The organism is Streptococcus raffinosi (assembly GCF_030284685.1).
Classification (GTDB): Bacteria; Bacillota; Bacilli; order Lactobacillales; family Streptococcaceae; genus Streptococcus; species Streptococcus raffinosi.
This window is the reverse complement of the sequence record NZ_JASUZV010000010.1, coordinates 1-57,671: the sequence shown is the minus strand read 5'-3', so window position 1 is coordinate 57,671 and position 57,671 is coordinate 1. Positions and strand designations below refer to the sequence as shown.

Sequence of the window (57,671 nt, the reverse complement as noted above, 5' to 3'; positions counted from 1 at the left end):
CCCTCTAAAGGTATTAACAACACCTTCTCCGGTTCCAATTGACTGCCAAAAGCCATTTTCCAAATGAATATTGTAATCCAGAGACTGACTCCAAGCAACAACATGGGCATTGTCAATGGTCACTTCTTGATTATTTAGCTCAATTTTTTTAATAGAACCGTAAGCATTGGCCAAAAGCGTTCCCTGACCTTGGGTCGTCATGACAAAGAAGCCACCTTGACCGCCAAAAAGAGCCTTACCAACAGACTGGTACTCCATTGTATAGTATGCCGTACCATCAAGTGCTAGAAAGGCACCATCATTAAGTCGGTACTGCTTTTCACCCAGATATAACGGAATCACCTGACCTGGGGAATCAGGTGCCAAAGCCAAATAACCATTATTGGACTGGGCAACAACTTGAGTAATAAAGCTACTTTCACCCGAAACCATTGAACGTCCAACTGCTTTCACAAGGCGACCCAAACCTGATCCACTAGCATTTAATCTAGTACTTAGGGTCACATTAGGTGTGTGGTATACCATACTGCCACGCTGGATAAAAACCGTTTCACCTTGATTAAGAGTTAACTCTACCAGTGGGAATTGCATATTGCTGTCTGTGAAAAATTGCATCATAAATACCTCCCTATTCTTATGAAAAGTATAGCATCGAACAGGTATTTTTGCAAGCGCTTACAATATATCGCTTTGTACAAATCTTTTAAGAAAAGACTTTTTTGAGTACTTCTCCTACCGTTGTGACCCCAACAACCTGAATACCTTCTGGAATTGCCATGCCATGAAGGGAATTTTTAGGGGCATAAATCCTAGTAAAGCCTAGTTTAGCGGCTTCATTGATACGCTGCTCAATACGAGTCACACGGCGAATCTCTCCAGTCAAGCCAATTTCTCCTATGAAGGCTTCTTGTGGATTGGTTGGAAGCTCCTTGTAACTGGAAGCAATAGCAACGGCAACAGCAAGGTCAATAGCCGGCTCGTCTAATTTGACACCACCAGCTGATTTGAGATAGGCATCTTGATTTTGAAGAAGAAGTCCGCAGCGTTTCTCTAAAACAGCCATGATAAGGCTAACACGGTTAAAATCCAGTCCTGTTGTTGTCCGTTTGGCATTACCAAAGACGGTTGGTGTCACCAAGGCTTGAACTTCAGCTAGGATAGGTCTGCTACCTTCCATTGTGACAACAATGGCAGAACCTGTGGCACCATCTAGGCGTTCTTCTAAGAAAACTTGGCTAGGATTTAGAACCTCTACCAAACCACCAGACTGCATCTCAAAAATCCCAATCTCATTGGTTGAACCAAAACGGTTTTTAACTGCTCGTAAAATACGGAAGGTATGGTGACGTTCCCCCTCAAAATAGAGAACCGTGTCCACCATGTGTTCCAACATACGTGGTCCAGCCAGCTGTCCCTCCTTGGTCACATGCCCAACAATAAATGTGGCAATGCTATTGGTTTTGGCAATTTGCATGAGTTCAGCAGTAACTTCACGAACCTGAGAAACCGAACCTTGAACGCCAGAAATCTCTGGACTCATGATGGTCTGGATAGAGTCGATAATGAGGAAATCAGGTTTTATAGCCTCCACTTGACTGCGAACGGCTTGCATATTGGTCTCAGCATAAAGATAAAATTCGTTATCAATATCACCTAAACGTTCACTCCGCAATTTGATTTGCTCGGCAGATTCTTCCCCAGATACATAGAGGACAGTTCCCTTGTTAGCCAGCTGTGTTGACACTTGTAAGAGAAGGGTCGATTTCCCTATCCCTGGATCTCCTCCAATAAGAACCAGGCTACCTGGAACCACACCGCCACCTAAAACACGGTTAAACTCATCCATGTCGGTCTTTATGCGAGCATAATTAATCGAAGAGACTTCTTTTAATTTAGTTGGTTTAGACTTTTCACCCGTCAAACTGACACGGGCATTTTTTACCTCCTGCACCTCAACCTCTTCTTCAAAAGAGGACCAAGAAGAACAGTTGGGACAGCGCCCTAGATATTTGGGTGAATTGTAGCCACATTCTCGACAAACAAAAGTTGATTTTTTCTTTGCTATGATAATTCTCCTTCTACGATTACTCCGACAGAATGCCACTTATGCAATGTTTTTTTAAATTTCTTCTGGTTGACAACTCCGACAGCAGACAAATCGACGGAAACCTGATAATTCTCCTTGACAGCTGCTAAAACAGAAGCCTTGACACAACCATTGCCATCTACCCCTATAAACTCTATGCTCTTAGCACCATTTTCCTCTAAAAAATCTTTTAAATCTGGATTGGTAAAGCAAGAAGCCCGACGCTTCTCAAAGATATGAGAAGATACAAGCAGCAAGCCGGTCGCAAATTTCTTCTTTCTATCTTTTCTCTCCCAGAAAAAACGATTGAGAATATAGATAACCCGGTCGCTGGGATAGCTAGCAATTTTGTCATTTACAGCTGCAATCAGTTCTTCATGATATGCTTTTCCTACAGCAACATAATCTGACTGCATATCGATTACTAACAAATAATCTGCCACTTTGCTCCCTCTACTGTCCAGTTGACCCAAATCCGCCAGTCCGCACGCCATCTGCCTCATCTCCATCAACAATTAAGAAAGGCATAAAGACACCTTGAACAATGCGTTCGCCAACTTCAAGAGTCACGGGTTGATCAGTAATATTTTTCATCTGAGCGAAGATATGACCCTCATTTCCAGGATTACCATAATAATCGCCATCAATAACACCTACAGAATTGATTAAGACCAGCCCCTTTTTACGAGGGTTAGAAGAACGGTCAAAGAGATAGAGGACCTCACCAGGTTGCATGTAAGCCTTAACACCTGTTGGAACGAGAACAATTTCTCCAGGAGCAATTACAGTGTTCTCTGCTACCTTTAAATCATAACCCGCAGCATGGGCAGTCTCACGTTTTGGAAGCAAGTCCTGATTGTTATAGGTTGATACGAGTTCAAATCCACGAATTTTTGTCATTATTTTTTCCTTTCGATACATCCATTGACTTTGTCTTGTAAAATTAGCAACACTAGCTTTAACAAAAAAAGTAGCTTTTTTGATATCCATCCTATTATAGTCTATTCGAAATCAGATGACAAAGGTAGCAGTCTAATGGCATTCTCATTAAACTAAGATTGACTTTTAGGTAGGAAAACGCTAACATAGTATAAGATATAATACTTTTAAGGAGAATTGTCATGAAATTCATCGGACTTGTTGGTACGAATTCAAAGCGTTCAACTAATAGACAATTATTGCAATATATTCAGAAACATTTTGCAGATAAGGCAGACATCGAACTTGTAGAAATTAAAGACTTCCCTGTCTTTAACAAGCCAGCCAATAAACAACTTCCAGAAAATGCCCTAGAGGTTGTTAAGAAAATTGAAGAAGCCGATGGGGTCATCATTGGAACACCTGAATATGACCATTCTATTCCTGCTGTTCTTATGAACGCTCTAGCTTGGGTGTCATACGGTGTGTTCCCTCTTTTGAATAAACCCGTTATGATTACAGGGGCATCTTACGGAACTCTTGGTGCTTCTCGCGCACAGCTACAACTCCGTCAAATCTTGAACGCTCCAGAAATCAAAGCTAATGTGCTTCCAGACGAATTCTTGCTATCACATTCTCTCCAAGCTTTTGATGGCAATGGTGATTTGGTTGACCTTGATGTTATTCAAAAATTAGACGCCATTTTTGATGACTTCCGTCTGTTTGTTAAAATCACTGGTAAACTCTCACACGCTACAGAATTGCTACATAAAGAAGCTGAAAACTTTGACTGGGAAAGCTTATAATACAGGAGAATAGAAACTATGAAATTTGTTGGACTTGTTGGAGCAAATTATGATCAATCATACAACCGTAAATTGCTCGAATTTATCAGAAGACATTTTAAAATTAAATTTGAACTTGAAGTCTTGGAAATTGACGAAGTGCCTATGTTTAACCAAGACGAAAAATGGGACGAAAGCTTCCAACTTCGCTTGCTTAACAACAAGATTACACGCGCTGATGGGGTCATCATTGCAACTCCCGAACACAACCACACCATTTCTGCAGCGCTTAAATCTGTTTTAGAGTGGCTCTCATTCGAAGTACACCCATTTGAAAACAAACCTGTCATGATTGTTGGGGCATCTTACTACGACCAAGGAACTTCACGCGCCCAAGTGCATTTGCGTAAAATCCTTGAAGCGCCAGGTGTCAACGCCTATACACTTCCAGGTAATGAATTCTTGCTTGGTAAGGCCAAAGAAGCTTTCGACCTTGATGGTAACATCACAAATGAAGGTACTGTTAACTTCCTTGAACAATGCTTAGACAATTTTGTCCAATATGTAGGAGTGGTTTCTAAATTGAAAAAACCAAAACCAATTGAACCAGAAGACTTAGATTGTAACAACCCAATCGCTACAACTGTTACCGAGGTTGATCCTGACGATCCAGAATGGGTAGAAAAAGTAGCTGAAATCACTGGTGCAGTGTCTGGTGATACATATGTTAAACTAGATCACGGTATTTTGACAGTTAACCAAATTGACATGTTCCTCAAGGCTATGCCATTTGAATTAACTTATGCCGATGATAATAACCAATTCCTCTACTACAATAATGCCCATCAAGATCCTGATACCATGTTTGCCAAACGTGTGCCACCTCAATCAGGTAGCCGTATGTCAACAGTTCACGGTTCACTTCCACCAGCTCGTATGAAAAATGTGGAATGGGTTATCGGTACCCTTCGTAACGGCAACCAAGAATATGTGCGTACGATTGTCCCAGGCTCACCTGAAGGGGTTATCAACACACACAATTATCAGGCTATGTACTATGATGATGGTTCTTATGCAGGAATCAATGAAATCGTCTTTAACTTTAAACCATGGCTTGACTGGTATCTCGAAACAACTGGTCAACGCCTTGTCGGAGGAAGTGGTCCTTTTGCACCGGCTGCAGCTAGTCATGGCGGTAGCGACGCAACATCTGGAGCATCAGATGCCGGCGGTCACGGTGGCGATGCAGCTTCAGACGCAGATGCAACATCTGGAGCATCCTCACATTAAGACTTGGAAAAGTTGGGACAACTGTCCTGGCTTTTTTCATGGTCATCTTAGATTAACCTTCACCCAAGCATGTGTATCTACTCATGCTCCATGTCACACTACTTAGAGGTAAACTTATGTCTCAATTCCAAGAAAAAGTTTTTGCTGCTTGCGCTAAAAAAGAAGCGCTCTTCAACGAAAGTCTTGGTCGCTATGCCTTGCGTTCGATGCTTGCAGGCGCTTATCTCACCATGTCAACTGCCGTAGGGATTATTGGTGCTGATATTATTGCTACAGGTATCCCAGCCCTTTCTCGCTTCGTATTTGCCTTTATCTTTGCTATCGGATTGGTCTTCGTTCTCATTTTCAACGGAGAGTTAGCCACTTCAAACATGATGTTCCTTACTAGTGGTGCCTATTATGGCAAAATCAAATGGAGTAAGGTTTGTACCATCCTTCTCTATTGTACTTTCTTTAATTTTGTCGGAGCTCTTATCTTAGCTTGGTTTTTCAATCAATCCTTCTCTTTCCACCATTTGACAGACAAGAGCTTCCTAGTCACTGCTGTTTCCACTAAACTTGGAAAAACAGATTGGATGAACTTTACTGAAGGTATTACTGCTAATATGTTCGTCAACCTTGCTATCTTGGGCTATATGCTCCTCAAAGAAGAGTCTGCCAAGATTTTCATTGCCCTATCAGCCATCTTTATGTTTGTCTTCTTGGTGAATGAACACTTGATTGCTAACTTTGCTTCCTTTATGTTGCTAGGCTTCAATGGTGTCCGTGATGCTGTGGACAATTTCACATTGGCAAATATTCTACGTCAGTGGGTAGTCGTTTTCTTCGGTAACTGGATTGGTGGCGGTATTTTCATTGGTTTGGCATACTCTTGGCTCAATAAAACTAAGACACCTCACATTGATTAGGAGGCCACATGCGTCAAAAAAGACTTATCAAAGAGACTATCCTGGCTATGCTGCTTTATTTTATTTGCTTAGCTATAGCTGTCGCCATTGATTTAATATTTTTTAAAGTCAAAAACATGTATCACACACCTGCTATGGTGGCTATCTTTGCGGGATGGGTTTATTTAGGGCTTATCCGAAAGGCCAAGCAATTTGGAGCTATTACCTGTCTAGGCATATTTATGTCCGTCTTCTTCTTTGCTTCTGGTCACTTTGTCCTTACCTTCCTTCCCAACCTTTTAGCTGGTCTAATCGCTGATTTTATTGCCAAGCAAGGTAATTATGAGAATGATAAATTTAATCTACTTTCCTACATGATATTCTCTCTGGGAAACTTGGCTCCCATTGTTACCATGTGGTTAGCTCCTAAAGCCTATATTGCACAACTCCTTGCCAAGGGGAAAACACAGGATTATGTAGACCAAGTTATGGTCCCATTTACAACTAGCCATGTCTTAATTCTAATAGGTGGAACTCTCATGGCTGCTCTCATTGGAGGTTACATTGCTAAAAACTGGCTTAAAAAATAATAACCACCTACGTTCCTAACAGAGAGTACAAGACAAACACGCTTTTCTTATGTTATAATGAGAAAGAATATAGTCTTTTTCTGCTTTGTTAGAAAGGACCTAAAGGGAGACCTAATGATGAAAAAACAAAAAATCGCTGTCTTGGGCCCAGGTTCTTGGGGAACTGCCCTTGCTCAGGTACTCAATGACAACGGACACGAGGTTCGTATTTGGGGAAATATCCCTGAACAAATTGATGAAATTAACGAGAAACATACCAACACCCGTTATTTCAAAGATGTGGTTTTGGATGAAAACATTAAAGCCTACAAAGAACTTTCCCAAGCTTTAGATGGAGTTAATGCTATTCTCTTCGTTGTACCAACCAAGGTTACTCGTTTGGTAGCCAAACAAGTTGCCGAACTTTTGGACCATGAAGTTGTTATCATGCATGCTTCAAAAGGATTGGAGCCAGGAACACACGAACGCCTCTCAACTATCCTTGAGGAAGAGATTCCTGCAGAACTTCGCAGTGACATTGTTGTCGTATCCGGTCCAAGCCATGCTGAAGAAACTATCGTTCGCGATATCACCTTGATTACAGCGGCCTCAAAAGATCTTGAGACTGCACGCTATGTTCAAGGTATGTTCAGTAATAACTACTTCCGCCTTTACACCAATTCAGATGTTATTGGTGTTGAAACAGCTGGGGCACTTAAAAACATTATTGCCGTCGGTGCCGGCGCCCTTCATGGTATGGGCTATGGAGATAATGCTAAGGCAGCCGTTATTACTCGCGGTCTCGCAGAAATCACTCGTTTGGGTGTAAAACTTGGTGCTGACCCTTTGACTTACAGCGGTCTTTCTGGGGTTGGTGATCTTATTGTTACAGGGACTTCTATTCATTCACGTAACTGGCGTGCTGGTGATGCACTCGGTCGTGGTGAAAAGCTGGAAGACATTGAACGTAACATGGGTATGGTAATTGAGGGGATTTCAACTACTAAGGTTGCCTACGAAATCGCTCAAGAACTCAATGTCTATATGCCTATTACAACAGCAATCTACAAATCCATCTATGAGGGTGCTGACATCAAGGAATCTATTCTCAATATGATGTCCAATGAATTGCGCTCTGAAAATGAATGGGATAAAAAATAAATAATCTAAGGAGTTCTCATGAAGAATCAAAAAGTCAAAAAAGCTGTCATCCCTGCTGCAGGACTTGGTACACGCTTTTTGCCAGCTACAAAGGCCTTGGCCAAAGAAATGTTACCAATCGTTGATAAACCAACTATCCAATTTATCGTTGAAGAAGCTCTCAAATCAGGCATCGAAGATATCTTGGTCGTGACTGGTAAGTCAAAACGATCTATCGAAGACCATTTTGACTCAAACTTTGAGTTGGAATACAACTTAGAACAAAAAGGTAAGACAGACCTGCTAAAATTGGTTAATGATACTACTGCTATCAACCTCCATTTTATCCGTCAAAGTCACCCACGTGGTCTCGGAGATGCTGTACTTCAAGCCAAAGCTTTTGTCGGTAACGAACCATTTGTTGTTATGCTTGGTGACGATCTAATGGATATTACCGATGACAATGCTGTTCCATTAACCAAACAACTTATTGATGATTATGAGGAAACACATGCTTCTACTATTGCGGTTATGCCTGTACCACACGAAGATGTTTCAGCTTACGGTGTTATCGCCCCTCATGGTGAAGGTCACAATGGCCGTTATAGCGTGGAAACTTTCGTTGAAAAGCCAAACCCGGAAGATGCTCCAAGTGACCTTGCTATCATCGGACGTTATCTTCTGACACCTGAGATTTTTGGAATTTTGGAAACACAAGAACCAGGTGCAGGTAATGAGATCCAATTGACTGATGCTATTGATAAACTCAATAAAACGCAACGTGTCTTTGCTCGCGAATTTACAGGTAAACGTTACGATGTAGGAGATAAATTTGGTTTCATGAAAACCTCTATTGACTACGCCCTCCAACACCCTCAAGTTAAAGAAGACCTTAAAAAATATCTTATTGACTTGGGACACAAACTCGAAGGCAAACCTGAGCAAAAAGACTAATATAAAATCCATCGAAAAATTTTCGATGGATTTTTCATATTATCTAAAGATAGGTAAAACCTAAAATAGTCACTAAAAGAATGATATAAGTTAAAAATGCTGTCAGGCGCCAACCTCTACTAAAAAGTCGACTTTCAACCTTATTAGCCAAAAAAATAGCTGCTAGAGCACCTCCAACCAGGCCTCCTAGATGACCAGTAATCCCAACACTAGGTGTGAAGAGATTGAAAATCAGATTGACGATAATTAAAGATAGATAACTACGTCCCAACTGATTAAGTAAGGGGCTATGACTATAATAACCAAGTATTACCACAGCTGCAAAAAGGCCAAACAAGGAGGTAGAGGCACCAGCTGCAATAACATTAGGCGTAAAAATCAAGGTGAAGGCATTCCCCATAACACCAGCTAACAGATAGAGCCCTAGGAAACGCAGAGTCCCAAAAATTTGCTCAGCCATTTTGCCAATAAAATAAAGGGTAAGCATATTAAATAAGAAATGCTCCAGACCGATATGTACAAAAATTGGTGTCACTAAACGCCAAAGGTCTAAGGGACTATATTGAACAAAAACACCATACATAGCCCCCATTTTAAAAAGACTAAGGGGTGCTGTCGCTTGAAAATCATTTAAAAGATATTGACACCCAAAGGTCAATGTCGTTAGCCCCAATAAAAGATAGGTAGCAGGGTATCTCTTCCATTCATTTACTTGCATGTGATAACCTCCCTAACGGCGATGTCATGGCTATCTGGGGTAAAATCCTTTTCCTGACAGGGATAAACCATGCTAACTGTCATCCCTTCAAAGTCAGACAAATAGCGGTCATAATAACCTGCTCCATAACCAATGCGATAGCCTTCAGCATTGAAAACTACCCCTGGCACATGAATCAAATCAATCTCTGATTTTTCCACAGCCAAATCAGACGCAGGTTCCATCAAGCCAAAAGAGGTTGCAACAAGATTATCTGGATCGTAATCGACAAAAATCATTCGACCTTGTTTATAGGTTTTGGGAACCACAAGACGCTTCCCATCCTTTAAAGCCTGATTGATTAAAAGACTGGTGTCATATTCATGCGGGAAAGCCAAATAGGTAGCAATCACCTGAGCCTCTTTATAAGCAGGTAAGGCAATCAATTGCTCTAAAAGATATTGGTCTAACTTAGCCTTGGTCTCAGGTTCCTGTGAAGTCAACTGAGCCAAAACAATTTTTCTAAGTTTATTTTTCATAGGTTTATCATATCAAAAAAGCTACCAAAAGTCAGACCTGGTAGTTTTTCAGCTTTGTAAAATGTCACTAGGCTTCTGCCTTGTATTTAAGGAACTTACCGATTTCAGCTACCCCAAAAGCAAGGGCGTCCTCATTCGGACTCATCTTAGGATGGTGAAGGGCATATGGCGTATCAATCCCCAACCAGAACATGACACCTGGAACTTTACTAAGCAAATAACCGAAATCTTCTCCAGTCATAGCTGGTAAACAATCAATCAAGTTAACAGCTGGACTGGCTTCAAAGAAGGTCATCAATTCTTTGGCCAGGGCTGGGTTGTTTTCCACAGGTAGATAACCACCCTGTTTCAATACAACATCCACTTCCATACCAAAGCTAGCTGCCACACCCTCTGCGATTTGGCTGACACGCTTTTGAATAAGACGACCCATTTCTAACGTAAGCGTACGAATAGTTCCATAGACCTCTGCTGTTTCAGCGATGACATTGTTGGTCGTTCCTGCATGGAAAGAACCAAAGGTAACTACTCCACCCTGGATAGGGTCAACATTACGACTGACAATAGTTTGAACTTGGGTAATAAAGTAAGAAGCTGCTACAAGGGCATCATTAGCCTCATGTGGAAAGGCAGCGTGTCCTCCTTTACCTTTGAAAGTAACAAGTACCTCACAAGTTCCTGCAAAAAGGGTGTTCGTATTAGTCGCAATGTCGCCTACTTTGAAATCTGGACGGACATGAAGGCCATAAAACTCATCTGGTAGCCAATCACCGAAGGCCCCGTCTTCATACATAAGCATACCACCAGCTTCATTTTCCTCAGCTGGCTGGAATAAGAAGAGCATATTATTTTTAGGTTGAACTTCAACCATTTGGTCAAGAAGTCCAAGCGCTGTCGTCATATGAATATCGTGACCACAGGCATGCATACGACCCTCATGAGTAGATTTGAAGGGAAGGCCTGTTTCCTCTTCAACCGGAAGAGCGTCAATGTCTGTACGCCAACCAATGGTTTTTTCAGGAGCATGTCCATGGAGATAAACCAGAATACCTGTGCGCCAAGTACGTTGCTCCACAAAGTCCTTACCCTCAGTCATTTCAGCAATACGCTCTAAGAGATAAGCCTGGGTTTTAAACTCTTCCAAACCAATTTCTGGAATTTGATGAAGGTCTCGTCTGATTTTGATTAAATCAAGTGTCATTTTTATTTTCCTTTTTTGTCTTATTTAATAGAGAATCTAGAAATAGAGGCCTTACGGCCTCTACTATCAATATGTTATAAGTTACGCAAGGCGTCTTCAAGTGCTGTTTTTTGTTGTGTTTTTTCATCAATTTCCTTGATGATGCGAGCTGGAACACCAGCTACAACGACATTTTCAGGAACATCTTGAGTAACGATAGCTCCAGCGGCAACGACTGAACCATTACCAACTTGAACCCCTTCGATAACAACAGCATTAGCACCGACAAGAACGTTATCACCGATACGAACTGGATCTGCTGAAGCCGGTTCAATCACACCAGCAAGGACTGCACCCGCACCGATGTGGCTGTTTTTACCAACAGTAGCACGACCACCAAGGATAGCCCCCATATCAATCATAGTACCAGCACCGATTTCAGCACCGATGTTGATAACAGCCCCCATCATAACGACAGCATTATCTTCGATAGTTACTTGGTCACGGATAATAGCACCTGGTTCGATACGTGCATTAAGGTGACGTTTATCAAGCAATGGAACAGCTGAGTTACGGCCATCTTGTTCCACAACGTAGTCCTTGTTTTCAGTCAAGTTGGCAAGAAGTGGTTCGATATCTTTCCAGTCTCCGAAAAGAACATTACCAAGCTTAGTGACAGAAGCTGGAACAGCAGTTGCCAATTCCCCTTCAAAGGTTACTTTAACATTCGTTTTCTTTTCTGCATTACCGATAAAAGCGATAATTTCTTGAGCAGACATTTTTTGTGCAGTCATGAGATTCTCCATTCACATAAAGTTAGGGATTATTATACCAAAAATTCTGATAATTGTCTTTGCTTTTGCCAAATAGAGTGTATTTTTATGTAAAACCTATCTTTAAAGCTTCTATATCCGTAATCACTCGGTTTGGCTTAATTGGGGAGTTCTCCAGTTCTCGGCGTGAGTAAGGAAAGGTATTGAGCAAAATACCATCGATCCCAACTCCTTCAGCCATAGCAATATCAGTCGTCAAATCATTTCCAACTATGACAGTCTCAGATGGCTTCAACCTATGATCAATCAAAACTTGCTTTAAAAACTCTGGTTGAGGCTTACAGATACCCGCATCCGAAGACAAGTAAATGGCATCAAAATAAGCTCTTAACTCCATTAGGTCAATCTCAGCGTTAGTAAAGGCTGCTTGAGCATTGGACAAGAGATAGAGACGACAGCCCTTCTCTTTTAGAAAGGCTAAAACTTCCTTAGTATGAGGATAAGCCATCAAGTATTTGCGAGATAAGACCCGAAAGACCATAGCTATCAGCTGCCCCCAGCCTTCTGGCTGATGAAGTCTACTAGACTGAAGACTAGCATCTACATAAAGCTGGTTAAAAATGTGAGCTAGGTCAATTTCTGGATAAGCAACTCCTTTTAGAGCCACTAGGTCCTTGCGAGCCTGACCCACGCGCTTGGCATAAGCTTTTTTAAGAGCTTTCCCCTTATAATACGCCCCATAAGCTTGGTACAGTTGGGCTAGTTTATCCCATAACGTAGGGTCTTTCTCATCGGTTAATATATCAACCAAGGTTCCATAAAAATCAAAAATATAGTTCTTATAAACGTTATTATTCATCGCCTTTTTACTCGTTACTAAACTTTTCTTCTTGATAATCCTCATCATACACCATTTAAGAAAACCAAACAAGCTTACCAAGATATTCTCCATCAAAAAAATCCCAACGGCGTTAGGATTACTTATCATTTTTGATACGACCAATCAGCAATTCTCCTGCAACCGTTAGCTGCCTTACTGAGGTCAAATCTAAAGTTTTTTTATCAACATGGAAGAAAAGAGGGGTCATCTCAGCAAATGCTTGAACATGCTCTGCTGGCATAGACCAAGTCTTAGCAATCGTCACACGCTCCAAAAGCTCACAGGAGTCCTGAAAATGCTCCAGAACATCCTGGTTGGAATAAGCCTGCGCCTCTGGTAGTAATTGGCGAAACTCTTTAAGATGATCCTTATGAGGAATAACCTTGAAAATCAAGCCCTGATCAGTCAAAAGTCGTCCAAATTCTTGATAATTAGCTGGCGAAAAAATATCTAAGATCACATCGATACTGTGCTCACGCAAGGGCAGTTTAGCCAAATCACCAACGAACCAGGCCACGTTTTTCTGAGGATTTTGACGGGCTGCAAGAAGGATGGAGTCCTTAGATAAATCAAAGGCCATGAAATCCTTGTCAAACTCTAAAGCCAACTGACGGCTATAATAGCCCTCACCACAGGCAACATCTAGAACATGCGAATGTCTAGGAAGGTCACGCAAGCGCTCTGAAATCACCTCAAGGATAGGATCATAATAGCCCGCTGCCAGAATATGACTTCTATTTTCAAAAGAAGCCATATCATAGTGCTTATCTCCCTTATTCTGTCTCAAAAAATTAACAAAACCCTGCTTTGCGATATTAAAGGTATGCCTAGTCTGACAAACCAGACTAGACTGGTCCAAACGCATTGGTGCCTGACAGATGGGACACGCAAAAAGACTCTCTTGATCTTTAAAAACACTAAATTTGGCCATAAATCCTCCTCGACACCAAAAAAGAGCACACACCTGAAATCGCTTAGGGCTGCTGGATTCCTCCCCTGACCCGCTTCACGCACAGATGTTGCTCCGAATGATATTATACCATAAATCGAAGTGATTGCAAGTAGCGAACCCCCCCCGATACTGTCAATGAAACTTATCCTCCAAACCTCCCTACAAATAACTTCGATCACTACCAACTTCTAACACCACAACTAAGGCCTTAGTGACATCTATGTCACTACTTTTTTATTTCTCCACTTTTTATAATAAAACCATAGCTTGAGGAAAAGACCAAAAGCTAGTGACAATGCTAACTCAATGGAAAGGAGAAAATTATTTTAGGATATCTCTTACTTCATGGTGAAGAGGCTAAGAGATTAAAGAACTCACCAAAAATAAAAGAGGAGAATGACAAAGATAACTAAAGAAATGACTGTTGCAGACCTAACTGCAGTCACAGGAGGCGGATGGAAGACCAACATCGCTATTGGAGGACTCTGCCTAGCTTCAGGACCTATCGGAATTCTTGTATGTGTTGGCGCTTATAATGGCTACAAGGATTCTGCACGATAAGATGAAAGGAGACAACAACAATAATTAATAAACTCAAAACACATCAAAACATGACTCTTAAAGAGCTTGAAAGTGTATCAGGTGGGGCGGTTCCTTAGGCTGCTGTCTCCGTCGGGATTGCTGCTGCAAAGCTGACTTACGACCTAAGCTATGCCGTTGGTAAAACTTATTACAACCTCACACACTAACAATAAGAGCTTACACCATGATGACATCTCAAAGATTTTGAGGATGATAACCTATGAAAGATACAAGAAATCAAACAAACGATACTACTAATAAGCAATCATCTAAACGCAATAATTATCTGCTCGTAAAAGGGGCCTTGATTTGTATTATCTCTACCCTACTTCTGATACTTCTAATCAACCTTATCTTTTATGTACGATTGGGTACACCAATTATTGATACTAATTTGAAATCTGCTTGTAGTACTCTCATCTTCTTCCTCCCCATTTTTCTTTTGACAAGAGAGAAAGAAAAACCTAAAGCTAAGACAGAGTAACTCATACAGTCTTCAAGAAAACAAAAACTCTCATTTCCCATTGAAAAATGCAAGCCCAAAAGGGCTTGCATTTTGCGTTTACATCTCTTGTATTGCTTCTAATTTTGCCAGACGTTTAGCTTCTTTCTTTCGTTCACGACTTTGACGGAAAAAGTTTTGCATGATTTCAGCACATTCTTTCTCCATAACACCAGTCTCAAGATCAACACGATGATTGAGACGCTCATCTCTTAGAATATCGTAAAGGCTCCCCGCTCCACCAAATTTTTGATTACTCGCTCCATAGATAACTTTAGGAATACGAGCCAGACCAATGGCACCACTGCACATTACGCAAGGTTCAATAGTGACGAAAAGAGTGCAATCAAGCAAACGCCAATTACCAATGGTCCTATTTGCCTCCTGAATAGCCATGACCTCAGCATGCATGATTGCTTGGTTAAGTTCCTCACGCGCATTGTGTCCACGACCAACAATTTCTCCATCCTTAACGATAACACAGCCAATTGGGATTTCTGCCTTATCTAAAGATTTTTGAGCCTCCTTAAGAGCCTCAGACATGAAAAAGTCTTTCTCCTCTTGAGTAAAGTCAATCATAAATGTTACTCCTGTTCCAAGATTTTTCATATATCACCACAGAGTCAAAATGTCAGTGTGATGGTCTTCCATGATTTTAAAAAAGGAGGCTTCTAGACAAGCAATCCTTTTAAAGGTTCTGGCGTGCCTCCTCGCTTAACTCTTTTTATTATAACATAAGAAAAGCTTGAGCAAGGTTAGCCTTACCAAAGTAGACAAAAAAAGCTAAGACGAATCCGCTTAGCTTCAAACACATTAGTTTGGTGAATCTTAGGAGTCACACCAATGTGTTTCTCCAAGTCTAACGAAAAGTCAATGACCGCTTAACATCCTAGTTAATATGTCAGTCGGAATGTCAACCAATTGTCTGTGAAATCATTATATCAACCTATAGACACATAACAAAAACGCAACTGTATCAAACAATTGCAAGGACAGTGTTCTAGTTAAGGTGTTCCACACTTTCCTTCCAAACAAATAATGTCTACTACAAAAGTAAAAGGTAACTTTCATAGCTTTTTCCTTACCCACCTATAGTTTATCATGAAACCTCTATCATTTAATTTAAAAATTGGTAATAAAACAATGATACAAATGAGGAGTAACTGTTAATTGTACACTTCGTTTTGAATAATTTTATAAATGCTGGAACCCTTGTTATTATTGCACTTGTCAACGATTCTAATTATTTTTTCCACTCTAACAAGGCTATTAACCACCCATAATTCTAAGTCTTATCTAATTTTACTGTTAATTAAGTCTTACAAGTGTTTAATATTTAATCCAATAATACTCTAACTTTGGCAAGAAAGAATATTTATTTTTTAGAAGCGACCAAGTAAACTGACAAACTAGAAGGGAAGTTCTTCTTCCAAAACAAGGTCAGCCAAGTCATTGTCAGGATTATTTTCCCTAACAGCACGCTGAGCACGACTCTCCAGAAGTTGGAAAGAGGAACAAAGCACCTCAGTAACGTAATGGGTTTGGCCATCCTTATCGTACTTACGGGTACGAAGCTCACCATCAAGAGAAATTAAACTCCCCTTGCTAGCATAAGAGGCTAAGGTCTCAGCCAAACGCCCCCAGACAACCACTGTAATAAAGTCAGCCTCACGCTCTCCATTTTGCGCCTTATAGCGCCGATTAACCGCAACTGTGATACGTGTAAAAGACCTATCACTAGCAGTCTTAACCATCTCAGGTGTCGCTGTCAAACGTCCAATCAAAATAACTTTGTTATACATTTTTTTACCTCCACCTATCTATTCGTAAGAGGAAGTAAAAAAATAGGTTATTTTTAAATAGTTTTACAGATTCTCTCGATAGGATCCTTTCTAATACTCGAAGGTTATTATTTTTCTAGAAATAGTACTCCATCAGATGTTTTCATTACAACAATTAATCTTTAAATCTTCTCAACTCGCTTAGCTAACTCAACGTTTTTGAACCACAATTTCCCAAGAAGCAGGACCGACTTGGTCAAAGCGAGTTACAGGATAATCATTATCTGCAGCCCAGTTTGGAATACTTTCCGTTGCTTGCGTACAATCGAAAGCAATCAACAACTCATCTCCAACAGCCAATTCAGCCATTTTCTTCTTCGCATCAATCAATGGGAATGGGCATACCAATCCACCAGTTTCAAGTTTTACCAAAGTCATATTATATTCTCCTCTTAATTTTTGTTTGGTTTTACAAAGATAATGTAGGAAGCCGTCCAAACACCTAAAATAGTCACTGGCAAAGCAATCCATCCCTTACTAGAAAAAATTGCTGTAGCTGTTAAACCGTTACCAATTGTACAGCCACCAGCCCATGAGGCACCAATTCCCATAAAAATCCCCCCTAGTGTGCTCTTACCAATGGTTGACAAGTCTGGCAAACGCCAGCGAAACTCTTGAGATCCCTTTGCAGCAAGAAAGGAACCAATAAAAATACCCAATACAAGAAAAACACCCCAACCAAGTTGCTTACTATCGCCTGTAATAATATAACTAATTAGATGTGCCGATGGTGTTGTAATCCCTAACCCTCCAACACGACCAGTCAGCTGACTAGCTGGCCAAGCAATTAAAGCAACAAGACCTATTAGAAGTCCTGCAAAATATTTATGGTAAGTTTTCTCAAAAAGGTAGTGTCTCACTCCCTTATATCTTGGTGGAAGAGAAGCAATCTGACGTCTGGGCTTACGTAACTCTCTAATTACAAAGAAACTTGTTATAACTACTAAGAAAATAAGAAGATACCAAACTGGAATTCCTAATTGACCAGCTAAATCATCATTAATTACCCAGTGCTTAGCTATTAATTGATTCAAAGGAACAAGAAATCCTGATTTCATAGCTGCCGCACTCGTCATATAAAAGAATAGTGCAACCCAACTACCCAGGAGCCCTTCTCCAGCACGATACCACGTTCCCGTGGCACATCCCCCTGCGAGAACAATTCCAATACCAAATAGATAGGAGCCCACAATCGCTCCTAACACGGAAAAGTCTTCATAAGGGTTTCCAATAATACCCAATTTAATCAAGAAAAGTACTCCTATACTTTCCACTGTGATTGCAATAAGGAAAGCGTAAAATAAGGTATTATTACGTGCAATATACATGTCTCGAAAACCACCCGTCAAACAAAAACGAGTTCGTTGTAAAATAAATCCAAATATCAGACCAATGAGCCCACCAGAAAGAACAGTCGTAAGCATAGGTACCTCCTAAAGTAAATGTTGATTACATTTTAAGAAAAATATTATAGCTTGCATAATCTTTCTTTTTTATGATTAGCTATAAACTTTCTTTATGACAAACAAAAAAAGCGGATTATTACCGCTTCTTCTCTTACTTACCCTTTCCAGTGTTTGGCTGGATCAAAAGCCTCACCGACTACTGCTGAATCATCAAGTTCAATAATACCACGTTTTTGTGGAGCATTTGGAAGTGCCAACTCACGTGGGGCACACATCATACCATAACTATCTTCACCACGAAGTTTTCCTGGGAAGATAAGGGCACCACTAGGCATCATAGCACCAGGAAGGGCTACGATAGTTTTAAGACCAAGCGCTGCGTTTGGTGCTCCTGCAACGATTTGGACCTTCTTATCGCCGATATTCACTTGGCAGATGTTAAGGTGGTCACTATCTGGATGTGCAACCATTTCATCAATTTGCCCAACCACAAAGACTGGACCTTGTGTGTTTTTCAAGCGTTCTTCAAAACCTTCTTTAGCCAATTCCTCGTTCAAGACAGCTACATCTTGGTCTGACAAGAAAACTTGACCATTTCCATTGATATCAATGAGGCTTGATGCTTCAAAAATGTTCCAAGCAAGGGTCTTGCCTGTTTCATCAGCTGTGACACGCGCCACTTTACCTTTACGTTCTACGCTACGTTTAATGTCCTTAGTATCTTCCAAGATAACCAACAAAACGTCGCCAACTTGTTCTTTATTGTATGCAAAAATCATGGGTTCTCCTTATACTGTTGCCAAAAAGGCATTGATTTCTTCTTTGGTTTTACGAGCTTTATTGACCAAGCGCCCCAATTCTTGACCTTTCTGAGTCACAACAAAACTTGGGATACCAAAAATATTCCAAGTTTGCGCCAAAGCCATATAATCATCACGGTTAACACGCACAAAGGTCATATCTGGATGGGCAGCCTCAATATCAGACATAACGGGATAGATAAACTGGCAGTCTGGACACCAATCAGCAGTGAAAAAGAAGACCACTTTTTGGTCACTGTCAACATAACCTGCAAGTTCTTCGAGATTCTTCGGAATAATCATGCCTGCTCCTCCTCATAAGTCAAGACATCATCAGCATAGACAAAACGATAAGTCCGCCCATCTTCTAATACGATACCTCCCGTAAGCCCTGGATTTTCCTTATCAGTAGGATTCGTATAGAGAACGGCAACAGTCCCTAAATGTGATAGTTCTTGTCTAATATTTTGAATTAATACGGTATTCTTTGCTTCTACATGTGAGCGTCTCTGCTTTTCTGCCATTGCCAAGAGACTTAAAGCTCCTAGCCCGCCAGCAAACAAAGCTAATGTTTTACGTTTCATATGAAACATTTTACCATATTTTTAGAGGAATGGGGAGAGGCTACCTATCTCTTGAAAATCGTGCTAAAATAGTAGCATGTACTACTCAAGGAGGATTTTATGACTACTCTATTTGACAAAATTAAGGAAGTCACCGAGCTTGGTGCTACTTCAGGATTTGAGGCTCCTGTACGCAACTACCTTCGCAAAACTATCACGCCACTCGTAGATGAGGTGCAAACAGATGGCCTCGGCGGTATTTTCGGTATTAAGTACAGTCAGGCAGAAAATACCCCTAAGGTGCTTGTGGCTGCCCACATGGACGAAGTCGGCTTTATGATTAAGGAAATCAAGGCAGACGGGACTTTCCGTGTCGTCGAACTTGGTGGCTGGAACCCACTGGTTGTCAGCTCTCAACGCTTTACCCTACACACACGTGACGGTCATGTCTATCCTGTCATCTCAGGTTCAGTACCACCTCATTTCTTACGTGCTAGCGGTGGCGCTGCAAGTCTTCCTAGTGTCTCTGATATCGTCTTTGATGCTGGTTTTGCCAACCAAGAAGAAGCTAATGCCTATGGTGTTTTCCCGGGTGATGTCATCATTCCTCAATCAGAAACTATTCTCACAGCCAATCAAAAAAACGTGATTTCTAAAGCCTGGGATAACCGTTATGGTGTCCTCATGATTCGTGAACTCTTGGAAAATGTCAAAAACCAAGAACTCAACAATACTCTAATCGCTGGGGCTAACGTTCAAGAAGAAGTCGGTTTACGTGGTGCCCATGTTTCAACCACAAAATTTAATCCTGAGCTCTTCTTTGCGGTAGACTGCTCTCCTGCAGGTGATATCTATGGTAATCAAGGTAAGGTAGGCGACGGTACCCTTATTCGTTTCTTCGACCCAGGACATATCATGCTGCCAAATATGAAGGATTTCCTTTTGACTACTGCTGAAGAAGCTGGTGTCAAATACCAATACTACTGTGCTGCAGGCGGTACTGATGCTGGTGCCGCTCACTTGCAGAATGCTGGTGTTCCATCAACAACCATCGGCGTTTGTGCCCGTTACATCCACTCACACCAAACCCTTTATGCTTTGGATGACTTCCTAGAAGCACAAGCCTTTTTACAAGCCATTGTTAAGAAGTTGGATCGTTCAACAGTGGATTTGATTAAGAACTACTAAGACAAGGAGTAACCCATGATTATTGGTTTTATCGGCGTTGGAAAGATGGCAACAGCCATTATCAACGGCCTAAACACAAGCTCACATCGTATTATTATTTCAGGGTCTTCCTTGGCTCGTTCACGCCAAATTGCAGAGGAATTAGAGGTTGAAGCAGCTGCTTCCCATCAGGAATTGTTGGATAAGGCTGATTTGGTCATCCTAGGTATCAAACCCCAAATGTTTGATAAGGTACTAGCTGGCCTCAACTTCCGTCAACCTATCATGAGCATGGCTGCTGGAGTGACCTTGAAACGCCTCGCTTCACTCACCAGTCCAGACCTTCCTCTTATTCGTATCATGCCTAACCTTAATGCTCAGATTCTTAAGAGCACTACTGGTCTTTGTACCAACGATAAGGTATCCGAGGACCTTTTGGCAGTTGCCAAGGAAATCACAGACAGTTTTGGAACCACTGTCGAATTGGCTGAAAAGGACTTTGATACCTTTACTGCCCTAGCTGGTTCAAGCCCGGCCTACATTGCCCTTTTTATCGAGGCACTAGCCAAGGCTGGCGTCAAAAATGGCCTAAGTAAGCAGGTCGCTCTGACCATTGCCACACAGACAGTTCTAGCTACTGCTGAAAATCTTAGTATGGGTAGCGACAGCCCACATGATCTTATTGACAAGGTTTGTAGCCCTGGTGGGACCACTATCGCCGGCCTCATGGACCTTGAGCGTACAGGCCTCACCCATAGTGTGGTTTCAAGTATTGATACAACCATTGCTAAAGCTAAAAAACTATAAGAAAAAAGCTCGGAAAATTACGAGCTTTATTTGATATATGGCGCTAACAATTGTAGGAGTAACATCATTGAAACCGCAATACTATTGTTAATCATATGAGCCATGATACTATATTCTAGCTTCTTAGATACACGATAAACAGTTGCAAGGACAAGGCCCATACCTCCATATATAATCCAGACACCCATACTATTAGGCGTATGAACAAGGCCAAAGAGTAAACCACTTAGAATCAAACCAACAATAGAATCTGGATTAAAGACCCGTCCCATAAGAAGCCCTCTAAAAACCAACTCTTCCACAATCGGTGCCATAATCACTGTAATTGTTATAAGAACAAAGGGATTCATATGGGCATTTTCTATGGCTGCCTGGTTAGTGCTGTTACTAACACCTTCCCACATCATGACCATTGCACCAAGCCCAGTGACAATGTAAATACCTAGGTAGGTCAGGCCAATCATTCCCCATGCCTTCATGGAAGACAGCGCCCTAAAGCCCTCAAGAAGACCCATACGTTTGCCCAAGAAAAGAGCTCCTGCACTAATGAGTAGCATAACCAAAATTAGGAGACTAACTGCCCTCACATCTTTAACACGAACAAATATGGTTGGAGTCTGTTCAATACACAAAATTAGGAAAGCCAGTAAGAAATAAAGAAAGCGTTTTAAAATGGACTCTTTGTTCATAAGAAGCTACCTCTTTTTATTGTTATTTTGTACCTTTATTATAATACAATTAAACTAATTTGACAAGACACCGTAAAAATAAGAGATTCAATCTTGAAAAGATGAAGGACTCTTATCCTATTTTAGATAGAATAAGACGAATAAGAGCAAATCCCAAAACTAAGCCATAGAGCAAGATAGATAGAACTGTAACATATGGCAACTGAATATTAACAAAGGCATGTAGGGCAATCAAAGCAAAGATAAGCAAAAACTCCAGAACCAGTGTTGCAACTGCTGTTACCTGCAAAATCTGTTTATTTCGCTCATCATAGGTAGCAATGTACATCTGATGAAGACGTTTCGAATGCCTAAGCGCTGCAAAATAATAAATCGACAGGGCGTAACTCCCAATGGTAACCCCCACTACTAATCCTAGTGCAAAATCACTAAGACTGTTAGAGCGAACAATAAATAATCCCAAAATACCCAAAGAAAAGAAAGAACATGCTACTCGGGCTATGTATCTTTTATACTCTGATTCTGTTTTTTTCTTTCCTAACGTTTTTAATAACATATCTTAACATTCCTTTCATTATCCTTTAAAAGAGCAATATAAAATTTTTCAATGATAACTTTAAACATTCACCTTAAACAAAAAGGATGAGTAGGACAGCTATACTGTTGTTTAAAATATGAACACCCATACTGTACTCGATATGCTTAGTCTTATAGTAAGTTATGGCAAGACCAGCTGACATAATACCATAGACGACAATTGTTTGAGGCGTAAATGCTGAGTGACCAGCCATAAAGAGAAGACTGGAAATAGCAAGACCCGTCTTAAAGTATTTTCCAAAGAGTACCTTGGCTAAGAGTCCCCTAAAAATGATTTCTTCCATAATCGGAATAATAAAACCGGCGACTACTAGGTAAAGATAGAATGGTACGTGGGCAAAGATATCATTTAAAGCAGCTTGATTTTCCATAGTCGCATTGTGCGTTAACTGACCAACAAAATACCCTAGAAGATCACCTAGGAAAAAGATGACGAGATTAAGAGAAGCAATCGCAACGAGACGTCTCCAATTAATCTCTTTAAGCGATAAGAGTTTAAATCTATAAGCAATCACGATAAAAATAGCCAAACTCCCTAATGCCCAAACACCGTAACCTATTTGCTCCACAAGTGAAAACTTACCATCCTGAGTAAGTAGCGGGAAAGCACCTAATAGTGTTAAATCTAAGATTAGTAGAGTGAGCGCTAAAAAAATAACACCAATTTTCTTCATTACTTGTTTAAACATATCTTTACTCCTTAATCTTCCTCAAAAAGAAAGACTTCTTCAATAGTCTTTCCAAAATACCTAGCAATTTTAAAAGCTAGTTCCAAGGACGCATTATAGCGACCTTTTTCGAGTGAAATGATGGTCTGTCTCGTGACTCCCATCTCATCTGCTAACTCTGCCTGACTAATCTTATTAGCCTTGCGAAGTTCCTGAATCTTTGTTTCCATATGATACCTCAACCTTATAGTTTTTTCTCAAATATTTCGTCTCCTTACCTTTTATCAAGTTCGCTTTACATTTATAGTATAGTTCACTTGACATATTTTGTAAAGTCTGTTTTACATTTTTTGTAAAGTTTTCTTTACTTATCGAATGACATATCCGGATATAGGCGAATAATTCTTTCCGAGTACTCAAAAAAGCTGACTGATTTCTCAGCCAACTTTTCTGGTCTTATCAATTTTTTGATAACTTATTTAGATTTAAGGCGCTCAACATCACGAGCAATCACCAATTCTTCATCTGTTGGGATGACAAAAACTTTAACAGGTGACTCTGCTGTTGTAATATCGCCAACATGTCCGAAGACATTCTTTTCAGGATCCACTTCAATGCCAAACCAAGTGAGACCATTCAAAACTGAAGCGCGAACTTCTGCAGAATTTTCACCAATACCTGCTGTAAAGACGATAGCATCCGCTCCGTTCAATACGCCAAAGTATTGGGCGATGTATTTACGCAAACGATCCACATAGAGATTGTAGGCTAAAATACATTTTTCATCTCCTTCATGTTTACCAGCAATGATATCACGCATATCACTTGATTTTTCAGAGATACCAAGGAGTCCTGATTCTTTATTAAAGACGTGACGAATACGTTCAGCATCGGCCATATCAGGCTCACGGTCAATGATGAATGGAATAATCGCAGGGTCAAGATCCCCAGTACGTGTTCCCATCATAACCCCACCAAGTGGTGTCAATCCCATTGACGTGTCTACTGATTTACCACCGTCCACGGCAGTAATTGAAACACCATTTCCGACATGGGCTGTGATAATCTTAGTTTCTTCAATAGGTTTTCCTAGTAGCTTAGCTGCTTCTTGAGAAACATATTGGTGGCTTGTTCCATGTGCTCCGTATTTACGAACTTGATAGTCTGTATAATAACGATTAGGCACTGGATAACGGTAAGCCACTTCTGGCATAGATGTATGGAAGGCTGTGTCAAAAACAGCAACACTGGTAATATCTGGGAGGAGCTCCTTAAAGGCACGAATCCCTGAGGCTGCACCAGGATTATGAAGTGGAGCCAAAGCAGACAATTCTTCGATTTTCGCTAATGCTTCATCATCTACCAAACTTGATTCTTTGAAATACTCACCACCAGCAACCACTCGATGACCTACACCTGTGATTTCATCATAATTCTTGATGATATTAAAACGAATCAAATCATCAAGTACGATTTTTACAGCCTGAACATGATCGGTAATATCTAAAATCTGCGTTTCAGAATCATTATCAAACTTAACTGTTGAAATAGAGTCTTTTAATCCGATACGCTCAATCAACCCTTTGGCAAGTACAACTTCAGATGGCATTTCATACAATTGCCATTTCAAACTTGAACTTCCTGCATTGATTGCGATTGTTTTTGTCATAAGTCACCTCTTTGTAAAACGCTTTCAGTAATATAGTCTTATTTTATCATGTTTTTTTATAAAATGGAATTGTCTGATTTCCATTTTTGGAAATTCTCAGTAAAATCTTTAAGAATCTCTGGATTTTGTAAATCACTAAGCGGATAAACAAAGGTCTCTGGAGCATTTTCTGTTTGCTTTTTAATCACAAAGATAGACTTCATATTGTGTTTATTGCCAAAAGCTGCTTCAGGAAGAGTGATTACAGCAATAATATCAGCATATCCTGATAGCCACTTCTTAAGCAAATCACTTTGTGAACTCGTTAAAAGATTAGTTGGTGCCAAAAGAATAGCAATACCGTCTTTCTTCAAGTACTTAAGCGATTGCTCCATAAGAAGATGATGGGCATAAGTGTGTTCACCAGTTGCTGCTACCTTGAAACGACTCGCAATCTCATCGTTAGGGTAGTAACCTACTGGCAGGTCACTGATAATAACATCGCTTTCTTTGAGGATATGGGGGCGAACTGCATCTTCTTGAATGTAAACCGCTTTTGAGTTCACCACATCAGCAATACTGGCTGACAAATCAATAAGCAAATCGTCAACTTCCATTCCCATATAATTAAGGTTTTTGTGACTATTATTTAAAAGAGTCTCAGCCAAGTTGCCTGTACCTGAACCAATCTCCAAGACATCTAATTGATCGTCCTTGGTCAAACCCTCAAGTAGGTAAAGAATGATAAATCCAATGGCATCTGGTGTAAATTGGTGATTGGCTTGTAAGGCTTCTAATTGCCCTAGTTTGATAAATAAATACTGAAAGGCTCGACGCCACTCCTCTTTACTTAGATTAAGAGCACGTAATTTCTCGTTATTTTTGATGATAAGTTCGTTATCAACCTCAGCCCCCAAATAATAGGAATTTTGCTCGATAAGGGCATCGTAAGCATGGGTCCCAAGATCATTTTCAATGGTTTGGACATTTTCTAACAACAGCGCAAAAGCTGTCTCAATTGCTTCAAAATTCATGATTTCCTCCGTCCCTCTATCATATCAAAAAGGGGGAAGAATTGCTATTTCTGGTCCTCTTTCTTCACATAGTGATAGGTCTTGGTGTGTCCTTCATTCTCAACTCTAACAATCATCTTCTTGTCTTTTACCTCATAAGTCGTACTTCCCTGAGCAAAACTAAAAGAACCCGACTCCTTGTCAGCCAAATCCACAGTCATTTCTGCCATAAGTCGACTCTGACTAGCTACTGTTTGTGCTTGATTTTGTCTAGAGCTAGCAACTACCCTATCCAGATAAACCTGAAGAAGAAGTGTAAAAATGCCAGCCATAAAAAGGGCATAGAGGAGAACACCTCCCCTAACTTGTTTTTTCAAAAGCATAAACGAAACTCCTTTGCAGACCATTTTTAAGAATAACTTCAATGGTGACTATCTGATTTTTTTGACTGATTGTACTAGATTTTAAACCGAAAAGCATGGGTTGATAACCTCGACCATCGGCGTTAGTTTTTCGAAAATCAGAAGCATTTGAGATACCAAAGGCCAAGTCTTGATTATCCTGCTTGACATAGAGCTTGTTGCCTTCTACTTTAATCAACTGACAACCTTCTAACTCTGCCTCCATTTGTTGGACAAACAGAAGCCAATCTTGATTTTCTTGTTGTCTTACCTGTTTGACATTGCTCACCAGAACGGTGGTTAAACCTTGATATACTTGGACAGAACCAGCTATAACCAGTAAGGCTACCAGACATTCCAAAAGGGTAAAGGCGCGAACCTTACTATTTAGAGACATGAGTAATTTCCTTTCCTGATTCATAAACTGTGATGCCTTGCTTGCTACGTTTCACTGTCACCGTAATGCCATTTAAGGTCAACTGATCCTGTTTGGTCTGGACGGCCATAGTTGCCACACTCAAGACCTCTTGTTGATGAAGATTCTTAGCCATTAACCTACGATTAGTGTTAATTTGCTCTAAGATGAGGCCACTGACAAGCACTAAAACGGCCATGGCTACCAAACTTTCGATGAGAATATAGCCTCTAAGAGACCGTCTTTTTATATTTTCCACTGCCCATGTTAAGCTGATAAGTCACCACCTCCTTGTTACTTGTGAAACGAATCTTACTAAGACTAGAATTGCCTCCTTTAGCATCAAATACTAGGGTCTGCCCCTTATCCAGATGAATGTTTTCAGGAATAGAGAGACTGGTTCTTCCATTACTAATCTTATCCTTAGTCAGCTGCAATTCAATGTTAGTCCCTTCCGCTGCTGCCAAGCGCTGACTATCCCGATACAGATACTCAAAGCGTAGATAAAAAAGATTAGTCTCGACTTGCTGAAAAATCCCCGTCACTGACCCTGACAAACTCAGAGTAAGAAAAGCAACGACTGCTAATGTCACCAAGCTTTCCAACAAGGTGAAGGCCCTAATTGGCAACTGAGCGGCTTTCACCACCATGTTTCGCATAATAATCATTGTATGAATCTGCCTGTTTTTGTGTAATTTGACCTGATGAAACAAGAGCTGCTAAACTAGCTGTCTTGTTATTTTTCATTTCATAGAGTTCTGCTTGAGAATCCACAACTTTGACGACAGCTGCATTTCCAGTTTCTTTTACAGAATCCTTTTGCTTACTCAAGTTAGGAACAAAGAGCAAAAGAAGAATACTGATAATGAGCAACACGACCAGCATTTCAATCAGAGTAAAAGCACGTAACTTAACGGCATTCAATTTTTTCAACATCAATTTCATGACATCATTCCTTCCATATTTTGATACATCGGTAATAACATGGCTGCATAGATCATTACAATCACGACAGCAACAATAACAAAAATGAGGGGTTGTACAAAGGTTGTCGCCTTATTAAGACGGTTAAAGAAGGTCTGCCAAACCTCTTCAGCATAGACTTCAAGCTCATATCCCAACCTCGCATTAGCCTCCCCATAAGCAATAATTAGGGAGAGCTCCTCAGTGAAAAACGGATGACTGGCAATACGTTCAGGGAAACTCTGCCCCAACATCAAGGCTTCTTCCAAATCGGTCCCCAGCTCACGAAAGAGCTTGGATTTTTGCTCTTGCATAAGAGCCACTAAATCTAGCAAGTCAACGCCTTGACCTAATAGATTTCCCCACTCCCTAGCATAATAGGCTGTCGTGTAAAGCCTTACTGTCTGACCAATAAATGGAATTTTGGCCATTCGCCTATAAAAAGCAAGAGCTGACTGGCGTTTCACCCAGACATAGAGGAGAATCCCTAACACAAGGAATCCAAGCAAACTCACAAAGAACAACTGAGGAAACATTTGAACCAGTTGTACTGCCCAGTTATCCTTACCATCACCTTCTAAAAGCTGTGGTAAAAGATAATTTTTGAGCCCCAACATAATCAAAATCAGGAACCCCAAAAGCAAGATAGGATAAGTCGCCACTTCCATGAGTTTCTTACGAACCTTGGTCATGCGAAGCATATACGTTTCAATCTTAGTCAAGCTCCCTAAAAGATCTCCGTGCTTATCAGCAAGTGCAATCTGAGTGACAATATTATCCGAAAAGCCCACTGATGCAAACATCTGGTCCAATCTCTCACCTCGCATTAAACTCTCTTTCATAAGAGATAATGAGGACTCTTTCAACAAATGACTGCGCTCCAAGAAAGCCACAATTTCAGTTAGGGTGAATCCTGCCTTCAAGAGTTGTTTGAAAAGCTGAATAACCTTGACTTGTTGGTTAATCTTTAATTTTCTCCCCTTGGATATCCCTTTCAGTGAGATGTCCCTGTTTAACCAAGTCTTCCAGTTGCTGGTTCCAGCTGGTTGACGAATGGTTTTGGAAACTTTCTTTGGCAAAATCAATCACACCTCCTCCCTTTATCAAACGCATATAGGCAATCCCTTGAAGCGCATTATCCAATTCAGACTTGTCTACACCAAGGTCCAGGAGGCGTTCATAAACACCGGCCACACTCTTGGCGTGAATGGTTGAAAGAACAGTCACTCCTGTCAGACTAGCCCTAATAACGGCTCGGGCAGTCTCTCTATCCCGAATTTCTCCAATAATCAGAACATCCGGACGATGACGCAGAGATAGCTTGATTAAATTATCATAGGTCATATCAATCGCCTGATTAACCTGGAGCTGCAAGACATTATCCTGTTTAATCTCTACAGGATCCTCAATTGAAATCACCTGTTGCCCCTTAAAACGCTCCTGTACCAAGGCATGCATAAGCGTCGTCTTCCCAGAACCCACAGGACCTGCAAAAAGGTACAAACCTCGATAATCCAATGCATCCACAATTGGCTGAATCCCTTGATTCCAGTACGTTAACTCTCTTCGTTCGGAATGAAGAACACGAATAACCAGGCTTTCCAAGCCTCGATAGTCTCCAACAGTTGATAAACGCAGAGAAACCAAGTGACCATCACCACAATCATAGTCACAAGAGCCCAATTGACTCCTACGTTTCTCACCTACCATCATTCCTGCCACAAATTTAAAGTGACCAATAAGACTAGCCATGAAATCAGGCCGATATACATCAATCAATCTCCTCTCTTGCCCAATTCGCATATAGAGCTCGTAATTATCCTGACGTGGAATAATATAGATGTCTTGAGCCCCACAACTATCAGCATTTTTGATCATTTCCTTAGCAAATTCTGTTACCATAAGGACCTCCTCATAGTCCTATTCGCAAAAGATTGTAAAAAGGACTAAAAAAAAGAGGATTAACTCTAAAATCAGTGCAAATTCCTCTTTTCATGTCATGAAGCTATTAATTAGTCAATACATCCAAATCCCAAGCACTTTGGGAATTTATGTACCTTGCATCAAACTATAATCTTTAATAACTTATATATCTAATTATTTTAATACCAATATAAATTGACCTATACCTTTTGGAAAGCTCCAAACCAAAAGCCATCATCTCGAATAAAAATTTCATTTCCAACTTCCATAAATCGCTCCATCATTATTTGTATTTCCAATTTACCAAAACTAGAGCAGATACTACCATGACACCACCTATCAACAAATTTAAAGAAAATTTTTCATGCAACCCTATAATTGAAAAGATAGTTGAAAATACAGGAACTAAAAACAAAAAACTACTAGCCACCGTTGCTCCTTTTTGTCCTAAACTAAAAAACCATAATCCAAACGAACCAACAGAGGCAGGTATAATTAACCATACAAACCAAATCCAACCCCATAAGCCCAAGTTCAAGAAATCATAACCTTCATGTAAAGGCAATGAAAACAAATAAAGAAATACCCCACCAAGCAACAGTTGCCATCCTGTAAAAACCCACGGACCATTATCAAATGGAACTTTTTTGGTAATAATCGTATTAATAGACCAACAAAATGAACCTAGTAAAGCAAATAGAGAACCAAAATTAAATGCTGTACTATCCAATCCAATACAGGTTGAAACTCCTGCAATTCCTAATAGTAAAGCACTAACTTTCTTAAATGTGAGTTTATCTTTAAGAAAAAAGTGAGCTAAAAGTGCTAACCAAAGGGGATTCGTAAATAAAATAATTGAAGACATTGAGGACGAAACACCATAAGCTAAAGCAAGATTAAGAAAACCCATAGTCCCCGCAGTTTGCAATAACCCAATAGTCGCTACAAGAGCAAGTCCTCTTAATTTACTTTCTCCACTTTTAGGAATAATAGAAAAGCAGTTCCTATTTATAATTGTTAAGCCAAGCATTATTACTCCCGCAATAATAAATCTTACACCTCCAATCAATAATGGTGGAGTATTTTCAACCGCTATTAGATACTTTCCTGTTGGAAAAGAGGAGCCCATAAAAATAGTTGTAAGTAGAATAGAAATAACAAAAATAATGTCAGAATTTTTCTTCATTTATAGCCACATCCTAATTAAAAGATATTTATGATATTTTTTGTCTTTTATTATAGTCAATAAAATTGAATTGTCAAGATATTTATCAAAAATCCTAAAATGATATTTTACTTTATTGTGTATTGAGAAAAATAAAAAAAAAGTCTATACTGTTACTTTGAATGAAACTTATCTTTTATACGGAGGTGCTAAGATGCGTTTATCATCAGGATGGGAGCAATCTATCTATGTTTTACTCATGCTAGATCAACTACCAGAAGGAAAATATATCAATTCTGTTTTCTTGAGTGAACGACTGGGAGTTTCAGATTCTTATTTAAAAAAAATTATTAAGCTATTAGATAACGAGGGGTTAGTAAAATCAGTTCGAGGAAAAAATGGAGGAATAGCCCTCTCCAAACCTCTGAGTAAAATCAGTTTTTATGATGTCTTTGTTGCAATCGAGGGGAAAAATAGAATCTTTGAAAGTCAAAACCTCCTAAAAAAATTTTTAGGAGACGAGGAAGGTTCAAAAGCTAAAAAATGTGTTGTCACCAATTCACTTGATGTCATTGAAAACACACTAGTTTCCACATTGATTTCTATCACTCTCAGTCAAGTTGCTTTCCAAGCTGAAATGAACTACGATTTAACTGACATTCGAAATTGGATTAACAAACATCAAAAAAGTTGAAGAATAAATCTTCAACTTTTTATAAATTCTTGACAAAAATCTCCATTTGTTTTATATTTTATTTGAAGATATAATATATCTTCTTTATCGTAAATATATATATTGTACACTTCATCTAGATGAAAACAGCAAATTCTTATGAAACCTTTCTAACTATAGTTTGAGAAATATTTCTACTAAAAATTTGGTGCTAGATACTGATTATAAAGTGATAGTTTCTATAATAGACTAGAGAGTTTTAATAAGGTTATAGCGAGTTTTACAGCTGATTTTTAATAAAATCCAAGTTGTATAAATACTATAAAGGAGGACCACTAAAATGGTAGTTAAAGTCGGAATTAATGGATTTGGTCGAATTGGTCGCTTGGCATTACGTCGTATTCAAACACTTGAAAATATAGAAGTTACCCACGTTAATGATTTAACTGATTCAAAAATGTTAGCTCATCTTTTAAAATACGATAGTACCCAAGGAAAATTTAAGGGAACAATTGATGTTAAAGAAGATGGTTTTGTTATTAATGACAAGTTTATCAAAGTAACTAGTGAGCCTGATCCTGAAAAAATTGATTGGGCTTCATCTGGTGTAGATATTGTGCTAGAAGCAACAGGCTTCTTTGCAACGAAAGAAAAAGCAGAAAAACATCTCCATAAAAATGGTGGGGCAAAGAAGGTAATCATCACAGCACCAGGTGGAAACGATGTCAAAACTGTCGTATTCAATGTAAATCATGAAACCTTGACTGGTGAAGAAACAGTCATCTCACCAGGTTCATGTACAACAAATTGCCTAGCTCCTATGGCTGACACTTTAAATAAAAAATTCGGAATTCTAGTTGGTACTATGACAACAATTCATAGCTATACTGGAGATCAAATGACTCTTGATGCTCCTCATCGCAAAGGAGATTTACGACGTGCGAGAGCAGCCGCAGTAAATACGGTTCCAACTTCATCTGGTGCTGCCAAAGCTATTGGGCTAGTTATTCCAGAATTAGATGGTTTGCTAAAAGGCCATGCACAACGTGTGGCAACTCCTACTGGCTCTCTGACAGAACTAGTTAGTCTCGTAAAAACCCCCGTCACTGTCGAAGAGGTGAATGCAGCAATGAAAGCTGCACAAAATGAAAGTTTTGCCTATAACGAGGATTTAATTGTCTCTAGTGACATTATCGGAGATACCCATGGTTCAATCTTCGATGCAACTCAAACAGAAGTTACTACAGATGGAAAAAACTATCTTGTTAAGACTGTAGCTTGGTACGATAATGAAATGAGTTTCACAGCTCAATTAATCCGTACCCTAGAATATTTTTCTAATATTTCCAAATAATTGAATAGTAAGAATCAATAAAAAGCAGCGAAGATGTTTTTAGAAAATATCTTCGCTACTTTTTATTTAACACAATATTCTACTTTTCTCTTACATCACAGAGGAATTCCTTATTCTAATTTATTTTTACCCATAAAGATCAAATAATCCAAAACTCTAAAATTTTGATAATTTTATAGATTTAATAAAATAATCAGAAAAAACGAAAATTTCGAGCTTCAATTCAATAATCCTGATTATCGTTTTATTTTACAATGGGCATGAGTTGGAAGGTCATTACGCTTTTCATAGCCTGGACGATATTTTTCCTCAGGAATTTCCTTCCAATCATCCAAGAGGGCGATAGATTGGTAAACCTGCAGATATTCGTTACACTCCTCACACCAATGCTTATCCTTTTGATCCCAAAAGGCAGTCATGACACTACTACGACTAATATAGCTTGGCAAGATTTCTTCCATGGCAAACCAAAGTTTTTTGTAGTACTTTAGAGCATCGTAAAAATCTTCAAATTCCTTTGTGCTGATAATATCCTCTTGCCAGCCTTCTAAGAACCACCACGGCTCCAAGTCACCTTTCATCTCAACTACTTGGTACATCTTTCTTTCTCACTTCATCTTTTGTTTTCCTATTATACAAAATTTTCTGGGAAAGATAAAAAAAATGGTTTTATTTTTCATGTTTATCAAGAAAAGAAGACATTCTGGTCATATAAATACAAAAAGGACTCACAGCTGTGAGCCCTTTTATTGTAATCTTAGTCTTCAGATGTTTCCACAATTGCTTCATCAACAGCAATGTTTTCAATAACTTCAACTTCGTTAACTGAAAGTGGTTCAATGTTACGGTAGCGAGCCATACCTGTACCAGCAGGGATAGTCTTACCAATGATAACATTTTCTTTAAGACCAAGAAGATGGTCTTTCTTACCACGGATAGCAGCATCTGTGAGGACACGTGTTGTTTCCTGGAAGGAAGCCGCAGACAAGAATGAATTTGTTTCAAGTGAGGCTTTAGTGATACCAAGAAGAACTGGACGTGATGTTGCAGGAAGACCACCAGAAATAACAATATCCTTGTTAGCATCTGTGAAATCTGCAATGTCCATAAGTGTTCCTGGAAGAAGATTTGTGTCACCTGGATCCATGACACGTACTTTACGAAGCATTTGACGAACCATTACTTCGACGTGCTTGTCTCCGATTTCTACCCCTTGGCTACGGTAAACTTTTTGTACTTCTGCAAGAAGGTAAGTTTCAACTGACAAGGTATCACGAACTTCAAGAAGGTGTTTTGGTTGGATTGAACCTTCTGTAAGAGCGGCACCACGGTGAACTTCATCTCCCACTTCAACTTTCATACGAGCTGTAAATGGTACAACATATTCACCCATGCCAGTTTTACCTTGAACGAAGACCTTCTTAGTACGTGTTGCAGCATCTTCTTCGATTTCGATAACATTACCCTTAACTTCAGTAATGACCGCTTCCCCTTTAGGGTTACGAGCTTCGAAGATTTCCTGGATACGTGGAAGACCTTGTGTGATATCGGTGTTTGAGGCTACCCCACCGGTGTGGAAGGTACGCATAGTAAGCTGTGTACCAGGTTCTCCGATAGATTGGGCAGCGATAGTACCAACCGCTTCACCAACTTCAACCGCATCACCAGTTGCCAAGTTAATACCATAACAGTGACGGCAGACACCGTGGCGTGTGTTACATGTAAATACTGAACGGATAGTGACTTCTTCAACACCAGCATTGACAATAGCAGCAGCCATTTCTTCAGTAATCAAGGTATCTGGACCTACGATGACTTCACCTGTTGTAGGATTCTTAACTGATTTCTTAGTGTAACGACCTTGAAGACGTTCTTCGAGTGTTTCTGTAACCTCTTTACCATCAGTAATCGCACGGATAAGAAGACCACGGTCTGTTCCACAGTCATCTTCACGGATGATAACATCCTGAGCAACGTCAACCAAACGACGAGTCAAGTAACCTGAGTCGGCTGTCTTAAGGGCCGTATCAGTCATACCTTTACGAGCACCGTGAGTTGAGAAGAACATTTCCAAAACGCTCAAACCTTCACGGAAGTTTGAAAGGATAGGCAATTCCATGATACGTCCGTTAGGAGCGGCCATCAAACCACGCATACCGGCAAGTTGGGAGAAGTTAGAGATGTTACCACGAGCTCCTGAGTCCATCATCATAACGATTGGGTTCTTAGAATCTTGTGTCTCAATCAGACGTTTTTCAAGTGCTTCTTTCGCTTCACGCCATGTTGTTGTAACAGCAACATAACGGTCATCATCTGTCATCAAACCACGACGGAAGGCTTTGTTAATTTCTTCAACACGGTGGTGAGCAGCATCAATAATTTCTTGTTTGTTATCAATAACTGGGATATCGGCGATACCAACGGTCAAACCAGCAAGTGTTGAGTGATAGTAACCAAGGTCTTTCAAACGGTCAAGGAAGGCTGACGTTTCAGTCGTGCGAAGACGTTTGAAGGTTTCAGCGATGATGTTACCAAGATTTTTCTTCTTGAATGGTGCATTGATTTCCAAACTATCAATAACGGTTTGGATATCTTGACCTGGTTCAAGGAAGTATTTATCTGGCGTACTATCGGTTAAGTTTTCATTTGTGATTTCTTGGAGGTATGGAATTTCTGCTGGAATAATCTCGTTAAAGAAGATTTTACCAACGGTTGTTACCATAATCTTGTGAAGTTGGTTTTCTTTCCAAGGTTTATCAGGCATGCTGTCTACAGCAATACCGACACGGCTATGTAAGTGAACATAACCATTACGATAAGCCATCACTGCCTCATCAATATCCTTGAAGACCATACCTTCACCTTCACGGCCTTTTTCTTCCATTGTCAAGTAGTAGTTACCAAGAACCATATCCTGAGATGGCGTTACGACTGGTTTACCATCTTTAGGGTTAAGGATGTGTTCTGCTGCAAGGAGGAGCAAGCGTGCTTCAGCTTGAGCTTCTTCAGACAATGGAACGTGAATGGCCATTTGGTCACCGTCAAAGTCGGCATTGTAGGCTTCACAGGCAAGTGGGTGGAGGCGAAGGGCCTTACCATCAATCAAGACTGGTTCAAAGGCCTGAATCCCCAAACGGTGGAGGGTAGGTGCGCGGTTAAGAAGTACTGGGTGTTCCTTAATGACATCTTCAAGAATATCCCAAATACGTTCATCACCACGTTCAACCATACGTTTAGCGGCTTTCACGTTGCCTGCGTATTCACGCGCAACGATTTCACGCATAACAAATGGTTTGAAAAGTTCGATGGCCATCAAACGTGGCACACCACATTGATACATTTTAAGTGTTGGACCAACAGCGATAACAGAACGTCCAGAGAAGTCAACACGTTTACCAAGCAAGTTCTGACGGAAACGTCCTTGTTTACCTTTAAGCATGTGGCTCAAAGATTTAAGTGGACGACTACCTGGTCCAGTGATTGGACGACCACGACGTCCATTATCAATGAGGGCATCTACCGCTTCTTGCAACATACGTTTTTCATTTTGCACGATGATACCTGGGGCATTCAATTCAAGCAAACGAGCCAAACGGTTGTTACGGTTGATAACACGACGATAGAGATCGTTCAAGTCAGATGCTGCAAAACGTCCACCGTCCAATTGAACCATTGGACGAAGATCTGGTGGTAATACTGGCAAGATGTTAAGTACCATCCATTCTGGTTTGTTACCAGACTTGTAGAAGGCATCAAGAACGTCCAAACGGCGAACAGCCTTAACACGTTTTTGACCAGTAGCTGTCTTCAATTCTTCCTTGAGTTCAGCAATTTCAGCTTCCAAATCCACTTGTTTCAAGAGATCTTGGATGGCTTCTGCACCCATTTTAGCGACGAATGAACCATGTCCATACTCTTGCAATTTTTCGCGGTATTCACGTTCAGTCAAGAGAGATTTTGGTTCAAGTGGTGTTTCTTTTGGATCGATAACCACGTAAGCTGCGAAATAAATAACTTCTTCAAGCGCACGAGGGCTCATATCCAAAGTCAATCCCATACGAGAAGGGATTCCCTTGAAGTACCAGATATGTGATACTGGTGCTTTCAACTCGATGTGACCCATACGTTCACGACGAACCTTAGCACGTGTTACTTCAACACCACAGCGGTCACAAACGATACCTTTATAACGGATACGTTTGTATTTTCCACACGCACATTCCCAGTCCTTAGTTGGACCAAAGATCACTTCATCAAAGAGACCTTCACGTTCTGGTTTGAGCGTACGGTAGTTGATTGTTTCAGGTTTCTTAACTTCACCATAAGACCATGAACGGACTTTAGTTGGTGAAGCTAGTGTGATTTGCATACTTTTAAATCGATTTACGTCAACCACTAGTATTACCTTTCTTTTTTTCTATTGACAATAGTAGCTCTATTGTCACCTTTATCAGCTACCTTAGAGGGGGAAGAATCTTCCACTTCTAAAGCTTATGTTTATTCTTCTTTATTTGAAGCTTCTTCTTTAGCTTTTTCTAATTCAGCAGCTTCTTTGGCCTGTTGCACACGTGCTTTTTCAAGATCGTCAACGTGCATAACGTCGTCATCTTCACCTTCATCAAGATCACGCAATTCAACTTCATGATCGTCTTCGTCAAGGACACGCATGTCAAGACCGAGTGATTGCAATTCTTTTACAAGTACTCGGAATGATTCTGGAACGCCTGGTTTTGGAATTGGTTTACCTTTAGTAATCGCTTCATAGGCTTTCAAACGTCCGTTCACATCATCAGACTTGTAAGTCAAGATTTCTTGAAGAATGTTTGAAGCACCGTAAGCTTCAAGGGCCCAAACCTCCATCTCACCGAAACGTTGTCCACCAAATTGTGCTTTACCACCAAGAGGTTGTTGGGTAACAAGTGAGTAAGGACCTACTGAACGAGCGTGAAGTTTATCATCAACCATGTGGTGAAGTTTGATCATATACATGACACCAACTGACACACGGTTATCAAACGGCTCACCTGTACGTCCATCGTAAAGGATTGTCTTAGCATCGCTATCCATACCAGCTTCACGAACAGTATCCCAGAGGTCTTCTGAACTTGCTCCGTCAAAGACTGGTGTTGCGATGTGAATACCCAAGTTACGAGCAGCCATACCAAGGTGAAGTTCCATAACTTGTCCGATATTCATACGTGATGGCACCCCAAGTGGGTTCAACATGATATCAACTGGTGTACCGTCTGGAAGGTAAGGCATGTCTTCAACCGGAACAATACGAGAAACAACCCCTTTGTTACCGTGACGACCGGCCATCTTATCTCCAACCTTGATCTTACGTTTTTGAGCAATGTAAACACGAACAAGCATGTTAACACCTGATTGCAATTCATCACCGTTGGCACGTGTAAAGATTTTAACATCACGAACGACACCATCACCACCGTGAGGAACACGAAGTGACGTATCACGTACTTCACGAGATTTGTCACCAAAGATAGCGTGGAGAAGACGTTCTTCAGCAGAAAGGTCTTTTTCACCCTTAGGTGTTACCTTACCAACAAGAATGTCACCTTCTTTAACCTCAGCACCGATACGGATAATACCCATTTCGTCAAGGTCTTTAAGGGCTTCTTCACCAACATTTGGCAATTCACGTGTGATTTCTTCAGGCCCAAGCTTTGTATCACGTGTTTCTGATTCGAATTCTTCCAAGTGAACAGATGTATAAACATCATCTTTCACAAGACGTTCACTCATGATTACGGCATCCTCGAAGTTGTAACCTTCCCATGTCATGTATGCGACGATAGGGTTTTGACCGAGGGCCATTTCGCCACCTTCCATAGATGGACCGTCAGCGATGAAGTCACCTTTTTCGACAATATCACCAACCTTAACCAAAGTACGTTGGTTGTAAGCAGTACCTGAGTTTGAACGGCGGAATTTTTGAACAGTATAAACGTCAAGCGAACCATCTTCACGACGAACTTCAACCTTATCGGCATCAGAGTAAACAACTTTACCGTCATGTTGAGCGATGACAGCAGCCCCTGAATCGTGGGCAGCTTGATATTCCATACCAGTACCAACAAATGGTGCTTTTGGATCAATCAATGGCACAGCTTGACGTTGCATGTTGGCACCCATGAGGGCACGGTTAGAGTCATCGTTTTCCAAGAATGGAATACATGCTGTCGCAACGGCAACTACCTGTTTAGGAGAAACATCTACGAAATCTACAAGGTGTGATGGGTACTCTTGGTTATTACCTTGGTGACGACCCATGACGATTTCTTCTGCAAATGTTCCATCTTCATTCAATTTAGAGTTGGCCTGAGCAACTGTGTACTCATCTTCTTCATCAGCAGTCAACCAAACCACTTCGTTGGTTACCTTACCAGTTGCACGGTCAACCTTGCGGTATGGTGTTTGAATGAAACCATACTTGTTAAGGTGTCCGTATGAAGACAAGTTATTAATCAAACCGATGTTAGGTCCTTCAGGTGTTTCGATTGGACACATACGACCATAGTGTGTATAGTGCACGTCACGAACTTCGTATCCGGCACGGTCACGTGTCAAACCACCAGGTCCTAAGGCTGACAAACGACGTTTGTGTGACAACTCTGACAATGGGTTGTGTTGGTCCATGAACTGTGACAATTGAGAAGAACCAAAGAATTCTTTAACCGCTGCAGTTACAGGACGAATATTGATAATTTGTTGCGGTGTCAGGACTTCGTTATCTTGAACTGACATACGTTCACGCACGTTACGTTCCATACGAGCCAAACCAATACGGAATTGGTTAGCAAGCAATTCACCAACGGCACGGATACGACGGTTACCAAGGTGGTCGATATCGTCTACTTTACCGATACCTTCAGCAAGGTTAAGGAAGTAGCTCATTTCAGCCAAGATATCCGCTGTCGTCAAAGCACGAACCTTATCGTCTGGATTGGCATTACCAACAATTGTAACCACACGATCTGGATCATTTGGTGCAACAACCTTGAATTTTTGAAGAACAACAGGTTCTGTAACCACCGCATAATCGTTTGGTGTGTATACAAATTTGTTCAAATCACCATCCAAGTGTTCTGCGATTGAATCAATCACATCACGTGTCATTTCAGTACCAGCTTCAACAAGGATTTCACCTGTTTCAGGATCTACCAAGTTTTCAGCAATTGTTTGTCCCAAAAGACGTGTCTTGATGTTAAGTTTTTTGTTAACCTTGTAACGACCAACAGCAGCCAAATCATAACGACGTGGATCAAAGAAACGAGCTACAAGCAAGCTACGTGAACTGTCGGCAGTTTTAGGTTCACCCGGACGAAGACGTTCATAAATTTCTTTAAGCGCTTCATCAGTACGTGAATCTGCTGGATTTTTGTGGATATCTTTTTCAACAGTGTTGCGAACCAACTCGCTATCACCAAAGATATCAACAATTTCGTCATCACCTGAGAATCCAAGCGCACGCACAAGCGTTGTGAATGGAATCTTACGTGTACGGTCGATACGAGTATAGGCGATGTCTTTTGAATCTGTTTCAAGTTCAAGCCATGCCCCACGGTTAGGGATAACTGTTGAGCCATAACCCACTTTACCGTTTTTATCAACCTTATCGTTAAAGTAAACACCCGGTGAGCGCACCAACTGAGAAACGATAATACGTTCACCACCATTGATGATGAAAGTACCCATCTCAGTCATAATAGGGAAATCTCCAAAGAAGACTTCCTGAGTTTTGATTTCACCAGTTTCTTTGTTAATAAGACGGAAAGTCACAAAGATTGGTGCTGAGTATGATGCATCGTGGATACGAGCTTCTTCAAGTGTATACTTAGGCTCTTTCAATTCGTAACCAACGAATTCCAATTCCATAGTGTCTGTGAAGTTTGAGATAGGAAGTACATCCTCAAAAACCTCTTTAAGACCAGTATCCAAGAAATCTTTAAATGAATCCGTTTGGATTTCAATCAAGTTTGGTAAATCAAGAACTTCTTTAATTCTTGAAAAACTACGACGGGTACGATGTTTCCCGTATTGAACGTCATGTCCTGCCAAGTCTTCTACTCCTTTTCTACATTCGAGACCTGCTTTGCAAGTCGTGCACTTTAAATATTTGCCATCTTTTTTAGTGCTTTATCCAATCAAATGCTAAATCTGACCACTCTAATAACAGATACTCAGAGATAGGGCAAGATGTGAATTTTTAGAACCTTTAAATATGTATTACAATGCTTAGAAATCCTAAAAATAAGCACAAAAATAGCAGCTAAATCTGACCGAAAAAACGTTGATTTAACTGCTGTATCTCTTGATTGGACAATATTTCAACCAAGTAAGACGACAAATAGTTGCCTATATTATACCTAATTTTTAGCTTTTTTGCAAGTTTTTGGGAGAATTTTAATGCCCTCCAAGAATACTAGACCAAGCCTTTTGATAGTCACTATCCGTTCCTCCGATAGCAAACTTGTAAGTGGTGTCGCCAGGCCCATTTTTGGCCCAGTAACTATCAACCATTTCACCACTTACGGAAACATTACGGCCATTGACCGACACTGTTGCCGGCTTAAGACCTGTTGATTTGAGCACACTGGCTTTTATGGCACTTGAATCCATGTTAAACTTATCACCTGTCTTAAAAATACCTGGATTAGCATTGTAGATAGCTGACGTTAAACGAGCCATATATTGGGCATTGTAGGTGTAACCTGTTTTAGAATCGGTCGGCGTATTATTGTCATAACCAGCCCAACCACCAAGGGTAATCCCAGGAGTTGACACAATCAGCCAAGCATCCGAAAAGTTATCTGTCGTTCCTGTTTTACCCATCCAATCGGCTGAAGCTGCTGAACCATTGACATTTTTCAATTCAGAATGGAACTGGGTCGTTGCCCCCTTAACGACAACTTCTTTGAGGAGATTATCCATGATACTTGCCGTAGCCCTCGAGAAGACTTGAACCCCTTCGGATTTATGCTGATAAATAACTTCTCCTGTACGATCAGTAATACTATCAACCATATAACCTTTTTCGTAGACACCACCATTTGAAAGCATCTGATAAGCATTGACCTGTTGGGCGACTGTCGTTTCAATCCCACCACCAAGAGGTAGACTTTCAATATTATAGTTAGCAATATTGTAACCCATCTTGGTCATATATCCCTCAACATCAACATCATTACGCTGAAGCATTTGGTAGGTCCAAAAAGCAGGAATATTCCATGAGGTATTAAGAGCCTCCTGCAGATTCATCATAGCCGTACCCTTATTACCATCGTGAAGAATCGGTGTCCCACCTGTAAAATTGGCTGGATAATTGGAAAGAATACTGGAGCTTCCCATCAAACCTTGATCAATAGCAATACCATAAGCGATAATGGGCTTAATAGAAGAACCAGGAGAACGTGCCGTATCAAAGGCATGGTTATTTTGGTTATTTTCATAACTACGCCCCCCAACAAAACCTAAGATAGCTCCAGTCGCATTGTCCATCAGTACATTTCCGACTTCAACGCCACTATTGCCACCTTGATCGAGTAAGCCACCATATTGACTAGCAGCATTTTGCATCGCATTATAAACGGCATTGTCAATTGTTGTCTTGACATGATAACCACCTGTTTGTAGCTCTCGAAGAGCCATCTCACGGTAGGTTTCCTTCGTCTTGTCATTTTTTAATTCTTGACTTGATACCTTGTCACGCTTCACCAAATAATCATACATGACATCCTGAGCTTCAGACATGACTGAATAGTACAAATAGTCATGACTCACAGCATCTGGATTCTCACCAGCCTTGAAATCTTTAGTAATATCATAATTCTTGTAACTATCGTATTGTGACTTATCTAGGTAGCCGCCTCGATAGAGATTGTAAAGGACATCTTTTTGACGCGCTAAGCCATAAGACAGATCATTTGCGTTCTTGAGTTGACCATTCGCAGTATAGGGTGAATAGACAATGGGACTCTGTGGTAAACCTGCAAGATAAGCCGCTTGAGGAACAGTTAAATCCGCAGCAGAAACCCCGAAAATCCCTTGGGCAGCTTCCTCAATACCAGCAATATTTTTTCCCCTATAGTTACGTCCAAAAGGAGAAACATTCAGGTAGTCGGTTAAAATTTCATTTTTTGAAGCACGACGCTCCAGTTGTAAGGCATAGATAATCTCTGCTGCCTTACGCTTAAAGGTCGGGGCATCTCCCGTGACCTGTTGCTTGATTAACTGCTGAGTCAGCGTTGAACCGCCACTTGAGGAACCTACACCTAACACTGATGACACCAAGGCCCTAAAAACCGCCTTTGGTACAACACCCTTATGCTTCTTGAAATTTTCATCCTCAGTTGCGATGATGGCGTTTTTGACGTTATTAGAAATCGCATCACTTTCAATGGGAGTTCTCAATAAGTCCGTGTCAATATCCGCAATCTTCTTAGAGTCAGAATAACTCATCGAAGATACCAGACTAACCTCACTAATCTGATTCAACAAGGTTTTATCCTTAACCGACGGAACAGACTCAATTTGACTCCCCAAATAGCCCAAACCAATACCGGCACCAAACAAGGTAAGGACGATAATAACCACATAAAAGAAATCAGACAAGAGTTTTAATGTTTTTAAGAAAACATCGCCCATATCTAGGAAAGTCATCCGGTCCTCAGAGGACTTCTTTGCTTGCTTGTGATTTTTCTTAGACTCAGTCACAAGCTTCCCCTCTCCTAAAGATTTCTCTCCTTTTTTAGACCTGAAACCGGCAAACTTTTTACGAATGGCTTGACCTAGCCGTCTAAAAAAATTTATTATTTTTTCAAAATTCATAGAAATACCTCAAAGCCTATTATAACAAACTTTGACAAAGCTTGCATAGGGTTGCTTTCTTTTGGTATAATGGTGCAGAATATACTTTACTGGAGAATATCATGACAATTTTTGAAGAACTAAAAGCACGTGGCTTGATTTTTCAAACCACAGACGAAGAAGCCCTTGTAAAAGCCTTTGAAGAGGGACCTGTGTCATACTACACTGGTTATGACCCAACAGCAGACAGTCTCCATCTTGGGCATCTTGTAGCCATCCTTACAAGCCGTCGCCTGCAATTGGCTGGACACAAACCTTACGCCCTCGTTGGTGGCGCAACAGGTTTGATTGGTGACCCATCATTTAAAGATGCTGAACGTAGCCTCCAAACCAAAGAAACGGTTGAAGGTTGGGTAGAAAAAATTCAAGGCCAACTTTCTCGCTTCCTTGACTTTGAAAATGGTGACAACAAAGCCGTTATGGTCAACAACTATGACTGGTTTGGTTCAGTCAGCTTCATCGATTTCTTGCGTGATGTGGGTAAATACTTCACGGTTAACTACATGATGAGTAAGGAATCTGTTAAGAAGCGTATCGAAACAGGTATCTCTTACACTGAGTTTGCCTACCAAATTATGCAGGGTTACGATTTCTATGAACTCAACGATAAATACGGTGTAACTCTTCAAATCGGGGGATCTGACCAATGGGGTAACATGACAGCAGGTACTGAGCTCTTGCGTCGTAAAGCAGACAAATCTGGACATGTTATCACTGTGCCACTTATCACAGATTCAACGGGTAAAAAATTCGGTAAATCTGAAGGTAACGCTGTCTGGCTTGATGCGACTAAGACTACACCTTACGAAATGTACCAATTCTGGCTCAACGTTATGGATGATGATGCTGTTCGCTTCTTGAAGATTTTCACTTTCTTATCACTTGAAGAAATCGAAGAAATCGGTAAAGAATTTGATCAAGCTCGTCACCAACGCTTGGCACAAAAGATTTTGGCTCGTGAAGTTGTGACCTTGGTACACGGTAAAGAAGCCTACGAACAAGCTGTTCACATCACTGAACAACTCTTTTCTGGTAATCTTAAAGCCCTCTCAGCACGTGACCTCAAAGTTGCTCTCCACGGTGTGCCAACCTATGAAATTTCAGCAGACGAAAATCTTAACATCGTTGAACTTCTCGTCAATGCCAAGATTTCTCCATCTAAACGCCAAGCACGTGAAGATGTACAAAACGGTGCTATTTATATCAACGGCGAACGTATCCAAGACCTTGATTACACGCTTTCAGATAGCGATAAAATTGACAACGAAATCACCGTTATCCGTCGTGGTAAGAAGAAAAACTTTGTCTTGACTTACTAATAAATACCAATTCTCACTCCTTAATGGAGTGATTTTTTTACCTTGGACATACAACTACAGGTGCACAATAAAAATAGTGGCTGCCTGCTCATCAACTCTCAATAGTTACTACTTTCTTCAAGACACAAAAAAACCGGCACTAGGCTGGTTTTTTTGAGACTATCACATTAGTTATAAATCTTGAAAGCATCGTCGTCGTTTTGACCAACGAATGGCATTGCTTTACGCAATTCAACACCAATCTTTTCAATTTCAAGTTCTTCAGCTTCTTTACGGTAAGCTTTCAAACGTGGGAAGCCAGCATCGTGGTCTTCAACGAATTCACGAGCAAATTTACCTGATTGGATATCAGCAAGTGCAGCTTTCATGTTTTCTTTGACTTCTGGACCGATGACACGTGGACCAGTTACAAAGTCACCAAATTCTGCAGTATTTGAACATGATTGACGCATTTTCTTGAATCCACCTTCATAAATAAGGTCAACGATAAGTTTCATTTCATGAAGAACTTCAAAGTAAGCCAATTGTGGAGCATAACCAGCTTCAGTCAACACTTCGAAACCTGCTTCAATAAGGTGTGTCAAACCACCCATAAGAACTGCTTGTTCACCAAACAAATCTTCTTCAGTTTCTTCTTTAAATGTTGTTACAAGCAAGCCAACACGTGCAGCACCGATACCTTTAGCCCAGTCCATTGCAATGTTTTGAGCATTTCCTGTTGGATTTTGGTAAACAGCGTAAAGAGCTGGTACACCAAAACCTTCTGTATATGTACGACGTACCAAGTGACCTGGTCCTTTAGGAGCAACCATGAAGACATCAACATCTTCTGGAGCTTTAATGTAGCCAAAATGAATATTAAATCCATGGGCAAAACCAAGAGCTTTACCTGCACTCAAGTTTGGCGCAATTTCATCTTTATAGATGTCTTTTTGAATTTCATCTGGTGCCAAAACCATAATGATATCAGCCAATTTAGTTGCTTCTGCTACTGTGTAAGTATCAAAACCATCTTCTTTAGCTTTATCAAATGATTTACCAGGACGTACACCGATGATGACATCATGTCCTGAATCACGCAAGTTTTGTGCATGCGCATGACCTTGTGAACCGTAACCAATAACAGCAATTTTTTTGCCGTCAAGTGCTGGTACTTTTACGTCTTTTTCATATTCCATTTGAACTGCCATAGTAATATGTCTCTTTTCTAAAAAAATATTTTATTGCCTTTTTAAGGCTGGGTTAACAAATTTAAATTGGATTTTTAATCACGGGTAAATCCAGTTGCACCCGTACGAGCGATATTCTTAATACCATAAGGTCGAATAACTCGTAGAAGCGCCTCGCTCTTTTCAGCATTCCCAGTCATCTGGATAGTGATAGAGCTAGGTGCCACATCAACCACCGAAGCACGGAAAGGTTGAATAATTGCCAAGATTTCAGCACGTTTAGAGGTTGGTGCTGATACCTTAACTAAGATAACTTCACGTTCCAAATGTGGCTGATCTGTAATATCGCGAATGCGAATCACATCAATCTGACGATTGAGTTGTTTGATGATTTGTTCCACCTCATTATGAGAATTTACATCAATAATAATCGTAATACGTGAAACATTAGGATCCTCTGAAGCACCAACCGAAATACTTTCAATGTTGACTTGACGTCTTGAAAGGACACCTGTGAAGCGGTTAAGGACACCGGAACGGTTTTGAAGTTTAGCAGTTAACATTCTACGCATTGAACTTCACCCCCAACATTTCGTTATTACTCTTACCAGCCGGAACGATTGGCAAAACATGCTCCTTACGAGAGATGTCTACCTCTATGAACATTGGCACATCTTCCTTGATAACTTCCAAATCCTGATCAATTGTTTCTGGATTATCAAACTTATAAGACTTAATCCCATAAGCTTGAGCCATCAATTGGAAATCTGGAAGAGTTTCAAAGACAGATTCTGATGTACGTCCTTCATAGAAGGACTCTTGCCATTGGCGAACCATACCAAGTGAATGGTTGTTGAGCATGACAACCTTGATTGGTACCTTATAAATGTTCAAGATAGCCAACTCTTGATTAGTCATTTGGAAACCACCATCACCAACAAAGAGAACAACTTCTTTATCAGGATTGGCAATCTTAGCACCAATGGCTGCTGGAACACCAAATCCCATGGTTCCTAGACCACCTGAAGTAACCAGTTGGCGTTCATTTTGGTATGGATAGTACTGAGCAGTCCACATTTGATGTTGACCAACGTCAGTAACCACAACAGCATCACCCTTAGTCAATTCACCGATACGCTCGATAACTGCCTGAGGTTGTACCATACGTTCTTTCTTGTCGTAAGAACGCACACGCTCTTTATCTTTCGTGACTTTTTCAATCCATTTTTCAGTGTTGTTTTTAACAACAGGTTCTGCTAAAAGCATCTCAAGAGCTTGCTTAGCATCCCCAACAACAGGAATATCTACAGCAATAATTTTACCAATTTCAGCCGGATCCACATCAATGTGAACGACCTTAGCATTCTTAGCAAATGTTTTAGGATTACCTGTTAAACGGTCATCAAAACGACAACCAATAGAAATCATAAAGTCAGCGTCAGTCATAGCAATATTAGCTGCATATGAACCATGCATACCTCCCATGCCCAAGAAAAGGGGATGGCTAGTAGCAATTGTTCCTTGACCTAATAGACTTGTAACAACCGGAATTTGGTAGCGTTCTGCAAAAGCGACTAACTCCTTAGCAGACTCAGAATAAGATACCCCACCTCCAGCTACGATAACTGGTTTTTTAGCCTTGCCCAACTGTTTCAAGATTTTCTTAATCTGCATTTCGTTTGGTCTTAGCGTTGGTTGGTAACTTGGAAGATAAATTTCAGGATCGTTAATATAATCCGTTTCCTTAGCTACAACATCTTTCGGAAGGTCAATAACAACTGGACCAGGACGCCCAGTCGTTGCGATATGGACCGCTTCCTTAATAATACGAGGAATATCAGCTGTATCACGAACTTGATAGTTGTATTTGGTAATCGGCATGGTGATTCCGACAATATCAGCCTCTTGGAAGGCATCCTTACCAATACCTGCTGTTCCTACCTGACCTGTAAATACAAGGAGAGGTACACTATCACTCATAGCATCTGCAATCCCTGTGATAGCATTAGTCGCACCAGGACCACTCGTTACCAGAGCAACACCAAGTTTACCAGTTGATTTTGCATAACCCTCAGCTTCATGCAAACTTCCTTGCTCATGACGAGATAAGATATGATTAATCTCGTCATTTTTATAAATAGCATCATACAAAGGAAGAACCGCTCCGCCAGGATATCCAAAGATGGTTGAAATCCCAAGTTCAAGAAGTGTATCAAGAATCAAATCAGCACCAGAGCGTGCTTCTTCAAGTTCAATTTTCTTCACATGGACCTCCTTTAGTAGTTGTTTTTTTTCGAATTGTCTAAAAATTCAAAACCTTGTATACTATGATAACATTTTTAACCAAATTTGCAAGGGGTTAGGAGAAAAATATCACAACCTCTTTGGAAAGAATGGTTTTAGTCCTTCTCCTGTGCTTGACGTTCTGCCTTACGCTCTTCAAACTCTTCATCACTCATCAATGTTCCACCGACATTAGCAGATTTGGCAAAAGCTGTGTAACGACGCAACCAACCACTTGAAATTTTTGATTTGAACGGTTTTAAGTGTTTACGACGTTCTTCAAGTGTTGCATCATCGACAAGCAAATCGATGGTACGATTTGGAAGATCAATCACGATTTCGTCACCATCTTCAATCAAGGCGATATTTCCACCTTCAGCGGCTTCTGGAGATACGTGACCAATAGCAATACCACGAGTCGCTCCTGAGAAGCGGCCATCTGTAATAAGAGCTACATCTTTACCAAGCCCACGTCCGACAATCTTAGATGTTGGCGCCAGCATTTCTGGCATACCAGGACCACCTTGAGGACCTTCGTAACGAATGACGACGACATGTCCCTTCTTGACAGTTCCATTGTCAATCAACTCAAGGGCTTGATCTTGTGAATCACAACAAATGGCTTTACCACGGAAAGTTTTAACAGATGGGTCTACACCACCAACCTTGATAACAGCGCCATCCTGAGCAATATTTCCGTAAAGGATAGACAAACCACCAACTGGTGAAATTGGATGTTCGATTGGATGAATGATTTCTTCATTTTTAATTTCAGCACCAGCCACATTTTCTTTCAAAGTCTTACCAGTGACTGTGATGCGGTCACCCTTAATGGCACCTTTCTTAATCAACTGATTAATAATGGCTGGAACACCACCAGCTTCGTGCACATCATGCATGGTGTAAACACTTGAAGGGGCGATTTTAGAAAGATAAGGTGTTTTCTTAGCAATCTCGTTAATGTCCTTGAGGTTATAATCGATTCCAGCTTCACGCGCAATAGCAAGCGTATGAAGAACGGTATTGGTTGAACCACCCATGGCCATATCAAGCGCAAAGGCATCATCAATTGCTTCTTTAGTCACAATATCACGTGGGCGAACATTATTTTTGATGTTATCCATCAATTTTGTAGCTGCTTGACGAACCAATTCACGACGTTCATCTGAAACAGCTAGGATAGTACCATTACCTGGAAGTGCAAGACCCAAAACTTCCATCAAACAGTTCATTGAGTTGGCAGTAAACATTCCTGAACATGAACCACAAGTTGGACAGGCATTTTTTTCCAAATAATCGAGCTCTTTCTTGCTCATATCTCCAGCCTGATAAGTACCTACAGCTTCAAACAAACTTGATAGCGTAGCCTGATGACCAGTCATGTCAACGCCACCCTTCATAGGGCCACCTGAGCAAAATACCGCTGGCACATTCGTACGCATAGCCGCCAAAATCATCCCTGGTGTAATCTTATCACAGTTAGGAATATAGAAAACCCCATCAAACCAGTGGGCGTTAATAACAGTTTCTGCAGAGTCAGCAATTAATTCACGAGAAGGAAGGCTGTAACGCATCCCAATATGCCCCATGGCAATCCCATCATCTACACCAATTGTATTAAACTCAAAGGGAACACCACCAGCTTCACGGATAGCTTCTTTAGCAATATCTGCCAATTCACGTAAGTGAACATGCCCTGGAACAATATCAATATAGGAGTTACAAATAGCAATAAAAGGCTTTTTCATATCCTTGGAAGATTTAACCTGTCCAGTCGCATACAAAAGTCCACGTGCTGGCGCCTTATCAACACCAACTTTAATCATATCACTTCTCATGATGTTACCTTCAATCTATAAAATTTCTCACATCATATGTTACCACTTTGCAAAGTAATGTCAAGGAATTTTCAGAATATTTCCGTAATTCCGAAAAAGCGTTCCTGATGTATCGAAACCGACAAAACAAAAAGGAAGCCCTAAGACTTCCTAAATGATTATTTCAAAATTACTCAACGCTAAAGATATATGGATATACTGGCTGATCACCTTGGAAGATTTCAACTTCAATATCTTCGTGTGCTGCTTCCAATTTATCAGCGATTGTTTGAGCTTGTTCTTTATTTCCTTCTTCGCCGACGTAAATCATAACAATTTCGCTATCTTCGTCAATCATCTTGTCAAAGGTGTCAAGAAGGGCTTGGTCCATATCTGGTGTAGACACAAGGATCTTACCATCCACCATACCAAGGATATCATTTTCATGAATCTCAAGACCATCAATAGTTGTATCACGTACCGCCAATGTCACGCTACCACTTGTGACGTCTGAAAGACTAGCTGTCATCGCTTCAACGTTAGCTTCGATACTTTGGCTAGGGTCGAAAGCAAGCAAGCTTGTAAAGCCTTGTGGAACTGTACGTGTTTCAACAACTGCCGCATTGACATCTACTACTTCAGCAGCTGATTGTGCCGCCATAAAGATGTTTTTATTATTTGGCAAGATGATAACATTCTTAGCATTAACCTGCTCAATAGCCTTAACGATATCCTCTGTTGATGGATTCATTGTTTGACCACCTGAAATCACATAGTCAACACCTTGAGATTTGAAAATATCTGCAAGTCCATCACCAGCAACAACCGTAATAAGGGCAAAATCTTTAGGAGCTGACTGCTCTGTTTGCACAGCTTCTTCTTTTTGCACTTGTGCATCGTGTTGGTTACGCATGTTGTCAACCTTAACTTTGACAAGGGCACCATACTTAAGACCTTCTTGCATGACAAGACCCGGATCTTCCGTATGAACATGGACCTTAACAATCTCATCATCGTTAACGACAAGGAGAGAGTCGCCAAGATTACTCAAGTAATTACGGAATTCTTCATAATCAAAATCTTTGACATATGTAGGTCCTTGTTTAAGAGCAACCATAATTTCAGTACAGTAACCAAATTTGATATCTTCGGTCGCTACATGACCTGCAACAGATTTATGGTGCTCAGCATTAATCATTTCAGTCATGGTAGCAGGCGTTGCTTGGAAATCCTCTGAAGCAATATACTCACCAGTAAGTGCTGACAAGAACCCTTCATAGATAAAGACCAATCCTTGACCACCTGAATCGACAACACCGACCTCTTTTAAAACTGGTAGCATTTCTGGAGTCTTAGCCAAGGCTGCCTTAGCTCCTTCAAGAGCTGCACGCATAACCTCAACAGCATCATCCGTAGATTCTGCTTTTTTAATAGCTGCTGTGGCTGCACCACGAGAAACAGTCAAGATTGTACCTTCAACAGGCTTCATAACAGCTTTATAAGCAACTTCAACACCTGATTGGAAAGCGCTGGCTAAATCCTTACCATCAAGTTCGATTTTGCCTTTGATACTTTGTCCAAAGCCACGGAACAATTGAGAAGTGATGACCCCTGAATTCCCACGAGCACCCATCAAAAGTCCCTTAGACAAGATTTGTCCAACTTCACCAACTGTTGATGCCGTCTGATCAGAAACAGCCTTAGCTCCGTTATCCATGGTCATACCCATATTAGTTCCTGTATCTCCATCAGGAACTGGGAAGACATTAAGCGAGTTCACATATTCTGCCTGCTTACCAAGACGAGTCGCCGCAGCCTCTACCATTTCTTGAAGCAAGCTTGTTGTAATTTTAGACACTAGTTTTCTCCTACGACTTTGATGCTTTGAACGTAAACATTAACAGTTTCAGCCTTGATACCCAATTGATTCTCAAGATTGAATTTTACACGTTCTTGAATATTTTTAGAAACCTCACTGATCTTGACACCGTAACTCATGACAGTGTATACATCCACAGTGATACCTGCATCAGTAGATTTCACGACAACTCCTTTTGCGTAGTTTTCCTTTCCAAGAAGTGCTTGAAAATTATCTCGGATAGCACTCTTACTTGCCATACCGACAACGCCAAAAATTTCTGTTGCTGAACCGCCAACTACTGTTGCGATGACATCATCTGACAATTCGATTTGACCATCTTTTGTATTGATTTTTACAGTCATAATTACTACCTCAAAAAGTTTTTATCAGCTTATTTTACCATATTCAAGCCCACTTGTAAAAAATAAGAAGGAGATACCCCTGTAGAGAGCATCTCCTCATCAATTTATCATTAAAACTGTCTCTTTATGAGATAACGACGGTACATCACGTAGAGGAATATCGCACGCCATACATTATCAACAACTGTTGCAATCCAGACACCTGCAAGACCCATTCCCAGACTCACTCCAAGGAAGTATCCTGAGAAAATTCGGATGACCCACATCCCAATAGTCGTTGCATAAAAAGGCATCTTAGCCTTACCCAGACCTTGCCAAACTGCTGTGTAGACTAAAGTTCCCGAAGTCACAGGATTCCCCAGGAAAGAATAAAGAATAACTACCTGACTAGCCGCAATAGCTGCTTTATTATCTGTGAAAAGGCCTGACAAACCATGACCAAAACCTAAAATAATTCCCGATACCAGAACCATGAGGACAGTCGAAATCCAGTAAGATTCTCGAATAATACGCTTCATCTGCGCCTTATCCCCTCGACCCAAACTATTGGCAACTAGAATTACCGTCGCTGTCGCTACTCCCATACCAGGCATGTAGTTAAACTGGGTAAGATTTTCACCAATGGCATTACCACCGACAACAGCTGTACCAAAGGTCACAATAATAGCCACGATTACCACATCACCAGCACGCATCATCAGTCGTTCACCTGCAGCTGGTAGGGCAATCCCCAACAACTCCTTGTTAAAAGGTTTGGTAATTTCAAACTGCTTCACATCCAATTTCATGGCTGTCCATAGAATCACTGTCCCAACCAGACGAGAAAAAACCGTTGCTGTCGCAACCCCAATAATCCCCCAATGGCCAACAAATATGGCTAAAGAGGATAAAATAGCATTAAGCACATTGGTCAAAAGACTGACAACCATGGAAATACGAGGACGTCCCTTGGCTCGTAGAATATTACCAAAAGTGGTCATCAATCCTAGAAAGACGACTCCCCCACCGACAAGTGCAAGGTAGAGACTACCAGCCTGAGTCACCGATTGCTCAGTACCTAAAAGATTTAGAATGGTTCCTCCACCCAAAATCGAAAGTAGACCAAGAACCAAACTAAGGGCAAGAGTAATAATGATAGCATCCCAGGTATCTCGGTTGGTCGCTTTGACATCACCTTTTCCTAGACTTCTAGCAATGACACTAGCACTTGAGGCCCCCAAGGCAATAAAGATAGCCTGATAAATGGTAATGATATTATTAGCCACGGAAACCCCTGATATGGCGACAATTCCAACCTGAGCTACCAAGTAAGAATCGACAACCCCCATCAACATTTGTAAGAGGTTCTCAGCCATAGCCGGCAAGGCTATATTTAGAATTTTCTTTGTTTCTGTCATAATATTCTCTTTTACATTGATAAAAATAGGGCTGATTTCTCAGCTCCTATTTTTTTATTCTTATAAGCCAAGATAGCTTTCAACTGCTTTTTGCATATCAGCTGCCGCAACAACTGTTTTATGGCGAACTTCTGCACGTTCAAGTCCATCTACAGCAGCTGGGATAGCTACACCTGAAAGTTGGTGCAAATCTGCTACCGCTTTGAAGTCATCTCCACTGTCTTTACCAGTGACAGCTGAGACAGCTACACGTGGGAACTTGTAAGGGCTAGCTGTTGAGGCGATGACTGTTGGTGTGTGATCATCTGTCTTTTGAACATAGGCTTCGTAAACCGCTGAGGCAACTGCTGTATGAGGATCTTCAATATATTTGTCTTCCTCGTAAACACGTTTGATTTCAGCAGCTGTTTCATCCTCGGTCGCAAAACCAGCTGCAAACAAGTCTAAAATATCTTGATTTGCATCAGCCAAAGTATACTCACCCTTAGTCACAAGCGCATCCATAAGTTCTTTAGTCTTAGTTGCATCATTGCCAAGAAGGTGGAAAATCAAGCGTTCCAAGTTAGAAGATACCAAGATATCCATTGAAGGACTTGTTGTCACCTTGAAGTCACGTTTCTTGTCGTAAGTACCTGTTGCAAAGAAGTCTGTAAGAACATTATTTTCGTTAGAGGCGCAGATTAACTTGCCAACTGGAACACCAATTTGACGTGCATAATAGGCTGCCAAGATGTTACCAAAGTTACCTGTTGGTACTGTAACGTTAATCTTATCACCGTTTTGAATATGACCCGCCTTAATCAATTGTGCATAGGCATAAACATAGTAAACCACTTGTGGTACCAAACGGCCAACATTCATTGAGTTAGCTGATGAAAATTGCGTTTGATGAGCCAACAATTTCTCACGTAAATCAACATCGTTAAACATGCGTTTGACATCTGTTTGGGCATCATCAAAGTTACCATCAATAGCAATAACATGAGTGTTCGCACCTGTTTGAGTGGTCATTTGCAGTTCTTGGATTTTTGAAACACCATCTTTTGGATAGAAAACAATGATTTCAGTTCCAGGAACATCCGCAAAACCAGCCATGGCTGCCTTACCAGTGTCCCCTGATGTCGCTGTCAAGATAACAATCTTATTATCAACACCTTGTTTTTTAGCTGATGTTGTTAGTAAGTATGGCAAAATTGACAGTGCCATATCTTTGAAGGCGATAGTAGAACCATGGAAAAGTTCAAGATTATAATGATCCTTAAGTTTCACAACAGGAGCAATAGTAGCCGCGTCAAACTTGTCATCATAAGCATTTGTGATACAGTAATCCAATTCTTCTTCAGTGAAATCATCCAAGAAAGCTGACAAAACCAATTTAGCAACTTCTTGATAAGAAGCGTCTTTCAATTGGTCAAAGTCCAAAGCAACCTCAGGGATTGACAATGGTGTAAACAAACCACCATCTGTTGCCAAACCTTGAAGAATAGCCTGGCTAGCTGTCACTTTATTATTTTCATCACGTGTTGATTGGTATACAAGTGTCATGGTAAATCCTCTTTTTTAGATAGTCTTTGGCTCCATTGTAGCATAATTGTCAGAATATTTCTACACATATTGTGACTTGTGCAAAAAACATTCGGCTTTCACTTGATGTACAGGATTCAAAGACAAGAAAAAATCCGGAATTTTTCTATTCCGGATTTTGGTTTAAAATTTATCTTTAGTGTCATTCTCAGTTGAGAAGGTCATATCTTTTGCCTTACCATCACCACTAAGGATAACTTTTTTATCCTTCTTGGTAACTTTTAGCTCTTGTCCTTTTTTCACATTAAGACCATCAATATCAACATCTTTGTTGACAGAAGTAATAGTCATCTTATGCCCTAAACGACTAACCTTCCCTTTAAAGAGGGTCGTTGTAGTTTCACCTGTCTTGGAATCATACTTTTGACCACTATCTTTAGCAGCCTTTTCAAGAGCTTCATCAAGTTCTTTCTCTATGGTTTCCTCACTGTAATAATTTTCGAAGGATTCTCCATAAAGGTCTTTAAATAAATCGCCAAAGGTTGAAAAGGTCTTTTGAACTCTCTCACGGTAGTCTTTGATATAGGTTTCCTTGTCAAACGTAAAGCTTGCAGTCACCTTCGCATTGCTACCCTTTGCCTTCATGGTTACAGCAGTTTTTGTAATATATTTTTCAAGTTCTTTACTATCCACATCGGTCAAACCTTCGGTCATACTTGAACTATATTCTCTACCTAGAGAACTGCTGTACCACTTACCGTCAATATTGCCTGTCACATAACGGTAGCCCGTAAAGCCACCAACACTTAATAGGATAAGAGCTACGGCTGAAAGAACAGAAATTATGATAAATTTTTTCTTTTTAGCATCTAAGCCTTTTTTAGGAGCCATATTGGTCACAGCTGCTTGCCCTTCTGGAAAAGCAACTGTCGCTGGTGTAGCTGTTATTGGTGTTCCTTCAATTGATTCAGGATTAGCATTTGTCTCAACGATTTCTGCCTCAACCTTAATGGGTTCAGCCGTAGCTGTTTCTTCTGCTTTAACTGGCTCCTCGTTAACAAACTCTCCAGCCTTCAAAGCATCCGCCATCTCCTGCACACTCGGCTTACGTCCATTCACCGTTTCAAAATAGTCCAACCATTCCGCTCTTGTCATCTATATTCCCCTTTAATTACATTTTTAATTTATTTTCTGGTAAAGTTAATGTCACCAAATTCACTGTGTGCTTTGATGACAAAGCCACCATTGTTAGGTGTATAGTCTAATACGTCACCTTTTTTAAAGACATCTGAATCTCCAGCACTAGCTATTGTGATTGTTTGATCCCAACGGTTTATGTCACCCATGAAAGCAGTTGTTGTTACTTGACCTGTTTTAGAATCGTAAGTATAACTCTTGGGAAGTTCTTTTTTTATCGTCGAATCAAACTGTTTGTAGTAATCTTTTTCTGACAATGAATAACTATCAAACACCTCTGAGAATTCCTCCCCGTACTGACCTTTCAGTTCATTGACCCTACTCTTGTAAGCCTCATAAAGACCTTTTCGATTATAGATAAAACTCACCTCTAATCGGGCTTTATTATCAGTAATGCTCATCGCTGTATTGATATCAGTGATAAGGTTTTGCCCCTGTGGTAAGGCATTACTGATCTTTTGCTTAGCATTGGCAGTATCTTTTAGAGTAGCCAACATTTTCTCGCTAAAAGTCGGGCTTATCCAATCACCCTCAATACTAGCTGCTTGATATCGGTAGCCCATTACCGCAAAAACAATCAAAAGTATGGTGAGTATTGCTGCAATTACACCTGATACCATTCCCAAAATATTCTTTGAAGTTACTGGCGCTTTTGATTCGTTCATCTTTTGACTGGGATTGAATTGAACACTCACTACCCTATCAGCATCAAACTCTCTAAACTTATTAGTCGCTCTATTCCCTTCTATGGAGGCCCTTGGAGGCCTCGTTTCACGAGGCTTGAGAGAATGTGCTGTATCACCCAAACTAAGCCCTTCTTCTTTTGTCATAGGAATCTCCTTATTTTGCTGTAAGGCTATTATAACAATTCTTAAAGCGATTTGCTATCTTATTCAGGGAAGTTCTTAATTTTTAATTTAGGTAAACACTCTAATCTAATAACTTTTTAGCCAAAAAACATACTAAGATTAGTAGTGAAGAAATCTCCGACGGGAGAGAGTACTCACTACTTTTTCTTTGTGTTAAAG

58 protein-coding genes, 1 other RNA gene and 1 pseudogene (1 of these 60 running past the window's edge) are annotated in these 57,671 nt (G+C 40.5%); 14 read left to right on the top strand and 46 right to left on the bottom strand.

Translation table 11 applies throughout. The annotated features are described in order from the left end of the window. The 4 genes from QRD39_RS07695 to QRD39_RS07680 all read right to left on the bottom strand — a co-directional run. Positions 1 to 615, bottom strand: partial view of a TIGR00266 family protein gene (locus tag QRD39_RS07695; protein ID WP_008536168.1) — the 5' portion only. 81 nt of this gene lie to the left of the window's left edge; only the first 615 of its 696 coding nucleotides appear in the window; the start codon lies at positions 613 to 615; the stop codon falls past the left edge of the window. 88 nt (positions 616 to 703) lie between these two features. Next, a complete protein-coding gene (gene radA, locus QRD39_RS07690; protein ID WP_285956150.1) occupies positions 704 to 2,065 on the bottom strand; it encodes a DNA repair protein RadA in 1,362 nt (453 codons plus the stop codon). After that, positions 2,062 to 2,529 (bottom strand): cysteine hydrolase family protein, encoded by a 468-nt coding sequence (locus QRD39_RS07685; RefSeq protein ID WP_285956149.1) that lies wholly within the window; start codon positions 2,527 to 2,529, stop codon positions 2,062 to 2,064. The genes radA and QRD39_RS07685 overlap by 4 nt, the downstream gene beginning before the upstream one ends. Positions 2,530 to 2,539: 10 nt before the next feature. After that, positions 2,540 to 2,986: a dUTP diphosphatase gene (locus QRD39_RS07680; protein WP_002888708.1), complete on the bottom strand. Its 447-nt coding sequence runs from the start codon at positions 2,984 to 2,986 to the stop codon at positions 2,540 to 2,542. A 221-nt stretch (positions 2,987 to 3,207) separates the two neighbouring features. Here QRD39_RS07680 and QRD39_RS07675 point away from each other — a divergent pair, with 221 nt between their 5' ends. From QRD39_RS07675 to galU, 6 genes are all read left to right on the top strand, one after another. Beyond that, a complete protein-coding gene (locus QRD39_RS07675) occupies positions 3,208 to 3,810 on the top strand; it encodes an NADPH-dependent FMN reductase (protein ID WP_285956137.1) in 603 nt (200 codons plus the stop codon). Between the two features lie 18 nt (positions 3,811 to 3,828). Further along, complete coding sequence (locus QRD39_RS07670; RefSeq protein WP_143567369.1) at positions 3,829 to 5,079, top strand: NAD(P)H-dependent oxidoreductase; 1,251 nt, start codon at positions 3,829 to 3,831, stop codon at positions 5,077 to 5,079. Positions 5,080 to 5,195: 116 nt separating this feature from the next. Beyond that, complete coding sequence (locus QRD39_RS07665; RefSeq protein WP_037609453.1) at positions 5,196 to 5,987, top strand: formate/nitrite transporter family protein; 792 nt, start codon at positions 5,196 to 5,198, stop codon at positions 5,985 to 5,987. An 8-nt stretch (positions 5,988 to 5,995) separates the two neighbouring features. Further along, positions 5,996 to 6,556 carry an MptD family putative ECF transporter S component gene (locus tag QRD39_RS07660; RefSeq protein ID WP_285956136.1) on the top strand — a complete coding sequence of 187 codons (561 nt, stop codon included), beginning with the start codon at positions 5,996 to 5,998 and terminating at the stop codon, positions 6,554 to 6,556. Positions 6,557 to 6,673: 117 nt separating this feature from the next. Beyond that, positions 6,674 to 7,696 (top strand): NAD(P)H-dependent glycerol-3-phosphate dehydrogenase, encoded by a 1,023-nt coding sequence (locus QRD39_RS07655; protein ID WP_002888697.1) that lies wholly within the window; start codon positions 6,674 to 6,676, stop codon positions 7,694 to 7,696. 18 nt (positions 7,697 to 7,714) lie between these two features. Next, positions 7,715 to 8,629, top strand: coding sequence for a UTP--glucose-1-phosphate uridylyltransferase GalU (gene galU, locus QRD39_RS07650; RefSeq protein WP_002888695.1), 915 nt, complete (start codon positions 7,715 to 7,717; stop codon positions 8,627 to 8,629). Positions 8,630 to 8,672: 43 nt separating this feature from the next. On the opposite strand, the gene QRD39_RS07645 is transcribed toward galU, so the two are convergent. From QRD39_RS07645 to ffs, 7 genes are all read right to left on the bottom strand, one after another. Continuing rightward, positions 8,673 to 9,347 (bottom strand): rhomboid family intramembrane serine protease, encoded by a 675-nt coding sequence (locus tag QRD39_RS07645; RefSeq protein WP_285956135.1) that lies wholly within the window; start codon positions 9,345 to 9,347, stop codon positions 8,673 to 8,675. Further along, positions 9,338 to 9,865, bottom strand: coding sequence for a 5-formyltetrahydrofolate cyclo-ligase (locus QRD39_RS07640; protein WP_285956134.1), 528 nt, complete (start codon positions 9,863 to 9,865; stop codon positions 9,338 to 9,340). Before QRD39_RS07640 ends, QRD39_RS07645 begins: the two co-directional genes overlap by 10 nt. Positions 9,866 to 9,932: 67 nt before the next feature. Next, positions 9,933 to 11,066: an N-acetyldiaminopimelate deacetylase gene (locus QRD39_RS07635; protein ID WP_285956133.1), complete on the bottom strand. Its 1,134-nt coding sequence runs from the start codon at positions 11,064 to 11,066 to the stop codon at positions 9,933 to 9,935. Between the two features lie 74 nt (positions 11,067 to 11,140). After that, positions 11,141 to 11,839 (bottom strand): 2,3,4,5-tetrahydropyridine-2,6-dicarboxylate N-acetyltransferase, encoded by a 699-nt coding sequence (gene dapD / locus QRD39_RS07630; RefSeq protein ID WP_002886999.1) that lies wholly within the window; start codon positions 11,837 to 11,839, stop codon positions 11,141 to 11,143. A gap of 85 nt (positions 11,840 to 11,924) precedes the next feature. Continuing rightward, positions 11,925 to 12,677 carry an HAD family hydrolase gene (locus QRD39_RS07625; RefSeq protein ID WP_285956148.1) on the bottom strand — a complete coding sequence of 251 codons (753 nt, stop codon included), beginning with the start codon at positions 12,675 to 12,677 and terminating at the stop codon, positions 11,925 to 11,927. Positions 12,678 to 12,795: 118 nt separating this feature from the next. Next, on the bottom strand, positions 12,796 to 13,629 hold the full coding sequence (locus QRD39_RS07620) for a putative RNA methyltransferase (protein ID WP_285956132.1): 834 nt from the start codon (positions 13,627 to 13,629) through the stop codon (positions 12,796 to 12,798). 8 nt (positions 13,630 to 13,637) lie between these two features. Continuing rightward, positions 13,638 to 13,734: signal recognition particle sRNA small type (gene ffs / locus QRD39_RS07615), an RNA gene on the bottom strand. A 312-nt stretch (positions 13,735 to 14,046) separates the two neighbouring features. Between ffs and QRD39_RS07610 the strand changes: the two genes are divergently transcribed. The 3 genes and pseudogenes from QRD39_RS07610 (at position 14,047) to QRD39_RS07600 (ending at position 14,716) form a co-directional block, all read left to right on the top strand. Continuing rightward, a complete protein-coding gene (locus QRD39_RS07610) occupies positions 14,047 to 14,211 on the top strand; it encodes a class IIb bacteriocin, lactobin A/cerein 7B family (protein ID WP_285956131.1) in 165 nt (54 codons plus the stop codon). A gap of 50 nt (positions 14,212 to 14,261) precedes the next feature. Continuing rightward, positions 14,262 to 14,399, top strand: a pseudogene (locus QRD39_RS07605) (class IIb bacteriocin, lactobin A/cerein 7B family). A 53-nt stretch (positions 14,400 to 14,452) separates the two neighbouring features. Then, positions 14,453 to 14,716, top strand: a complete 264-nt coding sequence (locus QRD39_RS07600) for a hypothetical protein (RefSeq protein ID WP_037613067.1) — start codon at positions 14,453 to 14,455, stop codon at positions 14,714 to 14,716. 78 nt (positions 14,717 to 14,794) lie between these two features. Here the strand turns inward: QRD39_RS07600 and tadA are convergent, their stop codons facing one another. The 7 genes from tadA to QRD39_RS07565 all read right to left on the bottom strand — a co-directional run bounded on the left by tadA (position 14,795) and on the right by QRD39_RS07565 (position 19,365). Beyond that, entirely contained in the window at positions 14,795 to 15,313 is a 519-nt protein-coding gene (gene tadA, locus QRD39_RS07595; RefSeq protein WP_008536135.1) for a tRNA adenosine(34) deaminase TadA, read from the bottom strand. A gap of 830 nt (positions 15,314 to 16,143) precedes the next feature. Next, positions 16,144 to 16,536, bottom strand: a complete 393-nt coding sequence (locus QRD39_RS07590) for a single-stranded DNA-binding protein (RefSeq protein ID WP_285956130.1) — start codon at positions 16,534 to 16,536, stop codon at positions 16,144 to 16,146. 189 nt (positions 16,537 to 16,725) lie between these two features. After that, entirely contained in the window at positions 16,726 to 16,953 is a 228-nt protein-coding gene (locus QRD39_RS07585) for a sulfurtransferase TusA family protein (protein ID WP_002887422.1), read from the bottom strand. A 14-nt stretch (positions 16,954 to 16,967) separates the two neighbouring features. Then, a complete protein-coding gene (locus QRD39_RS07580; RefSeq protein ID WP_008536134.1) occupies positions 16,968 to 17,999 on the bottom strand; it encodes a YeeE/YedE family protein in 1,032 nt (343 codons plus the stop codon). A gap of 137 nt (positions 18,000 to 18,136) precedes the next feature. Further along, the gene (ytpR, locus tag QRD39_RS07575; protein ID WP_285956129.1) at positions 18,137 to 18,760 is read right to left on the bottom strand and encodes a YtpR family tRNA-binding protein; all 624 of its coding nucleotides are present in this window, start codon (positions 18,758 to 18,760) and stop codon (positions 18,137 to 18,139) included. A gap of 9 nt (positions 18,761 to 18,769) precedes the next feature. Next, on the bottom strand, positions 18,770 to 19,084 hold the full coding sequence (locus tag QRD39_RS07570) for a thioredoxin family protein (RefSeq protein ID WP_008536132.1): 315 nt from the start codon (positions 19,082 to 19,084) through the stop codon (positions 18,770 to 18,772). Further along, positions 19,081 to 19,365, bottom strand: coding sequence for a DUF4651 domain-containing protein (locus tag QRD39_RS07565; RefSeq protein ID WP_008536131.1), 285 nt, complete (start codon positions 19,363 to 19,365; stop codon positions 19,081 to 19,083). The genes QRD39_RS07570 and QRD39_RS07565 overlap by 4 nt, the downstream gene beginning before the upstream one ends. A 99-nt stretch (positions 19,366 to 19,464) precedes the next feature. On the opposite strand from QRD39_RS07565, the gene pepA reads away from it, so the two are divergent. Together pepA and proC are read left to right on the top strand one after the other, a co-directional pair. After that, positions 19,465 to 20,532 (top strand): glutamyl aminopeptidase, encoded by a 1,068-nt coding sequence (gene pepA, locus QRD39_RS07560; RefSeq protein ID WP_008536130.1) that lies wholly within the window; start codon positions 19,465 to 19,467, stop codon positions 20,530 to 20,532. A gap of 15 nt (positions 20,533 to 20,547) precedes the next feature. Continuing rightward, entirely contained in the window at positions 20,548 to 21,318 is a 771-nt protein-coding gene (gene proC, locus QRD39_RS07555; protein ID WP_285956128.1) for a pyrroline-5-carboxylate reductase, read from the top strand. Between the two features lie 26 nt (positions 21,319 to 21,344). Here proC and QRD39_RS07550 read toward each other — a convergent pair whose 3' ends face one another. From QRD39_RS07550 to QRD39_RS07485, 14 genes are all read right to left on the bottom strand, one after another. After that, positions 21,345 to 22,007 carry a CPBP family intramembrane glutamic endopeptidase gene (locus QRD39_RS07550; RefSeq protein WP_285956127.1) on the bottom strand — a complete coding sequence of 221 codons (663 nt, stop codon included), beginning with the start codon at positions 22,005 to 22,007 and terminating at the stop codon, positions 21,345 to 21,347. 112 nt (positions 22,008 to 22,119) lie between these two features. Then, positions 22,120 to 22,563, bottom strand: a complete 444-nt coding sequence (locus QRD39_RS07545) for a CAAX protease (RefSeq protein WP_285956126.1) — start codon at positions 22,561 to 22,563, stop codon at positions 22,120 to 22,122. Positions 22,564 to 22,636: 73 nt separating this feature from the next. After that, positions 22,637 to 23,293 (bottom strand): CPBP family intramembrane glutamic endopeptidase, encoded by a 657-nt coding sequence (locus tag QRD39_RS07540; protein WP_285956125.1) that lies wholly within the window; start codon positions 23,291 to 23,293, stop codon positions 22,637 to 22,639. An 11-nt stretch (positions 23,294 to 23,304) separates the two neighbouring features. Next, the gene (locus QRD39_RS07535; RefSeq protein ID WP_021146567.1) at positions 23,305 to 23,502 is read right to left on the bottom strand and encodes a helix-turn-helix transcriptional regulator; all 198 of its coding nucleotides are present in this window, start codon (positions 23,500 to 23,502) and stop codon (positions 23,305 to 23,307) included. Positions 23,503 to 23,747: 245 nt separating this feature from the next. Continuing rightward, a complete protein-coding gene (locus tag QRD39_RS07530; RefSeq protein WP_285956124.1) occupies positions 23,748 to 24,941 on the bottom strand; it encodes an acetate kinase in 1,194 nt (397 codons plus the stop codon). 56 nt (positions 24,942 to 24,997) lie between these two features. Further along, a complete protein-coding gene (locus QRD39_RS07525) occupies positions 24,998 to 25,954 on the bottom strand; it encodes a class I SAM-dependent methyltransferase (protein ID WP_285956123.1) in 957 nt (318 codons plus the stop codon). 44 nt (positions 25,955 to 25,998) lie between these two features. Then, positions 25,999 to 26,316 carry a competence type IV pilus minor pilin ComGG gene (gene comGG, locus QRD39_RS07520; RefSeq protein ID WP_002887436.1) on the bottom strand — a complete coding sequence of 106 codons (318 nt, stop codon included), beginning with the start codon at positions 26,314 to 26,316 and terminating at the stop codon, positions 25,999 to 26,001. Continuing rightward, positions 26,294 to 26,731, bottom strand: coding sequence for a competence type IV pilus minor pilin ComGF (gene comGF, locus QRD39_RS07515; RefSeq protein ID WP_285956122.1), 438 nt, complete (start codon positions 26,729 to 26,731; stop codon positions 26,294 to 26,296). Before comGF ends, comGG begins: the two co-directional genes overlap by 23 nt. Then, positions 26,718 to 27,008, bottom strand: coding sequence for a competence type IV pilus minor pilin ComGE (gene comGE, locus QRD39_RS07510; protein ID WP_002887438.1), 291 nt, complete (start codon positions 27,006 to 27,008; stop codon positions 26,718 to 26,720). Before comGE ends, comGF begins: the two co-directional genes overlap by 14 nt. Next, positions 26,980 to 27,408, bottom strand: coding sequence for a competence type IV pilus minor pilin ComGD (gene comGD, locus QRD39_RS07505; protein WP_285956147.1), 429 nt, complete (start codon positions 27,406 to 27,408; stop codon positions 26,980 to 26,982). Before comGD ends, comGE begins: the two co-directional genes overlap by 29 nt. Then, positions 27,368 to 27,682, bottom strand: coding sequence for a competence type IV pilus major pilin ComGC (gene comGC / locus QRD39_RS07500; RefSeq protein ID WP_037609465.1), 315 nt, complete (start codon positions 27,680 to 27,682; stop codon positions 27,368 to 27,370). The genes comGD and comGC overlap by 41 nt, the downstream gene beginning before the upstream one ends. Before the next feature lie 8 nt (positions 27,683 to 27,690). Beyond that, a complete protein-coding gene (gene comGB, locus QRD39_RS07495; protein WP_285956121.1) occupies positions 27,691 to 28,791 on the bottom strand; it encodes a competence type IV pilus assembly protein ComGB in 1,101 nt (366 codons plus the stop codon). Next, positions 28,673 to 29,614: a competence type IV pilus ATPase ComGA gene (gene comGA, locus QRD39_RS07490; protein WP_008536104.1), complete on the bottom strand. Its 942-nt coding sequence runs from the start codon at positions 29,612 to 29,614 to the stop codon at positions 28,673 to 28,675. Before comGA ends, comGB begins: the two co-directional genes overlap by 119 nt. A gap of 304 nt (positions 29,615 to 29,918) precedes the next feature. Then, on the bottom strand, positions 29,919 to 30,821 hold the full coding sequence (locus tag QRD39_RS07485) for a DMT family transporter (protein ID WP_002887447.1): 903 nt from the start codon (positions 30,819 to 30,821) through the stop codon (positions 29,919 to 29,921). 193 nt (positions 30,822 to 31,014) lie between these two features. On the opposite strand from QRD39_RS07485, the gene QRD39_RS07480 reads away from it, so the two are divergent. Together QRD39_RS07480 and gap are read left to right on the top strand one after the other, a co-directional pair. Continuing rightward, positions 31,015 to 31,494, top strand: a complete 480-nt coding sequence (locus QRD39_RS07480; protein ID WP_285956120.1) for an RrF2 family transcriptional regulator — start codon at positions 31,015 to 31,017, stop codon at positions 31,492 to 31,494. A 319-nt stretch (positions 31,495 to 31,813) separates the two neighbouring features. Then, positions 31,814 to 32,827, top strand: coding sequence for a type I glyceraldehyde-3-phosphate dehydrogenase (gap, locus tag QRD39_RS07475; protein WP_285956119.1), 1,014 nt, complete (start codon positions 31,814 to 31,816; stop codon positions 32,825 to 32,827). A gap of 236 nt (positions 32,828 to 33,063) precedes the next feature. On the opposite strand, the gene QRD39_RS07470 is transcribed toward gap, so the two are convergent. The 4 genes from QRD39_RS07470 to pbp1b all read right to left on the bottom strand — a co-directional run bounded on the left by QRD39_RS07470 (position 33,064) and on the right by pbp1b (position 43,675). After that, positions 33,064 to 33,426, bottom strand: a complete 363-nt coding sequence (locus tag QRD39_RS07470) for a DUF1033 family protein (RefSeq protein ID WP_021146573.1) — start codon at positions 33,424 to 33,426, stop codon at positions 33,064 to 33,066. A gap of 158 nt (positions 33,427 to 33,584) precedes the next feature. Beyond that, on the bottom strand, positions 33,585 to 37,223 hold the full coding sequence (gene rpoC / locus QRD39_RS07465; protein WP_143566773.1) for a DNA-directed RNA polymerase subunit beta': 3,639 nt from the start codon (positions 37,221 to 37,223) through the stop codon (positions 33,585 to 33,587). Between the two features lie 101 nt (positions 37,224 to 37,324). After that, on the bottom strand, positions 37,325 to 40,906 hold the full coding sequence (rpoB, locus tag QRD39_RS07460; RefSeq protein ID WP_060933833.1) for a DNA-directed RNA polymerase subunit beta: 3,582 nt from the start codon (positions 40,904 to 40,906) through the stop codon (positions 37,325 to 37,327). A gap of 345 nt (positions 40,907 to 41,251) precedes the next feature. After that, the gene (gene pbp1b, locus QRD39_RS07455; RefSeq protein WP_285956118.1) at positions 41,252 to 43,675 is read right to left on the bottom strand and encodes a penicillin-binding protein PBP1B; all 2,424 of its coding nucleotides are present in this window, start codon (positions 43,673 to 43,675) and stop codon (positions 41,252 to 41,254) included. Between the two features lie 101 nt (positions 43,676 to 43,776). On the opposite strand from pbp1b, the gene tyrS reads away from it, so the two are divergent. Next, positions 43,777 to 45,033 (top strand): tyrosine--tRNA ligase, encoded by a 1,257-nt coding sequence (gene tyrS / locus QRD39_RS07450; protein ID WP_285956117.1) that lies wholly within the window; start codon positions 43,777 to 43,779, stop codon positions 45,031 to 45,033. A gap of 167 nt (positions 45,034 to 45,200) precedes the next feature. On the opposite strand, the gene ilvC is transcribed toward tyrS, so the two are convergent. The 10 genes from ilvC to QRD39_RS07400 form a co-directional block, all read right to left on the bottom strand. Further along, positions 45,201 to 46,223, bottom strand: a complete 1,023-nt coding sequence (gene ilvC / locus QRD39_RS07445) for a ketol-acid reductoisomerase (RefSeq protein ID WP_002887458.1) — start codon at positions 46,221 to 46,223, stop codon at positions 45,201 to 45,203. A gap of 74 nt (positions 46,224 to 46,297) precedes the next feature. Further along, positions 46,298 to 46,774, bottom strand: coding sequence for an acetolactate synthase small subunit (ilvN, locus tag QRD39_RS07440; protein ID WP_021146579.1), 477 nt, complete (start codon positions 46,772 to 46,774; stop codon positions 46,298 to 46,300). Then, positions 46,767 to 48,467, bottom strand: a complete 1,701-nt coding sequence (locus tag QRD39_RS07435; protein ID WP_285956116.1) for an acetolactate synthase large subunit — start codon at positions 48,465 to 48,467, stop codon at positions 46,767 to 46,769. The genes ilvN and QRD39_RS07435 overlap by 8 nt, the downstream gene beginning before the upstream one ends. Before the next feature lie 134 nt (positions 48,468 to 48,601). Beyond that, positions 48,602 to 50,323, bottom strand: a complete 1,722-nt coding sequence (gene ilvD, locus QRD39_RS07430; protein ID WP_002887460.1) for a dihydroxy-acid dehydratase — start codon at positions 50,321 to 50,323, stop codon at positions 48,602 to 48,604. 169 nt (positions 50,324 to 50,492) lie between these two features. Continuing rightward, complete coding sequence (locus QRD39_RS07425) at positions 50,493 to 52,160, bottom strand: DAK2 domain-containing protein (RefSeq protein ID WP_008536092.1); 1,668 nt, start codon at positions 52,158 to 52,160, stop codon at positions 50,493 to 50,495. Continuing rightward, positions 52,160 to 52,525, bottom strand: coding sequence for an Asp23/Gls24 family envelope stress response protein (locus QRD39_RS07420; protein WP_002887462.1), 366 nt, complete (start codon positions 52,523 to 52,525; stop codon positions 52,160 to 52,162). The genes QRD39_RS07425 and QRD39_RS07420 overlap by 1 nt, the downstream gene beginning before the upstream one ends. Positions 52,526 to 52,635: 110 nt before the next feature. After that, positions 52,636 to 53,922, bottom strand: a complete 1,287-nt coding sequence (locus QRD39_RS07415) for an MATE family efflux transporter (protein WP_285956115.1) — start codon at positions 53,920 to 53,922, stop codon at positions 52,636 to 52,638. A gap of 60 nt (positions 53,923 to 53,982) precedes the next feature. After that, positions 53,983 to 55,467 (bottom strand): threonine synthase, encoded by a 1,485-nt coding sequence (gene thrC, locus QRD39_RS07410; protein WP_285956114.1) that lies wholly within the window; start codon positions 55,465 to 55,467, stop codon positions 53,983 to 53,985. A 162-nt stretch (positions 55,468 to 55,629) separates the two neighbouring features. Continuing rightward, positions 55,630 to 56,601 carry a hypothetical protein gene (locus QRD39_RS07405; protein ID WP_285956113.1) on the bottom strand — a complete coding sequence of 324 codons (972 nt, stop codon included), beginning with the start codon at positions 56,599 to 56,601 and terminating at the stop codon, positions 55,630 to 55,632. 29 nt (positions 56,602 to 56,630) lie between these two features. Continuing rightward, the gene (locus tag QRD39_RS07400; RefSeq protein WP_285956112.1) at positions 56,631 to 57,473 is read right to left on the bottom strand and encodes a hypothetical protein; all 843 of its coding nucleotides are present in this window, start codon (positions 57,471 to 57,473) and stop codon (positions 56,631 to 56,633) included. Positions 57,474 to 57,671 lie beyond the last annotated feature (198 nt).

Bases quoted from the DNA above. Each gene is read 5' to 3' on its own strand.
- QRD39_RS07680 (WP_002888708.1), bottom strand. From the start codon at position 2,986: ATGACAAAAATTCGTGGATTTGAACTCGTATCAACCTATAACAATCAG.
- QRD39_RS07675 (WP_285956137.1), top strand. From the start codon at position 3,208: ATGAAATTCATCGGACTTGTTGGTACGAATTCAAAGCGTTCAACTAAT.
- QRD39_RS07670 (WP_143567369.1), top strand. From the start codon at position 3,829: ATGAAATTTGTTGGACTTGTTGGAGCAAATTATGATCAATCATACAAC.
- QRD39_RS07665 (WP_037609453.1), top strand. From the start codon at position 5,196: ATGTCTCAATTCCAAGAAAAAGTTTTTGCTGCTTGCGCTAAAAAAGAA.
- QRD39_RS07660 (WP_285956136.1), top strand. From the start codon at position 5,996: ATGCGTCAAAAAAGACTTATCAAAGAGACTATCCTGGCTATGCTGCTT.
- QRD39_RS07655 (WP_002888697.1), top strand. From the start codon at position 6,674: ATGAAAAAACAAAAAATCGCTGTCTTGGGCCCAGGTTCTTGGGGAACT.
- galU (WP_002888695.1), top strand. From the start codon at position 7,715: ATGAAGAATCAAAAAGTCAAAAAAGCTGTCATCCCTGCTGCAGGACTT.
- QRD39_RS07645 (WP_285956135.1), bottom strand. From the start codon at position 9,347: ATGCAAGTAAATGAATGGAAGAGATACCCTGCTACCTATCTTTTATTG.
- QRD39_RS07640 (WP_285956134.1), bottom strand. From the start codon at position 9,865: ATGAAAAATAAACTTAGAAAAATTGTTTTGGCTCAGTTGACTTCACAG.
- QRD39_RS07635 (WP_285956133.1), bottom strand. From the start codon at position 11,066: ATGACACTTGATTTAATCAAAATCAGACGAGACCTTCATCAAATTCCA.
- dapD (WP_002886999.1), bottom strand. From the start codon at position 11,839: ATGACTGCACAAAAAATGTCTGCTCAAGAAATTATCGCTTTTATCGGT.
- QRD39_RS07625 (WP_285956148.1), bottom strand. From the start codon at position 12,677: ATGAATAATAACGTTTATAAGAACTATATTTTTGATTTTTATGGAACC.
- QRD39_RS07620 (WP_285956132.1), bottom strand. From the start codon at position 13,629: ATGGCCAAATTTAGTGTTTTTAAAGATCAAGAGAGTCTTTTTGCGTGT.
- QRD39_RS07610 (WP_285956131.1), top strand. From the start codon at position 14,047: ATGACAAAGATAACTAAAGAAATGACTGTTGCAGACCTAACTGCAGTC.
- QRD39_RS07600 (WP_037613067.1), top strand. From the start codon at position 14,453: ATGAAAGATACAAGAAATCAAACAAACGATACTACTAATAAGCAATCA.
- tadA (WP_008536135.1), bottom strand. From the start codon at position 15,313: ATGATTGACTTTACTCAAGAGGAGAAAGACTTTTTCATGTCTGAGGCT.
- QRD39_RS07590 (WP_285956130.1), bottom strand. From the start codon at position 16,536: ATGTATAACAAAGTTATTTTGATTGGACGTTTGACAGCGACACCTGAG.
- QRD39_RS07585 (WP_002887422.1), bottom strand. From the start codon at position 16,953: ATGACTTTGGTAAAACTTGAAACTGGTGGATTGGTATGCCCATTCCCA.
- QRD39_RS07580 (WP_008536134.1), bottom strand. From the start codon at position 17,999: ATGCTTACGACTGTTCTTTCTGGTGGGCTCATTGGTCTGATATTTGGA.
- ytpR (WP_285956129.1), bottom strand. From the start codon at position 18,760: ATGATTTTTGCATACAATAAAGAACAAGTTGGCGACGTTTTGTTGGTT.
- QRD39_RS07570 (WP_008536132.1), bottom strand. From the start codon at position 19,084: ATGATTATTCCGAAGAATCTCGAAGAACTTGCAGGTTATGTTGACAGT.
- QRD39_RS07565 (WP_008536131.1), bottom strand. From the start codon at position 19,365: ATGAAACGTAAAACATTAGCTTTGTTTGCTGGCGGGCTAGGAGCTTTA.
- pepA (WP_008536130.1), top strand. From the start codon at position 19,465: ATGACTACTCTATTTGACAAAATTAAGGAAGTCACCGAGCTTGGTGCT.
- proC (WP_285956128.1), top strand. From the start codon at position 20,548: ATGATTATTGGTTTTATCGGCGTTGGAAAGATGGCAACAGCCATTATC.
- QRD39_RS07550 (WP_285956127.1), bottom strand. From the start codon at position 22,007: ATGAACAAAGAGTCCATTTTAAAACGCTTTCTTTATTTCTTACTGGCT.
- QRD39_RS07545 (WP_285956126.1), bottom strand. From the start codon at position 22,563: ATGTTATTAAAAACGTTAGGAAAGAAAAAAACAGAATCAGAGTATAAA.
- QRD39_RS07540 (WP_285956125.1), bottom strand. From the start codon at position 23,293: ATGTTTAAACAAGTAATGAAGAAAATTGGTGTTATTTTTTTAGCGCTC.
- QRD39_RS07535 (WP_021146567.1), bottom strand. From the start codon at position 23,502: ATGGAAACAAAGATTCAGGAACTTCGCAAGGCTAATAAGATTAGTCAG.
- QRD39_RS07530 (WP_285956124.1), bottom strand. From the start codon at position 24,941: ATGACAAAAACAATCGCAATCAATGCAGGAAGTTCAAGTTTGAAATGG.
- QRD39_RS07525 (WP_285956123.1), bottom strand. From the start codon at position 25,954: ATGAATTTTGAAGCAATTGAGACAGCTTTTGCGCTGTTGTTAGAAAAT.
- comGG (WP_002887436.1), bottom strand. From the start codon at position 26,316: ATGCTTTTGAAAAAACAAGTTAGGGGAGGTGTTCTCCTCTATGCCCTT.
- comGF (WP_285956122.1), bottom strand. From the start codon at position 26,731: ATGTCTCTAAATAGTAAGGTTCGCGCCTTTACCCTTTTGGAATGTCTG.
- comGD (WP_285956147.1), bottom strand. From the start codon at position 27,408: ATGCGAAACATGGTGGTGAAAGCCGCTCAGTTGCCAATTAGGGCCTTC.
- comGA (WP_008536104.1), bottom strand. From the start codon at position 29,614: ATGGTAACAGAATTTGCTAAGGAAATGATCAAAAATGCTGATAGTTGT.
- QRD39_RS07485 (WP_002887447.1), bottom strand. From the start codon at position 30,821: ATGAAGAAAAATTCTGACATTATTTTTGTTATTTCTATTCTACTTACA.
- QRD39_RS07480 (WP_285956120.1), top strand. From the start codon at position 31,015: ATGCGTTTATCATCAGGATGGGAGCAATCTATCTATGTTTTACTCATG.
- gap (WP_285956119.1), top strand. From the start codon at position 31,814: ATGGTAGTTAAAGTCGGAATTAATGGATTTGGTCGAATTGGTCGCTTG.
- QRD39_RS07470 (WP_021146573.1), bottom strand. From the start codon at position 33,426: ATGTACCAAGTAGTTGAGATGAAAGGTGACTTGGAGCCGTGGTGGTTC.
- pbp1b (WP_285956118.1), bottom strand. From the start codon at position 43,675: ATGAATTTTGAAAAAATAATAAATTTTTTTAGACGGCTAGGTCAAGCC.
- tyrS (WP_285956117.1), top strand. From the start codon at position 43,777: ATGACAATTTTTGAAGAACTAAAAGCACGTGGCTTGATTTTTCAAACC.
- ilvC (WP_002887458.1), bottom strand. From the start codon at position 46,223: ATGGCAGTTCAAATGGAATATGAAAAAGACGTAAAAGTACCAGCACTT.
- ilvN (WP_021146579.1), bottom strand. From the start codon at position 46,774: ATGCGTAGAATGTTAACTGCTAAACTTCAAAACCGTTCCGGTGTCCTT.
- ilvD (WP_002887460.1), bottom strand. From the start codon at position 50,323: ATGAGAAGTGATATGATTAAAGTTGGTGTTGATAAGGCGCCAGCACGT.
- QRD39_RS07420 (WP_002887462.1), bottom strand. From the start codon at position 52,525: ATGACTGTAAAAATCAATACAAAAGATGGTCAAATCGAATTGTCAGAT.
- QRD39_RS07415 (WP_285956115.1), bottom strand. From the start codon at position 53,922: ATGACAGAAACAAAGAAAATTCTAAATATAGCCTTGCCGGCTATGGCT.
- thrC (WP_285956114.1), bottom strand. From the start codon at position 55,467: ATGACACTTGTATACCAATCAACACGTGATGAAAATAATAAAGTGACA.
- QRD39_RS07405 (WP_285956113.1), bottom strand. From the start codon at position 56,601: ATGACAAGAGCGGAATGGTTGGACTATTTTGAAACGGTGAATGGACGT.
- QRD39_RS07400 (WP_285956112.1), bottom strand. From the start codon at position 57,473: ATGACAAAAGAAGAAGGGCTTAGTTTGGGTGATACAGCACATTCTCTC.